Below are 46,187 nucleotides of genomic sequence, written 5' to 3' on the forward strand. Positions count from 1 at the left end.
AACACGGAGAACCGGTCGAAAAAGCTCTCCGTACATGATTTTTCGGTCACTTTTCGTCCAATGACGCTGTAGGTGCCTGGAAAATTGCAACTTGCCGCGGCTGCACGACAAGTTGATCGGAGCATCCCTAACTGTTATTGAGCCCCTGCTCAGTTGGCATGCCCATCATGAACTGTATGGACGTTATACAGCGGTACATAATTACAGGCCCATCACTCAGCGAATGAATGATATTCATGGCATCACCTCTTTTAGTGTTGTTTGATGCGGCTCTATAAAACGCGACCTTAATTAAACTGACTCGCTCGTTTTCGTAAGGGAGAGGCATACACGTACCCGGAAAACAACCTGCGCGCTGTTCTTACAACAGAAGCGCAAATAATTTCGCCGCTCATGCCTGTATAAGACAACCTGACGTCGATACCACCGCTTGGGTGTTCTATGCGCACGTCTTGCTGACGTGGCTTGCAAGCCTTACCTAGCAGTTGTGCTGCCACGCTACCTTGGCTAACACAAGCGGTGGCCAGACCAATCGAGCCGGTGATGGCCAATGCACGATGGCAGGCGTGAGGCATGAAATACCTGACTAGAAGCGTTCCACCTGCTTTGGCTGGCGCAATCAACACGGGTTTTGGAATCACCCGGTCACTCACATCGCCTAACCCCATTGCCGCGCCAGCACGCAGGCGTATGGTTTCTAAACGGTGCAGAAATGTCGTATCGGCATCGAGCTCTACAGGCGACTCATCACCTTGCTTGCCCATGTGTCGAGCCTCGACGATCACCATCGGCATGGCCATGTCGATGCAGGTCACGGGAATGCCGTCAAATACGTCTTGAACATTGCCTGTCGGGAAAAGCGCGCCTGTCTTGCTGCCTGCAGCATCAAGGAACGTCAGGTGAACAGCCGCCGCGCTACCTGGCACACCATCAATGGCGGTCTCCCCTTCATAAGTCACCTTGCCTTGAGGCGTCTGCACTTCAGCCATCACAAACGTATGGGTGTTCAGGTTACGGATACGCACCCGGGTTGTAGGACCGCTGGGTTTAACCAGGCCTTGTTCAATAGCAAACGGGCCAACTGCACAGAGCATATTGCCGCAGTTAGGCGTCGTATCCACGCGGCGCGTTGAGACCATCACTTGGACAAAAAGGTAATCGACATCTGCATCCGGGTGGAGTGAAGGGCTGACGATGGCAACCTTACTTGTCTGAGGACTACCCCCACCAATCCCATCTATCTCCAACTCGTGACCAGACCCCATCAACGAAAGCAGTAACTCATCCCGTTCCGTAATTGACTCGGGTAGATCATGAGAAAGAAAAAACGCCCCCTTCGAAGTACCGCCGCGCATTAGAACGCATGGAACACGCTGCATAATTAGTAACTCTTTTTAAATTAACTTAATGAATTATTTCCTTGCGAAGAGAGTGACAGGGAAGCAATAGTGATTCCAATGCAAAGAATTGAGTCATTATTGCGTTTCACAAAATAATAAATTCCAGCCACTTCCGGTGAAGCAGGCCTTTCTAGCGAGAGAACTTTATGGAATACGAACTCCAAGACATTCGCTCTTTCGTTAAAATTGCAGAGCTTGGCAGTTTTCACGAAGCGGCTGACGCACTTCATCTTTCTCAGCCAGCGTTAAGTCGTCGAATAAAAAAGCTTGAAGAGGGGTTGGGCACTGCCCTGCTTGATCGAACCACACGCAAAGTCAGCCTGACGAGCGTAGGCCGCGATTTTTTACCCAAAGCACGCAGACTGCTCGACGACTTTGATGACTCGATTCTTAATATTCGGGAGTTAGCGGAACGGCAAAGTGGTCGTGTCACCCTTGCCTGTATCCCCACGGCAGCCTTCTATTTTTTGCCTTCAGTGATCCGCCTCTACAACGAGCGTTACCCTAAAATCCATATTCGCCTGTTAGACCTGAGCGCCAACGACGGTCTGGAAGCAGTACTGCGTGGCGAAGCCGATTTTGGCATCAACATGATGAGTGGCCAGCACCCGGACATCGAGTTTGTGACCTTAGTGAATGAACCGTTTGTTTTGGCATGCAGACGCGATCATAAGCTGGCCAATTGCGCGTCTGTAAAGTGGTCGCAACTCAGTGAGTATCGGTTGATTGGCGTAGGTCGATTAAGCGGAAACCGCATGCTTTTAGACCATGCCTTGTCGAGTTCAAGCTGGCGGCCGACGTGGTTTTACGAAGTCCAGCACCTTTCAACTTCATTGGGTTTAGTAGAAGCAGGGCTTGGTGTATCGGTGATGCCCAGTCTTGCAATGCCTTCTGGCGATCATCCAACACTGGCCAGCGTCCCCTTGATTGATCCGGTGGTAAATCGCTCATTGGGACTGGTTTATCGCAGAGGTGCCTCTCTGTCTCCGGCGGCAGAAAAGTTCGTCTCGATCTTGCTTGAGCAGTGGCCTCAATAAGTCTCTGACCAAAGCGACGGGTATTACCGCAGACGTCGTGATGGAGGTGGGCGCTTACTTCAGCGCCAAGGAAATGCGCAACCAGCGCTACCGCGAAGGTCAGGAGGATCAGCTCGGCGCCTTGGGCTTGGTGGTGAACATCATCGTGCCGTGGAACACCCTCTACATGACGGCCGCCGTAGAGCGGCTAAAGCAGCATGGTTACCCGGTGCTGGACGAGGATCTGGCTCGGCTGTCGCCGCTGATCTTCGAGCACATCAATATGTTAGGACGGTACTCCCGCGGTACCAGAAGAGGTCGCCAGAGGTAAGCTGCGGCCACTGCGTAATCCGGACGATGACCTGTGAGGATAACCAGGACGCTTCTTTGAAACATCCTCCTAGATGGGTATCGATTCGGTGTGAGTTTACTTTCGTAAAAACCAGCGTTTTCGCTCCCAATTAACTGGAATGGTACACACGTGGACAAATATCATTACAAGGGATAGCCAGCCCATTACAGAGTTATCTACATACCCCATAAACGGTAACGTGCTATCTCGCAAAAAAAAACCGTGAATAGAGGCGCATAGGACAGTATAAATCAGTGCACCCCAAAATTTTATCAGGGAGAAGCGGCTGCCTGAAAACGCGAAGCTTGCCCAAAACGCAGGCCAGTACAATAAGGCCGTAAGCAGCACGAAAGCCGAATAAAATATAAAGTTATTCATTAGAAGGGTGGCATGTGTCATACATATTTTTTACGTTCTGGATATCCATAAATCTATCGAAAGCGAAACCATGGACGGAAGCTTGCCGGTATGCCCTAATATAATCCGTATTCACGTATCTAAACAAACGCCAGGAATCGGGCTTTAATACCATTCTGCCTATGCCGTAGGCTGACGAACTTAAGTCAACCATTCCATAGGCCACATCGGCCTCACAATTACCTTTCCCCAGCATTCCAGAAGCGGCGCGATATACCGTTCTCAGTGGCCCTATGGTATCGGAACGATTCTCGAAAAGATTGCGCCCGCTTTCATAGATGTTATTAGCACCGTTGAGCATCATAGGCGCACCCGCGAAAAGGCAAAGTGTGCCCACGGAGGCGTAGCAAATCCCAGCGCCCGCAGCAAACTAAAGCGATCCCGAGATCACGCCTGCTCCTCGTAAGGTAACGTCTCTTGCCTGGCTTAGCAGACTGTTTTGCTCATCCTTTAACTCTTTTAGTCCTTGCTCAGCGCTTTTATTACCCCGCGAGACATCATTAACAATGCCTCTGGCGTAATAAGAAACCTCTCTGTTGAATTGCAGGCGCAGCGTTCCATCTTTTATATGCCTAGCGCCTAATGTGCTGGCTTGACTACCCAACTTTGCGGCGGCTTGGCTAATCATCCAATAATCACAGCTACCAAGCATGCAACTTTCGCTTGTTGGTTTCATTCGTTATTTCCCCACGTGCTATATCCGCTGGTGCCTGCAGCGTGGTGGGTCCACGTGATATCTCGGTACCGAATAGAAATATGCTCTTGAGTTTCTGCGTCGCTTTGCAAAATAGCATGAGGCATCTCAAGTGTCAGATCGGCAATAACCCCGCCATTGATCGATACTGAATAGAATTTTTCCTGCATGCCGAAAGAAGACACTCGATAAAACTAATTGTATAGTTTATTTCTTCTCTAGTTGAGAGTGCTTGAGCGAGGAGCGGTGAAGCTTTATCAACGTTTTTGGTGATAATGATTGGACTATGTGTTGGCTTATTAATATTTCCGATGTTGACCATGTTGTGGGTGTAAGACAGCACCATGATTTCGTCGGTATGTCCGCTCTGACATTTGTTGCCAATAGAGTCTTGGGTTGAACAACCCGCCGAAATCAGTCCTTGAGCCTTGCCGGTGATGGTCATGTAACCGTGGTTAGCCATACGTGATACTCCTTTTTAGTCGCCAAATATCCTATTACAAGGGTTTCAGGTGTGCTGTAGGGCATCTCTGAAAAGCTAAACGAAGTATTTCGAACTTGGATCCGACGGCGGCTCCGTGAAAAATCTGGCCTGGTAAGTCTGTGGGCAGGTCGCGAAACTAGGGTATCCGAGCTTAAGTGCACTTTCTGTTCCGCTACTCCCCAAACCCCATCACCTGGCCGATCTAGCTGAACACGTCCATGGTGGTCATTTCAGCGATAGGGCTAAGTACCCAGTCGTACCCGCCCGCATCGGCGGCGAGAATCACCACCTCAAAGGCGCTCTCGCCGCGCTCAGACATTTTCCGCTCGCGCTGCACGGACTCATCGAACCGGGTACCGATCAGCGACACGATATCGTCATCAGCACACTTGCGGCCGAGGCGAGCCGAACTCAAGCGGGTCACCGAAGAGCGAGACATCTTAAAAAGGCCGCCGCGTACTTTGCCAAGGAGTGCGGTTGAAGTACGCCTTTATCAAGCAGCGAGCGGGCGACTATTCGATTCGACGGCTCTGCCTGACGCTGAAAGTCCATCCCAGTGGTTATTACGCTTGGTTATCCGAACCGCAATCTGCACGCGCTAAAGACGATCAGCGATTATTGGGTTTGATCAGGCATTCGTGGCTGGAGAGCGGCGGCGTTTATGGCTATCGCAACGCCCATGACGATCTGCGCGAAGTCGGTGAGGATTGTGGTCGGCATCGAGTGGCGAGGCTGATGCGTCTTAAAGGTCTGCGCTCTCAGAAAGGGTATCGCCGCCGTCCTGGCAAATACGGCGGCAAGCCTGCGGTCGCCTCACCCAATTTTACTGAAGCGCCAGTTCGATGTCGTAGACCCCAACAAAGTTTGGGTCACCGACATCACTTACATTCGTACGTATGAAGGCTGGCTGCATTTGGCGGTGGTGCTGGATCTGTTTTCTCTTCGGGTCGTTGGCTGGTCAATGAAGTCGCAGATGCCAGTGTTTTGACCATTGATGCGCTATTAACATTCATAAAACACGAAGCCCCCGGATAGCGGGGGCTTCGTGTCTAAACCTTACAAAAAAGTCTAAGGTATGCGCTAGAACGGGATATCGTCATCAAAGCTGTCGAAATCCGGAGCAGGTTGCGGTGCCTGCTGTTGCGGCGCCGGACGCGACTCGCGCTGTGGCTGCTGCTGCGGTGCAGGACGTTGAGCCTGCTGACGCGGTGCGGACTGCTGGTAATTGTTACCGCCACCCTGGTTTTGTTGGTCGCCTTGTGGGCGGCCACCCAAGAGCTGCATGGTGCCTTGCATATCAACCACGATTTCAGTGGTGTAACGCTTAATACCGTCTTTTTCCCACTCACGGGTTTGCAGCTTGCCTTCGATGTAGACCTGCGAACCCTTACGCAGGTACTCGCCAGCAATTTCGGCCACTTTGCCGAACATCGATACACGGTGCCATTCCGTCTTTTCAACTTTCTGGCCGGTTTGCTTGTCAGTCCACTGTTCGCTGGTTGCCAGACTCAGGTTGGTCACGGCATTACCGTTAGGCAAGTAGCGAACTTCGGGATCCTGGCCGCATGTGCCGACCAATATAACTTTGTTAACCCCACGGGCCATAACGTTCTCCTAGGCTTCGCACGTCGGCGCCGGGTTAACCAGCTGCTCGAGTGTCGCGCGATCCAATAGTTCGGTGTCCAATTTGATATAAATGGCAGCCTCTTCGGCTACCACCACTGCATCCGTTACGCCTGCAACGGCCTTTAAACGCTCGGTCAAACCTGCTTCGCGAAGCGCCTCAGGCGACAGCGGCAAGCGCAGGCTGGTTACATACGGCGGTTCGCGCATGGTAACAGCAAAGGCTAACCAGAGTGCAGCCAGACCTGCGCATCCCAGGAACACAACCGACAGACCGCCATGCTGAAACATCCAGCCGCCAAGTATGCCGCCCAGTGCCGACCCCAGGAATTGGCTGGTGGAATACACCCCCATCGCCGTACCCTTGCCGCCCGCCGGAGACACCTTGCTAATCAGCGAAGGCAACGAAGCCTCCAGCAGATTGAACGCAGTGAAGAACACCACCGTGCCGATCACTAACGCACGCAAGCTGTCGCCGAACTGCCAAAAGAATAGCTCAGTGAGCATTAACGTCGCGACGGCACCGAGTAAAACTCGTTTCATTTTGCGTTTCTTTTCGCCGTAGATGATGAACGGAATCATGGCGAAGAACGAAATCAACAAAGCGGTCAGGTAAACCCACCAATGCTGCTCCTTGGGCAAGCCGGCTTTTTCAACCAGCGCCAGCGGCAAGGCAATGAAGCTGGACATCAACATGGCGTGCAACACAAAAATCCCGAGGTCCAGACGCAGCAGGTCGGGGTGACGCAAAGTCGGCAGCAGCGCCTGCCTGGCCACCCCCGACTCACGGTGCTGCAACGTGCCGGTTGAGCGAGGCACCATGAACATAATGATCACAATCCCCACCAGTGCCATGGCCCCGGTAGCCAGAAAAAGGCCGGACAAGCCAAAAGCGCGGGTCAACAGCGGCCCTACCACCATGGCGACTGCGAAGGATAAACCGATGGTCATACCAATCATGGCCATGGCTTTGGTACGGTGCTGTTCACGGGTTAAGTCAGAAAGTAACGCCATGACCGCCGCCGAAATCGCGCCAGCCCCTTGCAAGATGCGTCCGGCTATCACGCCCCAGATCGAGTCCGAGCACGCCGCTAACACACTGCCCAGCGCGAAAACCACCAGCCCCAGGTAGATAACCGGGCGACGGCCGATACGGTCGGAAATGACCCCGAAAGGGATCTGAAACATGGCCTGGGTCAGGCCATAAGCGCCAATCGCCAAACCAATCAAGGCGGGCGTTGCACCTGCCAGGTCCATTCCATAGGTCGCCAATACCGGCAACACCATGAACATACCAAGCATGCGGAAGGCAAACACAAGGGCCAGACCGCTTGCTGCGCGGGTCTCGCTACCACTCATGCGTTCGCTGTGGGGATCGTGCATGGAAAAACCTCGTGTGAACCGGCGGCGATTCTACCAGTCCCATCGAGTAACAGCACACACACGAGCGATGCGCGACGCTTTGTCACGTAAAAGTTATGAAGGCCCTTAATGACATCGTGCCACTAAGGACCTGCACAGCTTTCACGCAGATCCGTATACTCATTCGTTTACGTTATGCCCGCCAAGCGAGGCCGCAGTGGACAAGATCCTGATACGTGGGGCACGAACCCACAACCTGAAGAACATCGACCTGACCCTGCCCCGGGACAAACTGATCGTCATCACCGGACTGTCTGGCTCCGGCAAATCATCCCTGGCATTTGACACTTTATATGCCGAAGGCCAGCGACGTTACGTCGAGTCGCTGTCGGCCTATGCGCGGCAGTTTCTTTCAATGATGGAAAAGCCTGACGTCGACACTATCGAAGGTCTTTCGCCTGCTATCTCCATCGAGCAGAAGTCGACGTCGCACAACCCGCGATCCACCGTCGGCACAATCACTGAAATCTACGACTACCTGCGTTTGCTGTATGCACGCGTGGGGATTCCGCGCTGCCCGGATCACGATATCCCACTGGAAGCACAGACCGTCAGCCAGATGGTCGACTTGGTGTTGGCGCAACCCGAAGGCAGCAAACTGATGCTGCTGGCCCCGGTAATCCGGGAGCGCAAGGGCGAGCATTTGTCCGTCTTTGAAGAACTGCGGGCTCAAGGCTTCGTTCGGGCACGCGTCGACGGGAAGCTGTGCGAACTCGACGAGTTGCCAAAGCTCGACAAGCAGAAAAAACACTCTATCGATGTGGTGGTTGACCGTTTCAAGGTGCGAGAGGACCTGCAACAGCGTCTGGCCGAATCGTTTGAAACTGCGTTAAAGCTGGCCGATGGCATCGCGCTGGTTGCACCGATGGACGATGAGCCCGGTGAAGAGCTGATTTTCTCGGCACGCTTTGCCTGCCCTATTTGTGGGCACGCCATTAGCGAGCTGGAACCCAAGCTGTTTTCCTTCAACAACCCCGCCGGTGCATGCCCAACCTGCGACGGTCTGGGTGTTAAGCAATTTTTCGACATCAAGCGACTGGTCAACGGTGATTTGACCCTGGCCGAAGGGGCCATTCGCGGCTGGGACAGGCGTAACGTCTATTACTTCCAGATGTTGGGAGCCCTGGCCAAGCATTACGATTTCAGTCTTGAAGTGCCATTCAGCGAATTGCCTGCCGACAAACAGAAAGTCATTCTGTATGGCAGCGGCACGCAGAACGTGGATTTCCGCTATTTGAATGACCGTGGCGATATCGTCAAGCGGGCGCATCCATTTGAAGGCATCGTGCCCAACCTGGAGCGTCGCTATCGCGAAACCGAGTCAGCGACCGTTCGTGAAGAGCTGGCCAAGTTTCTCAGCACTCAGGCCTGCCCGGACTGCCGCGGCACACGCCTGCGTCGCGAAGCGCGTCACGTGTGGGTCGGGGAGAAAAACCTGCCAGCGGTGACTAACATGCCGATCGGCGATGCCACTGAATATTTCAGCGCGCTGAGCTTGACCGGACGTCGTGGCGAGATTGCAGACAAAATTCTGAAAGAAATTCGCGAACGCCTGCAATTTTTGGTGAATGTGGGCCTCGATTATCTATCGCTGGATCGCAGCGCTGATACGCTGTCCGGCGGCGAAGCGCAGCGTATCCGGTTGGCCAGCCAGATCGGTGCTGGGCTGGTGGGTGTTCTTTATATCCTTGACGAACCCTCTATCGGCTTGCATCAGCGCGATAACGATCGCCTGCTCGGCACGCTCAAGCACCTTCGAGACATCGGCAATACCGTGATTGTGGTCGAGCATGATGAAGATGCTATTCGTCTGGCGGACTATGTAGTGGACATCGGCCCGGGCGCGGGCGTGCATGGCGGACACATCGTTGCCGAAGGCACGCCGGCCGAGGTGATGGCACATCCTGACTCGCTGACCGGTAAATACTTGTCGGGACGGGTGAAGATTGAAGTTCCAGCCAAGCGCACTCCGCGTAATAAAAAGCTGACGCTGGCGCTCAAAGGAGCTCGTGGTAACAACTTGCGTAATGTTGACCTCGAAATCCCTATTGGCCTGCTGACCTGCGTGACCGGGGTTTCGGGTTCGGGCAAGTCCACGCTGATCAATAACACGCTCTACCCGCTCAGCGCGACAGCCTTGAACGGCGCGACCACACTAGAAGCGGCGGCTCACGACAGCATTAAAGGGCTTGAACATCTGGATAAGGTCGTCGATATCGACCAAAGCCCGATTGGGCGCACGCCGCGCTCGAACCCAGCAACCTACACCGGGCTGTTTACGTCGATTCGCGAGCTGTTCTCCGGCGTACCGGAATCACGCTCCCGGGGTTATGGCCCGGGGCGTTTCTCGTTCAACGTCAAGGGCGGGCGTTGCGAGGCATGTCAGGGCGATGGCCTGATCAAAGTAGAAATGCACTTTCTGCCAGACATCTACGTGCCTTGCGACGTGTGCAAGAGCAAGCGTTACAACCGCGAAACCCTTGAGATCAAGTACAAGGGCAAGAGTATCCATGAAGTGCTGGAGATGACCATTGAAGAAGCCCGAGAGTTCTTCGATGCCGTCCCTGCGCTGGCGCGTAAGCTGCAAACGTTAATGGACGTAGGTTTGTCGTATATCAAGCTGGGGCAATCTGCCACAACGTTGTCAGGCGGCGAGGCTCAGCGGGTCAAGTTGTCCCGCGAGCTGTCCAAGCGCGATACGGGTAAAACGCTGTACATCCTCGACGAACCCACAACAGGGCTTCACTTCGCCGATATCCAGCAATTGCTGGATGTATTGCATCGGTTACGCGATCACGGAAATACCGTGGTGGTCATTGAGCACAACCTGGATGTGATCAAGACTGCGGATTGGCTGGTAGACCTGGGCCCTGAAGGCGGTTCAAAGGGCGGCCAGATCATTGCAACCGGAACGCCTGAAGACGTGGCCAACATGAAACAATCACACACCGGGTTCTACCTGAAACCGCTGTTAATTCGCGACAAAGCTTAAATCGGCGTATGAAAAAGGCCCTGCCATCGTAAGATGTCAGGGCCTTTCAGTAAGCGTCATCGCAACATGAAGTTGCGACAGATCATGACGTTAATCAGAACTGCGATTGAAGGTAGTTCTGCAGGCCAATCGACTTTATCAGCCCCAGCTGTTTCTCCAGCCAGTAGGTGTGGTCTTCTTCGGTGTCCGCGAGTTGGATGCGAAGCATGTCGCGGCTGACGTAATCTTTGTGGAGCTCACAGAGTTCAATACCTTTGCACAGCGCGGCTCGAACTTTGTATTCAAGACGCAAATCCGCGGCAAACATCTCCGGGACGGTGGTGCCCACATCCAGATCATCCGGACGCATGCGTGGCGTGCCTTCGAGCATCAGAATCCGGCGCATCAACGCATCAGCGTGCTGTGCCTCTTCTTCCATCTCGTGATTGATGCGTTCGTAAAGCTTGGTGAAACCCCAGTCTTCGTACATACGGGAATGGACGAAATATTGATCACGTGCAGCCAGCTCGCCGGTGAGCAACGTGTTGAGATAATCGATTACTTCCGGGTGCCCTAGCATCGGCCCACATCTCCCTGCTTGAAAGGCTGTAGTTTGAACCAAGCTGACCTAGAGGTCACGGTTCAATCGCAATAAATGTGCTGTTTATCTGAGATAACGAGGCTAAAAAACGCAAAAACCGCCCAATTGAGGGCGGTTCTGCTTCTCACTTAGAGTTAGTTACGCTGTACACCCAACGCTTTTGCCACGCCTTCACCGTACGCCGGATCAGCGTTATAGAAGTGCGGCAATTGACGCTGCACCACATCGTCGGACACCCCGGCCATCGCGCCGGCAATGTTGTTGATCAACAGTGCTTTCTGTTCAGGGCTCATCAAACGGAACAGAGCGCCCGCGTGGCTGTAGTAGTCAGTGTCCTCGCGGTGATCATAACGATCTGCTGCACCACTCAATGCTAATGGCGGCTCAGCATACTGTGGCGCCTGCTTGGGAGCGTCAGTGTAGCTGTTGGGCTCATAGTTAGGCGCAGCACCGCCGTTATTGCCATAGGCCATGGAGCCATCGCGCTGATAGGTGTGCACGGGGACACGCGGCGAATTGATCGGCAAATGCTGGTGGTTGGTGCCCACGCGATAACGATGGGCATCTGCGTAGGCGAACACGCGACCCTGAAGCATGCGGTCAGGCGACAAACCAACGCCTGGGATCATATTGCTGGGGCCAAACGCTGCTTGTTCAACTTCGGCAAAGTAATTGAGCGGGTTACGGTTGAGCTCCAACTCGCCAATCTCGATCAGCGGAAACTCTTTCTGCGACCAGGTTTTAGTGACATCAAACGGATTTTCGTAATGCGCTGCCGCCTGCGCTTCGGTCATGACCTGCATGCAAACACGCCACTTAGGGAAATCTCCCCGTTCAATCGCACCGAACAGATCGCGCTGAGCATAGTCAGGGTCTGTACCCGCCAAACGAGCCGCCTCTTCAGGCACCAGGTTTTTAATACCTTGTTTGGTTTTGTAATGCCACTTGACCCAATGACGCTCACCGGCCGCGTTGATCAGGCTGTACGTGTGACTGCCAAATCCATGCATATGGCGATAGCCATCCGGTATACCGCGGTCAGAAAACAAAATAGTGACTTGGTGCAATGACTCGGGCGAATGTGACCAAAAGTCCCACATCATTTGTGCGCTTTTCAGGTTGCTTTGCGGCAGACGCTTTTGGGTGTGGATAAAGTCCGGAAACTTGAGGGGATCACGGATAAAGAACACGGGCGTGTTGTTACCCACGATGTCCCAATTGCCTTCTTCGGTATAGAACTTGATTGCAAAGCCGCGAGGGTCACGCTCAGTGTCGGCAGAGCCGCGCTCACCGCCGACCGTGGAAAAGCGCATGAATGTCGGCGTTTGCTTGCCAACAGTATCGAACAGCTTCGCGCTACTGTACTGCGACATGTCACGCGTAACGGTGAATGTCCCGTGAGCCCCCGAGCCCTTGGCGTGTACGCGACGCTCTGGAATGTTTTCACGGTTGAAGTGTGCGAGCTTCTCGATCAAATGGAAGTCATCAAGCAGCAAAGGCCCACGAGGACCGGCAGAACGAGAATTCTGGTTATCAGCAACTGGGGCGCCGCTGGCAGTGGTAAGCGTTTTGATCTGGTTCATGCGTTTACTTCCTCAGTCAGTCTTGTTACTGCCGTGTGATCGGCTGACGAGGAGTATTGACCATGTATTTAGCATGGGCAAATTCATTAAATGATGGAGATCAATAGAAAACCACAATACAACACACACAAAAAACCGGGCACTAGGCCCGGTTCTTTGTAGAGACTGACGTCTTACTCAGCGGATACAGCTTCACCGCCAACTGGACGATCAACCAACTCGACGTACGCCATAGGCGCGTTGTCGCCAGCGCGGAAGCCGCACTTGAGGATGCGCAGGTAGCCACCCTCACGAGTTGCATAACGCTTGCCCAGATCGTTGAACAGCTTACCAACCATGGCTTTCGAGCGAGTACGGTCGAATGCCAGACGGCGGTTAGCAACAGAATCAATCTTGGCCAGAGTAATCAGCGGCTCAGCAACGCGACGCAATTCTTTGGCTTTCGGCAGAGTCGTTTTGATCAGCTCGTGCTCGAACAACGACACAGCCATGTTTTGAAACATAGCCTTACGGTGCGAGCTAGTGCGGCTCAGGTGACGACCACTTTTACGATGACGCATGGTTCATTCCTTACCAAACACAACGTTCGGTGATTACGACGATCAGGCAGTCGCCTTGTCGTCCTTCTTAAGACTTGCAGGCGGCCAGTTGTCGAGGCGCATGCCGAGGGACAGACCACGGGAGGCCAGAACGTCCTTGATTTCAGTCAAGGATTTCTTGCCCAGGTTCGGAGTCTTCAACAGTTCTACTTCAGTGCGCTGAATCAGGTCACCGATGTAGTAAATGTTCTCCGCCTTAAGGCAGTTGGCCGAACGCACGGTCAGTTCCAGATCGTCAACCGGACGAAGCAGGATCGGATCGATCTCGTCTTCCTGTTCGATAACCACTGGCTCGCTGTCACCCTTGAGGTCGACGAATGCAGCCAACTGCTGTTGCAGGATGGTTGCAGCACGACGAATGGCCTCTTCAGGATCCAGGGTACCGTTGGTCTCCAGATCAATAACCAGTTTGTCCAGGTTAGTACGCTGCTCGACACGGGCGTTTTCCACCACGTATGCGATGCGACGTACCGGGCTGAACGAAGAATCCAGCTGCAAGCGACCAATGCTGCGGCTTTCATCTTCATCGCTCTGACGCGAGTCTGCTGGTTCATAACCACGACCACGAGCTACGGTGAGCTTCATGTTCAAGGCGCCGTTAGACGCCAGGTTGGCGATTACGTGATCGGGATTAACGATCTCGACATCATGATCCAGCTGAATATCGGCAGCGGTAACCACCCCCGAACCCTTCTTCGACAAGGTCAGCGTAACTTCGTCACGGCCGTGCAGCTTGATAGCCAGACCTTTAAGGTTCAACAGGATTTCAATTACGTCTTCCTGTACACCTTCGATGGCGCTGTACTCGTGGAGCACACCATCAATCTCGGCCTCGACTACTGCACAGCCTGGCATTGAGGACAACAGGATGCGGCGCAGCGCGTTGCCCAGGGTGTGGCCAAAACCACGCTCGAGAGGCTCGAGTGTGATTTTAGCGCGGGTTGGACTGACAACTTGCACATCAATATGGCGAGGTGTCAGGAACTCATTTACCGAAATCTGCATGGATGCACCTATTTTCTAGCCCTTACTTGGAGTAGAGCTCGACAATCAGGCTTTCGTTGATGTCGGCGGACAGATCACTGCGAGCTGGAACGTTCTTGAAAACGCCCGACTTCTTCTCAGTGTCTACTTCTACCCATTCTACGCGGCCACGTTGGGCACACAGATCGAGAGCTTGGACAATGCGAAGCTGGTTCTTTGCTTTCTCGCGGATAGCGACCACGTCACCAGCACGTACCTGGTAGGACGGAACGTTAACGGTCTGACCGTTTACGCTGATCGACTTGTGCGATACCAACTGACGAGATTCGGCACGAGTAGAACCGAAACCCATACGGTATACGACGTTATCCAGACGGCATTCGAGCAGTTGCAGCAGGTTTTCACCAGTTGCACCTTTCTTGCCAGCAGCTTGTTTGTAGTAGCCGCTGAACTGACGCTCGAGAACGCCGTAGATACGACGGACCTTCTGCTTTTCACGCAGTTGGGTGCCGTAGTCGGATTGGCGACCGCGGCGCTGGCCGTGGATGCCTGGAGCAGCTTCAATATTGCACTTCGATTCGATAGCGCGCACACCACTCTTCAGGAAGAGATCGGTGCCTTCACGACGTGCCAGTTTGCATTTTGGACCAATGTAACGAGCCATTCTTTACAGTCTCCTGGATTACACGCGGCGCTTCTTCGGCGGACGGCACCCGTTGTGCGGGATTGGCGTCACGTCGGTGATGCTGGCGATCTTATAGCCACAGCCGTTCAAAGCACGGACAGCGGACTCACGACCTGGACCTGGGCCCTTAACGTTAACGTCAAGGTTTTTCAGGCCATATTCCAGCGCAGCTTGACCAGCACGTTCAGCAGCTACTTGAGCAGCGAACGGGGTGGACTTGCGAGAACCGCGGAAACCCGAACCACCGGAGGTTGCCCAAGAAAGCGCATTACCCTGACGGTCGGTGATGGTCACGATGGTGTTGTTGAAAGACGCGTGGATGTGGGCGATGCCATCAACCACTGTCTTTTTAATTTTTTTACGAGGACGAGCAGCAGGTTTTGCCATGACTAAATTCCTGTCGATTCGCTGGTGCGATTACTTGCGGATCGGCTTACGCGGACCTTTGCGAGTACGCGCGTTGGTCTTGGTACGCTGACCGCGCACTGGAAGACCACGACGATGGCGCAGACCGCGGTAGCAGCCCAAGTCCATCAAGCGTTTGATTTTCATGTTGACTTCACGACGCAGGTCACCTTCAGTGGTGAACTTCGCCACTTCGCCACGCAGCTGTTCAATCTGCTCGTCGCTCAGATCCTTGATCTTAGCGGCTGGGTTTACACCAGCATCTACACAGATTTTCTGTGCAGTAGTGCGACCAACACCATAGATGTAGGTCAGCGAGATAACAGTGTGCTTGTTATCTGGAATGTTAACGCCTGCAATACGGGCCATTCAGTGGGACTCCAATTGACAGCTACCTACGCCCCGGAAGCCAAGAAATAGGGCGCGAGATAATATCGCTGTAATAACAAATAATCAACCCAGCAGCGCACTAGCTGCTGGGCTTCAAACAGATCACACTCAGCCTTGGCGCTGTTTGTGACGTGGTTCCGCGCTGCAAATTACCCGAACAACACCTTCGCGGCGAATAATCTTGCAGTTACGGCACAGCTTTTTCACCGATGCACGAACTTTCATCACCAACTCCTCTAACCTTATGGGTACTTCAGCGAAGCATTCCGCTGCCGTAGCCCTTCAGGTTGGCTTTCTTCATCAGGGATTCGTACTGGTGCGAAACGAGGTGCGATTGTACTTGCGACATGAAGTCCATAACAACCACAACAACGATCAGCAACGAGGTCCCGCCAAGGTAGAACGGAACGTTGGCCGCAACCACCAGAAACTGGGGCAGCAGACACACGGCCGTCATATAAAGAGCACCGAACAGAGTCAAACGAGTCAAAACGCCATCAATATAGCGCGCCGACTGCTCGCCTGGACGGATACCCGGAATAAAGGCACCGGACTTCTTCAGGTTTTCCGCTACGTCTTTCGGATTGAACATCAACGCCGTATAGAAGAAGCAGAAGAAAATAATCCCTGCACTAAACAGCAGAATATTCAACGGCTGACCAGGAGCGATCGACTGTGAGATGTCCTGCAACCAGCCCATACCTTCAGACTGACCAAACCAGGCACCCAGCGAAGCCGGGAACAGCAAAATGCTGCTCGCGAAAATAGCCGGGATAACGCCGGCCATATTCACTTTCAGCGGTAGGTGGCTTGTCTGAGCAGCAAAAACCTTACGGCCTTGCTGACGCTTAGCGTAGTGAACAGCAATACGACGCTGGCCACGCTCAATGAACACCACAAAACCGATAATCGCTACTGCCAGCAAACCGATAGCAACCAGAGCGAAGATATTGATATCACCCTGACGCGCAGACTCGAACGACTGCCCAATTGCTCTCGGAAGACCGGCGACGATACCCGAAAAAATCAACATCGAGATACCGTTGCCAACTCCACGCTCAGTAATCTGCTCACCCAGCCACATCATGAACATTGCACCAGCCACAAAGGTGGTCACTGCAACGAAATGAAAGCCCAGGTCACCAGTGAACGCTACGCCCTGCCCTGCCAGACCAATGGACATGCCAATAGCCTGGACAAGAGCAAGAGCGACAGTGAGGTAGCGGGTGTACTGGCTAATCTTGCGACGGCCAGCCTCACCTTCCTTCTTCAACTGCTCCAGCTGCGGGCTAACAGCGGACATAAGCTGCATGATGATCGATGCCGAAATATACGGCATGATCCCCAGCGCAAAAATACTCATCCGCTCCAGCGCGCCGCCGGAAAACATGTTGAACAAGCTAAGAATGGTCCCCTCATTCTGTCGAAACAGGTCCGCCAGCCGGTCCGGGTTAATACCAGGAACTGGGATGTGTGCGCCTATCCGATAGACGATGATCGCCAGGAATAGAAAACGCAGACGAGCCCAGAGCTCGGACAACCCGCCTTTGCTGAGCGCTGAGAGAGCACCTTGCTTAGCCATTTATTCCTCGAACTTGCCGCCAGCTGCTTCGATAGCCGCACGCGCACCTTTGGTGGCTGCGATACCTTTGATGGTGACAGCGCGAGTCACTTCACCGGACAACATGATTTTCACACGTTGAACGTTGACATTGATCACGTTGGCATCCTTCAGAGTCTGCACAGTTACGATGTCGCCTTCCACTTTAGCCAGCTCGGACAAACGCACTTCTGCGCGATCCATGGCTTTCAGGGAAACGAAACCGAACTTAGGCAGACGGCGATGCAACGGCTGTTGGCCGCCTTCAAAGCCTGGAGCAATGGTGCCACCGGAGCGGGAAGTCTGACCTTTGTGACCACGGCCACCAGTCTTACCCAAACCACTACCGATACCACGGCCCGGACGATGCTTTTCGCGACGGGAACCCGGCGCTGGACTCAGATCATTGAGTTTCATCGATTAACCCTCTACACGCAGCATGTAGTAAGCCTTGTTGATCATCCCGCGATTCTCGGGAGTATCAAGTACTTCTACAGTGTGACCGATGCGACGCAGACCCAGACCTTTAACGCACAATTTGTGGTTAGGGATACGGCCGGTCATGCTTTTGATCAGCGTTACTTTAACGGTAGCCATGATCAGAAGATCTCCTTAACGCTTTTGCCACGCTTGGCGGCAATAGATTCAGGAGACTGCATAGCTTTCAAACCTTTAAAAGTGGCGTGAACCACGTTTACAGGGTTAGTCGAGCCGTAGCACTTAGCCAGTACGTTCTGAACGCCAGCAACTTCGAGGACAGCACGCATTGCGCCGCCAGCGATGATACCGGTACCTTCAGAAGCAGGCTGCATGTACACCTTCGAAGCGCCATGAGCAGACTTCATTGCGTACTGCAGAGTGGTGCCGTTCAGATCAACCTGGATCATGTTGCGGCGAGCAGCTTCCATTGCCTTCTGGATCGCAGCAGGCACTTCACGTGACTTGCCACGGCCGAAGCCAACACGCCCTTTACCATCACCAACCACGGTCAACGCGGTGAAAGTGAAGATACGGCCGCCTTTAACGGTTTTGGCTACGCGGTTAACTTGAACCAGCTTCTCAATGTAGCCTTCGTCGCGCTTTTGGTCGTTATTTGACATAACTTAGAACTCCAGCCCAGCTTCACGAGCAGCCTCAGCCAGCGCTTTAACGCGGCCGTGGTACTTGAAGCCAGAGCGGTCGAAAGCCACCTGCGAGACGCCAGCGGCTTTTGCACGCGTAGCGACCAGCTGGCCAACCTTTGTGGCCGCGTCGATGTTGCCAGTGGCAGCATCACGCAGTTCTTTGTCCAAAGTCGAGGCGCTTGCCAGGACTTTGCTGCCGTCGGCCGAGATGACCTGGGCATAGATGTGCTGCGAAGAGCGGAACACGCAGAGACGCACGACTTCTAATTCGTGCATTTTCAGACGTGCTTTGCGAGCGCGACGCAGTCGAGTAACTTTTTTGTCGGTCATTTGCTAGGCCCTACTTCTTCTTGGCTTCTTTACGGCGGACGACTTCGTCCGCGTAACGCACACCTTTACCTTTGTAAGGTTCTGGCGGACGGAAGTCGCGGATCTCAGCGGCCACTTGACCTACTAGCTGCTTGTCGATGCCCTTGATCAGGATATCGGTTTGGCTAGGGGTCTCAGCGGTGATGCCTTCCGGCAGTTCGTAATCCACTGGGTGCGAGAAGCCAAGAGCCAGGTTCAGCACTGTGCCTTTTGCTTGCGCTTTGTAACCAACACCGACCAGCTGGAGCTTACGCTCGAAGCCTTGGCTTACGCCTTGGACCATGTTGTTTACCAACGCACGAGTGGTACCAGCCATTGCGCGAGTTTGTTGATCGCCATTGCGAGCAGCGAAACGCAGCTCACCAGCTTCTTCAACGATCTCAACGGACGAATGGATGTTCAGTTCTAGAGTGCCCTTGGCACCCTTCACCGAAAGCTGTTGGCCGGCGAATTTTACTTCAACACCAGCTGGCAGCTTAACGGGGTTCTTAGCGACGCGTGACATGCTTATCCCCCCTTAGAACACAGTGCAAAGAACTTCGCCGCCGACACCGGCAGCGCGCGCAGCACGATCCGTCATCACACCTTTGTTGGTGGAGACGATAGACACACCCAGACCGCCACGAACTTTCGGCAGATCTTCGGAGGACTTGTACTGACGCAGGCCTGGACGGCTAACGCGCTTAACTTCTTCGATAACCGGACGGCCTTCGAAGTACTTCAGCTCGATAGACAGCAGTGGTTTGATTTCGCTGCTGATCTGATAATCCGCGATATAACCTTCGTCCTTCAGGACTTTGGCTACAGCTACCTTCAACGTGGAAGATGGCATGCTTACGACGGACTTTTCAGCCATCTGGGCATTACGGATTCGAGTTAGCATGTCCGCTAACGGGTCCTGCATACTCATGGGCTAGACGCTCCTGATACAAAAAGAATTAGCCTTGCGGCTACAACTGTCGCCGAGTGACTCAATGCTTAAAAAGCACGCGCTCAGGCGAGCCGGTCATTCTAGACACACACCAGAAATGAATCAAGCCCCAATAGGGGCTTGATTCATGTTCAAGGTCACCGACTGTCAGGATCTCGCGAGCCTGACATCGATAACTTTGCCTGTACGGCTTACCAGCTGGCTTTAACCAGACCTGGTACGTCACCGCGCATTGCTGCTTCACGCAATTTGTTACGACCGAGGCCGAACTTGCGGTAAACACCATGCGGACGACCAGTCAGGCGGCAGCGGTTACGCATGCGCGAGGCGCTTGCGTCACGTGGCTGCTTCTGCAGAGCTACTGTCGCTTCCCAACGCGCTTCTGGACTTGCGTTCAGATCAACGATGATTGCTTTCAGCTCGGCACGCTTCTTGGCGTACTTGGCAACCGTGAGCTGACGCTTCAGCTCGCGGTTTTTCATGCTCATCTTAGCCATGGTCCTACTCCAATCAGTTGCGGAACGGGAATTTGAATGCACGCAGCAATGCGCGACCTTCATCATCCGTCCGAGCAGTGGTGGTCAGGGTAATATCCAGACCGCGGAGTGCATCGATCTTGTCGTAGTCGATTTCCGGGAAGATGATCTGCTCTTTAACGCCCATGCTGTAGTTACCACGACCATCGAAGGACTTGGCATTCAGGCCGCGGAAGTCGCGAACCCGAGGCAGGGAGATCGACAGCAGACGATCCAGGAATTCATACATACGCTCACGGCGCAGAGTTACTTTGACGCCGATCGGCCAGCCTTCGCGAACTTTAAAGCCTGCGATGGACTTGCGAGCGTAAGTCACAACAACTTTTTGACCCGTGATCTTTTCCAAATCAGCTACAGCGTGTTCGATGACTTTTTTGTCGCCGATCGCTTCGCCCAAACCCATGTTCAGGGTGATTTTGGTAACGCGCGGAACTTCCATCACGTTCGAAAGCTTAAGTTCTTCCTTAAGTTTCGGAGCGATTTCCTTCCGGTAAATCTCTTTTAGTCGTGCCATGGTCTTATCTACCTAGCAGTGTTCAAGCATCAACCGCTTTTTGGGTCGACTTGAAGACACGAATTTTTTTGCCTTCTTCTACTTTGAAACCAACGCGGTCAGCCTTGTTGGTTTCGCCGTTGAAAATGGCGACGTTAGAAGCGTGCAATGGCGCTTCTTTTTCGACGATACCGCCTTGTACGCCCGACATCGGGTTAGGCTTGGTATGACGCTTAACCAGGTTCAGACCACCAACAACCAGACGGTTGTCAGCGAGAACCTTAAGCACCTTACCGCGCTTACCTTTGTCTTTGCCGGCGATCACGATGATCTCGTCGTCACGACGAATCTTTTGCATGTCGGATCTCCTTACAGCACTTCTGGGGCGAGCGAGACGATCTTCATGAACTTCTCAGTACGAAGCTCACGGGTCACTGGCCCAAAGATACGGGTGCCGATAGGCTCTTGCTTGTTGTTCAGAAGAACAGCAGCGTTGCCATCAAAGCGGATAATGGAGCCATCTGCACGGCGAACACCGTGACGAGTGCGGACTACTACAGCAGTCATCACTTGGCCTTTTTTCACTTTACCGCGCGGAATTGCTTCCTTGACGGTAACTTTGATGATGTCACCGATACCAGCGTAACGACGATGGGAGCCACCCAGCACCTTGATGCACATAACGCGGCGTGCGCCGCTGTTATCGGCCACATCGAGCATGGATTGAGTCTGAATCATATAATTTCTCCGACCCCTAGTCCTTAGACTTCCACAGCGCGTTCGAGAACATCAACCAGAGCCCAAGACTTAGTCTTGGCCATCGGACGAGTTTCACGAATAGTGACTTTGTCGCCGATGTGGCACTGATTGGTTTCGTCGTGCGCGTGCAGCTTAGTCGAACGCTTAACGTATTTACCGTAGATCGGGTGCTTAACGCGACGCTCAATCAGAACGGTGATGGTTTTGTCCATCTTGTCGCTGACAACACGGCCAGTCAGCGTACGGACAGTTTTTTCGGCTTCAGCCATGATTACTTACCTGCCTGCTGTTTGAGCACAGTCTTCACGCGAGCGATGTCACGCTTAACTTGCGAGAGCAGATGCGACTGCCCCAACTGGCCAGTTGCTTTCTGCATGCGCAGATTGAACTGGTCGCGCAGCAAGCCGAGCAGTTGCTCGTTCAGCTGCTGTGCGGATTTTTCACGAAGTTCATTCGCTTTCATCACATCACCGTCCGTTTAACAAAGGAGGTGGCGAGCGGCAGCTTTGCAGCAGCCAGGGCGAAAGCCTCACGCGCCAGCTCTTCAGAAACACCCTCGATTTCATACAGGACTTTGCCTGGCTGAATCTGGGCAACCCAATATTCCACGTTACCCTTACCTTTACCCATACGAACTTCGAGAGGCTTTTTGGTAACAGGCTTGTCCGGGAATACACGGATCCAGATCTTGCCACCACGTTTTACGTGACGGGTCAGTGCGCGACGCGCTGACTCGATCTGACGAGCGGTGAGACGACCACGAGCAACAGACTTCAGCGCGAACTCGCCGAAGCTGACTTTGCTACCGCGCAATGCCAGGCCACGGTTGTGGCCAGTCATTTGCTTGCGGAACTTCGTACGCTTAGGTTGTAACATTTGGCGTACCCCTTACTTAGCAGCTTTTTTACGAGGCGCTGGTGCTTGCGGTTTCAGTTCTTCTTGGCGACCACCAATTACTTCGCCTTTGAAGATCCAAACCTTTACACCGATCACACCGTAAGTGGTGTGAGCTTCGTAGTTGGCATAGTCGATGTCGGCACGCAGGGTGTGCAATGGCACACGACCTTCGCGATACCATTCAGTACGTGCGATTTCAGCACCGCCGAGACGACCGCTCACTTGGATTTTGATGCCCTTGGCACCAATGCGCATAGCGTTCTGTACAGCGCGCTTCATAGCGCGACGGAACATTACACGACGCTCCAGCTGCTGAGCTACGCTCTGCGCAACCAGCATACCGTCGAGCTCCGGCTTACGGATCTCTTCGATATTGATGTGCACAGGCACACCCATTTGCTTGGTCAGGTCCTGACGCAGTTTCTCAACGTCCTCACCTTTCTTCCCGATAACAATACCTGGACGAGCGGTGTGGATGGTGATGCGTGCAGTTTGGGCCGGACGATGGATATCGATACGGCTTACGGACGCGCTTTTTAGTTTGTCTTGGAGGTATTCACGCACCTTCAGATCAGCGAACAAGTAGTCCGCATAAGTCCGGCCGTCTGCGTACCAGACGGAGGTGTGCTCCTTGACGATTCCCAGGCGAATGCCAATGGGATGTACTTTCTGACCCATCTCTTCGACTCCGTTACTTGTCAGCAACCTTGACAGTGATATGGCAAGACCGCTTGACGATGCGATCAGCGCGGCCTTTGGCACGCGGCATGATGCGCTTCAGCGAACGCCCTTCGTTGACGAAAACGGTGGCGACTTTCAAGTCATCAACGTCTGCGCCTTCGTTATGCTCGGCGTTGGCTACGGCCGACTCCAGCACTTTCTTGATGATCTCGGCGGCTTTCTTGTTGCTGAAAGCCAACAGGTTGAGCGCTTCGCCCACCTTCTTCCCGCGGATCTGGTCGGCGACCAAGCGGGCTTTCTGGGCGGAGATTCGAGCGCCCGACAACTTAGCGGCTACTTCCATCGTTCCTTACCCCTTAACGCTTGGCTTTCTTGTCTGCCACGTGCCCACGATAAGTGCGGGTACCGGCAAACTCGCCTAGTTTATGGCCAACCATGTCTTCGTTCACGAGAACTGGAACATGCAGACGACCGTTATGCACAGCAATGGTCAGACCGACCATTTGTGGCAGGATCATCGAACGACGCGACCAGGTTTTCACCGGCTTGCGATCATTCTTTTCCGCCGCCACTTCGATCTTCTTCAGTAGGTGAAGATCAATAAAAGGACCTTTTTTCAGAGAACGTGGCACTGTCGTATCCCTCTATTTACTTGCGACGACGGACGATCATTTTGTCGGTACGCTTATTACCACGAGTCTTCGCGCCCTTAGTCGGGAAGCCCCATGGCGATACCGGATGACGACCACCAGAGGTACGACCTTCACCACCACCATGTGGGTGGTCAACCGGGTTCATGGCAACACCACGAACGGTTGGGCGAACGCCACGCCAGCGTTTGGCACCAGCTTTACCCAGCGAACGAAGGCTGTGCTCGGAGTTCGAGACTTCACCCAGGGTCGCACGGCATTCAGCCAGAACTTTACGCATCTCACCGGAGCGCAGACGCAGGGTCACATAGACACCTTCACGAGCTACCAGCTGAGCAGAAGCACCAGCGGAGCGAGCGATTTGCGCGCCTTTACCCGGCTTCAATTCGATGCCGTGTACGGTGCTACCAACTGGAATGCTACGCAACTGCAGCGAGTTACCTGGCTTGATCGGAGCCAAAGCACCCGAGATCAGCTGGTCACCAGCGCTCACGCCTTTAGGGGCGATGATGTAACGGCGTTCGCCGTCTGCGTACAGCATAAGAGCAATGTGAGCAGTACGGTTTGGATCGTATTCAATACGCTCGACAGTGGCAGGAATGCCATCTTTGTCGTTGCGACGGAAGTCGACCATACGGTAATGCTGCTTATGACCACCACCGATGTGACGCGTGGTAATGCGGCCATTGTTGTTACGACCACCAGACTTCGATTTTTTCTCGAGCAGCGGTGCGTGAGGAGCGCCTTTATGCAGCTCCTGGTTGACCACCTTGACCACATGACGGCGGCCAGGGGAAGTCGGTTTGCATTTAACGATTGCCATGATGCACCCCTTCCTTACTCAGCACTGCTGCTGAAATCGAGATCTTGGCCTGGCTGAAGGGAGATTACTGCCTTCTTCCAGTCATTACGCTTGCCCACGCCGCGAGCGGTGCGCTTGCTCTTACCCAGAACATTCAGGGTAGTAACACGCTCAACTTTCACGCTGAACAGGCTTTCGACGGCCTTCTTGATTTCCAGCTTGGTTGCATCAGTAGCAACCTTGAAAACGAACTGGCCTTTCTTGTCTGCCAGAACCGTAGCCTTCTCGGAAACGTGCGGGCCAAGCAGAACTTTAAATACGCGTTCCTGGTTCATCCCAGCAGCTCCTCGAATTTCTTCACGGCCGACACGGTGATCAACACCTTGTCGTATGCGATCAGACTAACTGGATCGGAACCTTGCACGTCACGAACATCAACGTGTGGCAGGTTACGAGCAGCCAGGTACAGGTTCTGATCAACAACTTCAGACACGATCAGGACATCAGTCAGACCCATGCCATTCAGTTTGTTCAGCAGATCTTTGGTTTTCGGCGCTTCAACAGCGAAGTCCTGAACCACGACCAGACGATCAGTACGCACCAGCTCAGCAAGGATGGAACGCATTGCTGCGCGGTACATCTTCTTGTTCAGCTTCTGAGAGTGATCCTGTGGACGAGCTGCGAATGTAGTACCACCGCCACGCCAGATTGGGCTACGGATAGTACCGGCACGAGCACGGCCAGTACCTTTCTGACGCCAAGGGCGCTTACCGCCACCACGAACGTCGGAACGGGTCTTTTGCTGCTTGCTACCTTGACGGCCGCCGGCCATGTAGGCCACGACTGCTTGGTGAACCAGCGTCTCGTTGAACTCGCCGCCAAATGTCAGTTCGGAAACTTCGATCGCTTGAGCGTCATTTACGTTTAATTGCATGTCAGCTTCCCCTTAACCGCGAGCCTTGGCCGCCGGACGTACAACCAGGTTGCCGCCAGTAGCGCCAGGAACAGCACCCTTGACCAACAACAGATTGCGTTCAGCGTCGACGCGCACTACTTCGAGGGACTGCACGGTCACGCGCTCAGCGCCCATATGACCGGACATTTTTTTGCCCTTGAATACACGACCAGGAGTCTGGCACTGGCCAATAGAGCCCGGGACGCGGTGGGAAACGGAGTTACCGTGAGTGTTATCTTGGCCACGGAAATTCCAACGCTTGATCGTACCCTGAAAGCCTTTACCTTTGGACTGACCGGTCACATCGACCATCTGACCTGCGGTGAAGATTTCAGCGTTGATCAGATCGCCTGCCTGGTACTCGCCTTCTTCAAGGCGGAATTCCATTACGGTACGACCAGCTGCAACGTTTGCCTTGGCGAAGTGACCCGCCTGAGCAGCTGTTACGCGCGAAGCGCGACGCTCGCCGACAGTGACTTGCACTGCACGATAGCCATCGGTTTCTTCAGTTTTGAACTGGGTGACGCGATTCGGCTCGATCTCAATGACCGTGACCGGAATGGAGACACCTTCTTCGGTGAAAATACGGGTCATACCGCATTTACGACCGACTACACCAATAGTCATGTTGTAAACCTCATGAGTGTACGGGGCTTTCACCCGCTATGGCCGCCCATTTCAGAGCGTTACACGACTAAGACCCAAGTCTTAGCCGAGGCTGATCTGCACTTCCACACCGGCCGCAAGATCAAGCTTCATAAGTGCATCAACGGTTTTATCCGTTGGCTGGACGATGTCCAGTACGCGCTTATGAGTACGGATCTCGTACTGGTCACGCGCGTCTTTGTTGACGTGCGGGGAGACCAAAACGGTGAACCGCTCTTTACGGGTAGGCAGTGGAATTGGACCACGCACTTGAGCACCAGTACGTTTCGCGGTTTCCACGATTTCCTGGGTTGATTGGTCGATCAGGCGATGGTCAAAAGCCTTCAACCTGATACGGATTTGCTGATTTTGCATTGGATTTCAGACTCCAGATTGCTATTCCCACCGAGCGCAATACGCCCGTTAAAAGGAGGCGCAATTCTATAGACGACCCCAGTAGGTGTCAACTCAATAAAAAAAGCCCCCGCTGGGCGGGGGCTTTTTCATGCAATCATCGATTACTCGATGATTTTGGCTACGACGCCAGCGCCGACGGTACGACCGCCTTCACGGATAGCGAAACGCAGACCATCTTCCATCGCGATGGTTTTGATCAGGGTAACAGTCATTTGAATGTTATCACCTGGCATTACCATTTCAACGCCTTCTGGCAGCTCGCAGTTACCAGTCACGTCAGTAGTACGGAAGTAGAACTGTGGACGGTAGCCTTTGAAGAACGGAGTGTGACGACCGCCTTCTTCCTTGCTCAGAACGTAAACTTCTGCAGTGAACTTGGTGTGCGGCTTAACCGAACCCGGCTTAACCAGAACCTGACCACGCTCAACGTCGTCACGCTTGGTACCACGCAACAGAACGCCGCAGTTTTCGCCTGCACGACCTTCGTCAAGCAGCTTGCGGAACATTTCAACGCCGGTGCAAGTGGTAACAGTAGTGTCACGCAGACCAACGATTTCCAGCGGATCTTGAACGCGAACGATACCGCGCTCGATACGACCAGTCACAACAGTACCGCGACCAGAAATCGAGAACACGTCTTCGATTGGCATCAAGAATGGCTTGTCAGTCAGACGAACTGGCTCTGGGATATAGGTATCCAGAGTTTCAACCAGTTTACGAACGGCAGTGGTGCCCATTTCGTTTTCGTCGTTACCTTCCAGAGCCATACGAGCAGAACCGATGATGATCGGAGTGTCGTCACCTGGGAAGTCGTAAGTGCTCAGCAGATCGCGCACTTCCATCTCAACCAGTTCCAGCAGCTCAGCGTCGTCTACCAGGTCAGCCTTGTTCAGGAAGACCACGATGTACGGAACGCCAACCTGACGGGACAGCAGGATGTGCTCACGGGTTTGCGGCATCGGACCATCAGCAGCCGAACAAACCAGAATTGCGCCGTCCATCTGGGCAGCACCAGTGATCATGTTCTTCACGTAGTCAGCGTGACCTGGGCAGTCAACGTGAGCGTAGTGACGAATTGTCGAGTTGTACTCAACGTGAGCAGTGTTGATGGTGATACCACGAGCTTTTTCTTCTGGTGCGCTGTCGATCTTGTCGAAGTCAACGCGAGCAGAACCGAAAACTTCGGAGCAAACACGAGTCAGAGCTGCAGTCAGAGTGGTTTTACCATGGTCAACGTGACCGATAGTGCCAACGTTGACGTGCGGTAGGGAACGATCAAATTTTTCTTTAGCCACGACAATTAACTCCTTGCCTAAAGGACTGAACTAAATCAGCCTTGTTTTTTAGTAACAGCTTCGACGATGTGCGACGGAGCTGTATCGTATTTTTTGAATTCCATAGAGTAGCTTGCGCGACCCTGGGACATGGAACGAACGTCAGTTGCATAACCGAACATTTCGCCCAACGGAACCTCGGCACGGATTACCTTGCCAGAAACCGTATCTTCCATACCCTGAATCATGCCGCGACGACGATTCAAGTCGCCCATCACGTCACCCATATAGTCTTCTGGTGTAACAACCTCTACCGCCATGATCGGCTCAAGCAGCTCACCGCCACCTTTGGTAGCCAGTTGCTTGGTCGCCATGGAAGCAGCCACCTTAAACGCCATCTCGTTAGAGTCGACGTCGTGGTAAGAACCATCAAACACGGTAGCCTTCAGGCCGATCAGCGGATAGCCGGCAACAACACCGTTCTTCATCTGCTCTTCGATACCCTTCTGGATAGCCGGGATGTATTCCTTAGGAACCACACCACCTACCACTTCGTTCACGAACTGCAGACCTTCCTGACCTTCGTCAGCAGGTGCAAAACGGATCCAGCAATGGCCAAACTGACCACGACCGCCGGACTGACGAACGAACTTGCCTTCGATCTCACAGCTCTTCGTGATGCGCTCACGATAAGAAACCTGAGGCTTACCGATGTTGGCTTCGACGTTGAACTCACGCTTCATCCGGTCAACCAGGATGTCGAGGTGCAATTCGCCCATACCAGAGATGATCGTCTGACCAGTCTCTTCATCAGTTTTTACACGGAAAGATGGATCTTCCTGAGCAAGCTTGCCCAGTGCGATACCCATTTTTTCCTGGTCATCCTTGGTCTTAGGCTCAACCGCAACCGAAATAACCGGCTCCGGGAATTCCATACGAACCAGGATGATTGGCTTATCAGCGGCGCACAAGGTATCACCAGTGGTGACATCCTTCATGCCGATCAAGGCCGCGATGTCACCAGCGCGCACTTCCTTGATCTCTTCACGGGCGTTTGCGTGCATTTGCACCATACGACCCACGCGCTCTTTTTTGCCTTTAACCGAGTTGATAACGCCGTCACCGGAGTTCAATACGCCCGAGTAAACCCGAACGAAGGTCAAAGTACCCACGAATGGGTCGGTAGCAATCTTGAACGCCAAAGACGAGAACGGCTCAGCATCATCTGCATGACGCTCCATCTCGATATTTTCGTCATCCGGGTCAGAACCCTTGATGGCCGGAATATCGGTAGGGGCAGGCAGATAGTCGATCACGGCATCGAGAACCAGGGGAACACCCTTGTTCTTGAAGGAAGAACCACAAACAGCCAAAACGATCTCACCAGCGATAGTACGCTGACGCAGAGCCGCTTTGATTTCCTCGATGGAAAGCTCTTCGCCTTCGAGGTACTTGTTCATCAGCTCTTCACTGGCCTCGGCCGCAGCCTCAACCATATGGCTGCGCCACTCTTCAGCCAGCTCTCGCATTTCTGCAGGAATAGCCTCACGACGTGCAGTCATACCCTTGTCAGCATCGTTCCAGTAAACCGCTTCCATGGTCATCAGATCAATCTGACCCTGGAAGTTGTCTTCGGAGCCGATAGCCAGCTGGATAGGCACTGGAGTATGACCCAGACGCTTCTTGATCTGACCTACTACGCGCAGGAAATCTGCACCCGCACGGTCCATCTTGTTTACGTAAACAAGACGCGGAACGCCGTACTTGTTGGCTTGACGCCATACGGTTTCAGACTGAGGCTCAACACCAGAGGTGCCGCAGAACACAACAACCGCGCCATCGAGCACACGCAAGGAACGCTCTACTTCAATCGTGAAGTCAACGTGACCCGGTGTATCAATTACATTAAAACGGTAGTTGTCGTACTGCTTGGCAGAACCCTGCCAAAAGGTAGTGATCGCAGCAGAAGTGATGGTAATACCACGCTCCTGCTCCTGCACCATCCAGTCCGTGGTCGCGGCGCCATCATGCACCTCGCCCATCTTGTGACTTTTGCCGGTGTAAAAAAGTACCCGCTCAGTAGTCGTGGTTTTACCCGCGTCCACGTGAGCACAGATACCAATGTTACGGTAGCGGTTAATCGGTGTAGTACGAGCCATAAAGCCCTCGCAAAGTGAGTAGCGCTGAAATTAGAAGCGGTAGTGCGAGAAAGCTTTGTTAGCTTCAGCCATACGGTGCACGTCTTCACGCTTCTTAACTGCTGCGCCTTTGCCTTCAGCAGCGTCCAACAGTTCGCCAGCCAAACGCAAAGCCATAGACTTTTCGCCGCGCTTGCGCGCGAAGTCTACCAACCAGCGCATGGCCAGAGCGTTACGACGGGACGGACGAACTTCGACCGGAACCTGGTAAGTAGCACCGCCTACACGGCGCGACTTCACTTCGACCAGCGGAGCGATGGCGTCGAGTGCTTTCTCGAAGAGTTCCAGGGGATCGCTGTTCTTACGCTCTTTAACCTTCTCCAGTGCGCCATAAACGATACGCTCGGCAACGGCTTTTTTGCCGCTTTCCATCACGTGGTTCATGAACTTGGCCAGGATTTGGCTTCCGTATTTTGGATCGTCAAGCACTTCGCGCTTGGCTGCTACGCGTCTTCTTGGCATGGATAAGCCCTCAAACGGTCTTCAGGTTAGCTCGGAACCATTACATCTTGACGATGTACGTCCGACCTTACTCTTATCGACTCAGAAAAAAAGAAATCTGCATTATTTACCAGCTACCGAAAACTACTTCGGCTTCTTGGTACCGTACTTCGAACGACCCTGGTTACGACCTTTAACGCCGGAAGTATCCAAAGAACCGCGAACGGTGTGATAACGAACACCTGGCAAGTCTTTTACACGACCACCACGAATCAGTACCACGCTGTGCTCTTGCAGGTTGTGGCCTTCACCGCCGATGTACGAGGAAACCTCGAAACCGTTGGTCAGACGCACACGGCATACTTTACGCAGTGCCGAGTTAGGTTTTTTCGGCGTAGTTGTATACACACGAGTGCACACACCACGACGTTGCGGGCAGTTTTGCAGCGCAGGCACGTCGGATTTCTCGACGATACGCTTACGCGGCTGACGTACCAGCTGGTTGATAGTTGCCATCTACTAGCTCCACTGTTGTCTTGCGACGCTATTGTCTTGCAAGAAAAGCAAAATGGCAGGAACGAATTCCCGCCAAATTTAGGGGTACAAGAGTCTAAAGAGGATCTTGCCCCCAGTCAAGGCAAGGCCCCGACCTTCCGCACCATCAAACCTAGACTATTGGTCTCGATTCGATGAACGGAACAGCCAGGGCCCTTCCTTCATTCAGGACTGAACTCAGTTACCGCTAGAGTTCAGTGCTTCGGTCAGTGCGGCTTCCACCTCACTGGCGCTTACACGCAATGGTTTGTCAGCATCACGGCGACGTTTGCGCTCGCTGTGATAAGCCAAACCAGTACCTGCCGGGATCAAACGACCCACGACAACGTTTTCTTTCAGGCCGCGCAGGTAATCGCGCTTGCCTGTTACCGCTGCTTCGGTCAATACGCGAGTTGTCTCTTGGAAAGAGGCCGCAGAAATGAACGATTCAGTCGACAACGACGCCTTGGTGATACCCAGCAGAACACGAGTGAACTTGGAGACAAACTTGTCTTCAGTGCTCAAACGCTCGTTCTCGGTCAACACCTGCGTCAACTCCATCTGGTCACCCTTGATGAAGGAGGAGTCGCCAGATTCGGAAATCTCAACTTTACGCAACATCTGACGCAAGATCGTCTCGATGTGTTTATCGTTGATTTTCACGCCTTGCAGACGGTATACGTCCTGGATTTCATTAACGATGTACTTAGCCAGCGCACTCACACCCAGCAAACGCAGGATGTCATGCGGATCGCTAGGACCATCGGAGATAACCTCACCGCGGTTCACTTGTTCGCCTTCGAAGACGTTCAGGTGACGCCATTTCGGAATCAGCTCTTCGTATGGATCGCTACCGTCATTCGGGGTAATAACCAGACGACGCTTGCCCTTGGTTTCTTTACCGAATGCGATGGTGCCGCTGACTTCAGCCAAAATCGAGGCTTCTTTCGGACGGCGCGCTTCGAACAAGTCAGCAACGCGTGGCAGACCACCGGTGATGTCTCGAGTTTTCGAAGTTTCTTGTGGAATACGAGCGATAACGTCACCGATCGCGATTTCCGCACCATCCGCTACACCAACCAAAGCGTTCGCTGGCAGGAAGTACTGAGCCGGTACATCAGTACCTGGCAACAGCAAGTCTTTGCCATCTACACCCACCATCTTCACAGCGGGACGGATGTCCTTGCCAGCAGCTGGACGGTCTTTGGCATCAAGCACTTCGATGTTGGTCATACCGGTCAATTCGTCTGTCTGACGCTTGATCGTGATGCCTTCTTCCATGCCCACGTAGGTCACGGTACCTTTCATTTCAGTAACGATTGGGTGAGTGTGCGGATCCCACTTGGCTACGATAGAGCCAGCGTCAACCTTGTCACCTTCCTTAACCGAAATTACAGCGCCGTACGGCAGCTTATAGCGCTCACGCTCACGACCGAAATCATCAGCAATTGCCAGCTCACCGGAACGCGACACAGCCACTAGGCAGCCATCGACACGCTCAACGTGCTTCAGGTTATGCAGACGGACAGTACCGCCATTCTTCACCTGAACGCTGTCAGCAGCGGAGGTCCGGCTAGCCGCACCACCGATGTGGAACGTACGCATTGTCAGCTGTGTACCCGGCTCACCGATCGACTGAGCAGCGATTACGCCGACAGCTTCACCGATGTTCACCTGGTGACCACGAGCCAGATCGCGACCGTAGCACTTGGCGCAGATACCGAAACGGGTTTCGCAGCTGATTGGCGAACGAACGATTACTTCGTCGATGCTGTTGAGCTCGATGAATTCAACCCATTTCTCATCAACCAAAGTACCTGCCGGAACAATAACTTCCTCAGTACCCGGCTTGAATACGTCACGGGCGATCACACGACCCAATACACGCTCACCCAACGGCTCTACAACGTCGCCGCCTTCAATATGTGGCGTCATCAACAGACCGTGCTCGGTACCACAATCAACTTCAGTTACAACCAGATCTTGCGCAACATCCACAAGACGACGGGTCAGGTAACCGGAGTTAGCCGTTTTCAAGGCCGTATCCGCGAGACCCTTACGAGCACCGTGAGTCGAGATGAAGTACTGGAGTACGCTCAAACCTTCACGGAAGTTCGCAGTGATCGGCGTTTCGATAATGGAGCCGTCTGGCTTGGCCATCAGACCACGCATACCGGCCAGCTGACGGATCTGTGCTGCAGAACCACGAGCGCCGGAGTCAGCCATCATGTACATCGAGTTGAACGACTCTTGCTCAACTTCATTGCCATGACGGTCAATAACCTTCTCTTTCGAGAGGTTCGACATCATCGCCTTGGAAACTTCATCGTTAGCTTTCGACCAAAGGTCGATTACTTTGTTGTACTTCTCGCCCTGAGTAACCAGACCGGAGGCGTACTGGCTTTCGATCTCTTTAACTTCATCGGTGGCAGCACCGATGATGCGGGCTTTTTCATCCGGGATAACGAAGTCGTTAACGCCGATGGAAACGCCGGAAATGGTCGAGTAAGCAAAACCGGTGTACATCAACTGGTCAGCAAAGATCACAGTCTCTTTCAAACCAACCACGCGATAGCACTGGTTGATCAGTTTCGAGATTGCCTTTTTCTTCATTGGCAGGTTAACGACGTCGTACGATAGACCTTTTGGAACAACTTGGAACAACAGTGCACGGCCGACAGTTGTGTCGACAATACGGGTGTTGGTCACGCTGCCACCATCACGATCATTGACGGTTTCGTTGATCCGCACCTTGACCTTGGCGTGCAGTGCGGCTTCGCCGGCACGGAACACACGGTCAACTTCTTGCAGATCCGCGAACACACGACCCTCGCCTTTAGCGTTGATCGCCTCGCGGGTCATGTAGTACAGACCCAATACAACGTCCTGCGACGGAACGATGATTGGCTCACCGTTAGCTGGCGACAGAATGTTGTTGGTCGACATCATCAACGCACGCGCTTCGAGCTGAGCTTCCAGTGTTAGCGGTACGTGTACAGCCATTTGGTCGCCGTCGAAGTCGGCGTTGTACGCGGCGCAGACCAGCGGGTGCAGCTGAATAGCCTTACCTTCGATCAGTACCGGTTCAAACGCCTGGATACCCAGACGGTGAAGGGTCGGCGCACGGTTCAGGAGAACCGGGTGTTCACGGATTACTTCAGCGAGAACGTCCCAAACCTCTGGCAGTTCGCGCTCAACCATTTTCTTGGCAGCTTTAATGGTAGTCGCGAGACCGCGCATTTCCAGCTTGCCAAAAATGAACGGCTTGAACAGCTCAAGTGCCATTTTTTTCGGCAGACCGCACTGGTGCAGACGCAAGGTCGGACCTACGGTAATTACCGAACGACCCGAGTAGTCAACACGCTTACCGAGCAAGTTCTGACGGAAACGACCCTGCTTACCCTTGATCATGTCAGCCAGGGATTTCAGAGGACGCTTGTTCGAACCGGTGATAGCACGGCCACGACGACCGTTGTCGAGCAGCGCATCAACAGCTTCCTGCAACATCCGTTTTTCGTTGCGCACGATGATGTCTGGGGCAGACAGATCCAGCAGGCGCTTCAAACGGTTGTTACGGTTGATCACTCGACGATAAAGATCGTTGAGGTCGGAAGTCGCGAAACGACCGCCATCCAGCGGGACCAATGGACGCAGATCTGGCGGCAGAACCGGCAGAACGGTCAGCACCATCCACTCAGGCAGGTTGCCGGAGCCCTGGAAGGCTTCCATCAACTTCAGACGCTTGGACAGCTTCTTGATCTTGGTTTCAGAGTTGGTTTGCGGAATCTCTTCGCGCAGACGTCCAATCTCATGCTCCAAGTCGATAGCGTGCAGCAGTTCGCGAACAGCTTCGGCACCCATACGGGCATCGAAATCGTCGCCGAACTCTTCCAGCGCTTCAAAATACTGCTCATCGTTCAGCAGCTGACCTTTTTCCAGCGTGGTCATACCCGGATCGATAACAACATAGCTCTCGAAGTAGAGAACGCGCTCGATATCACGCAGGGTCATGTCCATCAGCAAACCGATACGGGACGGCAGCGATTTCAAGAACCAGATGTGGGCTACTGGCGAAGCCAGTTCAATGTGAGCCATGCGCTCACGGCGGACCTTGGCCAGCGCGACTTCAACGCCGCACTTCTCACAGATCACACCACGGTGTTTCAAGCGCTTGTACTTACCGCACAGGCACTCGTAATCCTTTACCGGGCCAAAAATTTTGGCGCAGAACAGGCCGTCACGCTCAGGCTTGAACGTACGGTAGTTGATGGTTTCCGGCTTTTTAACTTCACCGAACGACCACGAACGGATCATCTCAGGCGAGGCCAATCCAATACGGATGGCGTCGAACTCTTCGACTTGACCCTGGTTTTTCAGCAAATTCAGTAGGTCTTTCAAGGCCTTTCCTCCTGGCGGAGCAGAGAGCGGGCAGTACAGCCCCGCTCTCGATTCGCGTCACGTGTTATTCGGTTTCCAGATCGATATCGATGCCGAGGGAACGAATTTCTTTGATCAACACGTTGAAGGACTCGGGCATGCCCGGCTCCATACGGTGATCGCCGTCCACGATGTTTTTGTACATCTTGGTACGGCCGTTCACATCGTCCGACTTCACTGTGAGCATTTCTTGCAGAGTGTATGCCGCGCCATAGGCTTCCAGCGCCCAGACCTCCATCTCCCCGAAACGCTGACCACCGAACTGCGCCTTACCACCCAACGGCTGTTGAGTAACCAGGCTGTAAGAACCGGTAGAACGAGCATGCATCTTGTCGTCTACCAAGTGGTTCAGTTTCAGCATGTACATGTAGCCAACGGTAACCGGACGCTCAAACTTGTTGCCGGTACGACCGTCAGTCAGCTGCATCTGGCCGCTATCTGGCAGATCTGCCAGACGCAACATGGCCTTGATTTCGCTTTCCTTGGCACCGTCGAACACCGGGGTAGCCATCGGAACACCGCCGCGAAGGTTCTTCGCCAGATCAAGAATTTCCTGATCCGAGAAGTCATCCAGGCTTTCTTGACGACCGCCAATTTCGTTGTAGATCTCATGCAGGAACTTACGCAGGTCTGCGACCTTGCGTTGCTCCTCGATCATGAGGTTGATCTTCTCGCCCAACCCTTTGGCTGCAAGGCCCAAGTGAGTTTCAAGAATCTGACCAACGTTCATACGCGAAGGTACGCCCAACGGGTTGAGGACAACATCAACCGGGGTGCCATTGGCATCGTACGGCATGTCTTCAACCGGCATGATCACGGAGACCACACCCTTGTTACCGTGACGACCCGCCATCTTGTCACCCGGCTGGATGCGACGACGGATTGCCAGGTAAACCTTGACGATTTTCAGCACACCTGGAGCCAGGTCATCGCCTTGCTGCAACTTGCGCTTCTTGTCTTCGAACTTGTCATCCAACAGACGACGACGGTCGATGATGTAAGCCTGAGCCTTCTCAAGTTGCTCGTTCAGAGCATCTTCAGCCATGCGCAGCTTGAACCACTGACCATGCTCAAGACCATCAAGAACCTCATTGGTGATTTCCTGGCCTTTCTTGAGACCAGCACCGCCTTCGGCAATGTTACCCACCAATGCGGAGCGCAGGCGCTCGAATGTTGCACCTTCAACGATGCGGAACTCTTCGTTCAGGTCCTTGCGAATTTCGTCCAGCTGGGTTTTTTCAATCGACAGTGCACGAGCGTCACGCTCAACGCCGTCGCGAGTGAAAACCTGAACGTCAATGACAGTGCCTTTGGTACCGGTCGGCACACGCAGGGAAGTGTCTTTAACGTCGCTGGCTTTTTCACCGAAGATTGCGCGCAACAGCTTCTCTTCTGGAGTCAGCTGCGTCTCACCTTTCGGTGTCACTTTACCAACCAGAATGTCGCCTGGGCCGACTTCAGCACCCACGTAAACGATACCGGCCTCATCCAGTTTATTCAGCGCAGCTTCGCCCACGTTCGGGATGTCTGCAGTGATTTCTTCTGGACCAAGCTTGGTGTCACGAGCCACACAGGTCAGTTCCTGAATATGGATCGTGGTGAAACGGTCTTCCTGAACTACACGTTCCGACAGACAGATGGAGTCTTCGAAGTTGAAGCCATTCCATGCCATGAAGGCAATACGCATGTTCTGACCCAGAGCCAGCTCACCCATGTCGGTGGACGGGCCATCAGCCATGATGTCGCTACGCTGAACCCGATCACCTTTGCGAACCAGCGGACGCTGGTTGATGCAGGTGTTCTGGTTAGAGCGTGTGTACTTGGTCAGGTTGTAGATGTCGACACCGGCTTCACCGGTTTCAACTTCGTCATCTGCAACACGAACAACGATGCGACTAGCATCTACGGAGTCAATAACGCCACCACGACGGGCTACTACACAAACCCCGGAGTCACGCGCTACGTTACGCTCCATGCCTGTACCCACCAACGGCTTGTCAGCACGCAGTGTCGGTACAGCTTGACGCTGCATGTTCGAACCCATCAATGCACGGTTGGCATCGTCATGCTCGAGGAACGGAATCAGCGACGCAGCAACCGAAACTACCTGTTTCGGCGACACGTCCATCAAGGTGACGTCTTCCGGCGCCTTAACAGTGAACTCGTTCAAGTGACGTACAGCTACCAACTCATCGATCAGGACTTTCTGATCGTTCATGGTGGCTGAAGCCTGAGCAATAACGTGATCTGCTTCTTCAATGGCAGACAGGAACACGATCTCGTCGGTTACCACGCCTTCTTTCACAACACGGTACGGGCTCTCAAGGAAACCATACTGGTTGGTGCGGGCATAAGCAGCCAATGAGTTGATGAGACCGATGTTCGGGCCTTCCGGCGTTTCAATCGGGCATACACGACCGTAGTGCGTCGGGTGTACGTCACGAACTTCAAAACCGGCACGCTCACGCGTCAAACCACCTGGGCCCAGTGCAGAAACACGGCGCTTGTGGGTGATTTCGGAAAGCGGGTTGTTCTGGTCCATAAATTGCGAAAGCTGGCTGGAACCGAAGAACTCTTTCACCGCCGCAGCAACTGGCTTGGCATTGATAAGGTCTTGCGGCATCAGGCCTTCGCTTTCTGCCATCGACAGACGCTCTTTAACTGCACGCTCGACACGTACCAGTCCAACGCGGAACTGGTTTTCGGCCATCTCGCCTACGCAGCGAACACGACGGTTACCCAAGTGGTCGATGTCATCGACGATGCCTTTACCGTTACGGATGTCGACCAGAGTCTTCAACACTGCAACGATATCTTCCTTGCACAGCACACCCGAACCTTCGATTTCGGTACGACCAATACGACGGTTGAACTTCATTCGGCCGACCGCAGACAGGTCATAACGCTCAGGACTGAAGAACAGGTTGTTGAAAAGGGTCTCGGCAGCGTCTTTGGTTGGCGGCTCGCCTGGACGCATCATGCGGTAGATTTCGACCAGTGCTTCCAATTGGTTGCTGGTGGAATCAATTTTCAGCGTGTCAGAGACGAACGGACCACAGTCGATGTCGTTGGTATACAACGTTTCAATACGGACAACCTGGCTCTTGGCAACTTTTGCCAGAATTTCGGTTGTCAGCTCTGTGTTGCATTCCGCAATGATTTCGCCGGTAGCCGGGTGCACGATTGCCTTGGCCGTTGTGCGTCCCAGGACATAGTCCAGAGGCATAACGAGCTCTTTGACACCGGCTTTTTCCAGCTGGTTGATATGACGAGCGGTAATACGACGACCTTGCTCGACAATCACCTTGCCCTTGTCATCCATGATATCGATGACTGCAATTTCACCGCGCAGGCGCTGGGGCACCAGCTCCAGGCTGATGCTCTCACCTTGCACGTGGAATACGTTTGTGGTGTAGAACGCTTCAAGCACTTGCTCAGTGGTATAACCCAGTGCACGCAGCAGCACGGACGCAGGCAATTTGCGACGACGGTCGATACGTACGAACACGCAGTCTTTCGGGTCGAACTCGAAATCCAACCACGAACCACGGTAAGGAATGATACGCGCGGAATAAAGCAGCTTACCGGAGCTGTGCGTTTTGCCGCGGTCGTGATCGAAGAACACGCCCGGGGAACGGTGCAGCTGGGAAACAATTACACGCTCGGTACCATTAATAACGAAGGTACCGTTCTCAGTCATCAATGGGATTTCGCCCATGTAGACTTCTTGCTCTTTGATGTCCTTGATCGCTTTGTTCGACGATTCTTTGTCGAAAATGATCAAGCGAACTTTAACCCGCAAAGGTACGGCGTAAGTTACACCGCGCAACACGCATTCTTTGACATCAAATGCCGGTTCACCCAAACGATAACCCACATACTCCAGCGCAGCATTGCCGGAGTAGCTGATGATCGGGAAAACGGATTTGAAGGCCGCATGCAGGCCCACGTCGCGGAACTGATCTTTAGTCGCTCCCGCCTGCAAGAATTCACGATACGAATCCAGCTGGATTGCCAAGAGATACGGCACATCCATGACGTCCGGCAACTTGCTAAAGTCCTTGCGGATACGTTTTTTCTCAGTATATGAGTAAGCCATCAGCGTTCCCCAGCTTGGTCACCTGCTTGTTTGGCCCCTCCCGACGGGAGCAGCCAGAAAATCGTGCAAACCCCTTGGTTTGCTCCACCGCACAGGGTGGTTACAGCACGTTAAAAGCGCCGACCCAGTCGGAAGCCAATAACGGAAAAAGGCCGGTGGCAAGAGCCACCAGCCATCAGCCTCAGCTTAACGCTTGGGCTGGAGACGCAAGGTCGATGCTTACTTCAGCTCGACTTTAGCGCCTGCTTCTTCCAAGGTAGCCTTGGCTTTGTCAGCTGCGTCTTTGGAAACAGCTTCCAGAACCATAGCTGGAGCGCCGTCAACTACTGCCTTGGCTTCTTTCAAGCCCAGACCAGTCAGCTCACGTACAGCCTTGATCACGTTAACTTTCTTCTCGCCAGCTTCAGTCAACATAACGTTGAATTCAGTTTGCTCTTCAACAACAGCAGCGGCAGCAGCAGGACCAGCAGAAGCAGCAGCAGCGGAAACGCCGAACTTCTCTTCCATTGCCTTGATCAGCTCAACGATTTCCAGAACGGATTTTTCGCCGATTGCTTCGATGATTTGCTCGTTAGTCAGAGACATGACTATATATTCCTGTATTGGGGTGACAGCCTAAGCGGCCATCGAAATAAACAATAAACGCTGAAAAAAGTCGCTTAGCCTTAAGCTGCAGCTGCTTCTTTCTGGTCGCGAAGTGCTGCCAGAGTACGAGCCAATTTGCTGGTTGCGCCTTGAATCACGCTCATCAGCTGAGAAATTGCTTCGTCACGGGTCGGCAGGCTTGCCAGTACGTCGATCTGATTAGCTGCGAGGAACTTGCCCTCGAACGCAGCTGCCTTGATCTCGAACTTATCCTGACCTTTCGCGAACTCTTTGAACAAACGGGCAGCAGCGCCAGGATGTTCATTCGAGAATGCGATCAAGGTCGGGCCAGTGAACACGTCGTTGAGAACACTGTATTCAGTGTCAGCAACAGCGCGCTTTAGCAGTGTGTTACGTACAACACGTACGTAAACACCAGCTTCACGAGCCTCTTTACGGAGTCCGGTCATAGCGCCAACTGTCACGCCGCGGGCATCAGCCACAACAGCAGACAGGGCAACTTTGGCAGCCTCGTTGACTTCAGCGACGATGGCCTTCTTGTCTTCGAGTTTAATTGCCACGGGTTTAACTCCTGCTTGTTACCGTTTCATCCAACCGAGGCCGGATGTCGTTTTGGTGTCTGATTCGGTAAGGAACCGGGAGCACCATCTGCGTAGGCTTGAGGTTTAAGACTTGCGTCGCCTACGGTCTTGGATAGCCCCCGCCAGGCAGGGACCCCAATCTTTCAATCGGCACATTTACATGCACCAGATTTGTCTTACGCGTCCAGGGAACCTTGGTCGATGACCAAGCCTGGGCCCATTGTGGTGCTCAGGGTAACGCGTTTGACGTAAATACCTTTCGAGGAAGCAGGCTTGATACGCTTCAGATCAGCGATCAGGGCTTCAACGTTTTCCTTCAGCTGAACGGCGTCGAAACCGATCTTGCCAACGGAGGTGTGGATGATACCGTTTTTGTCAGTGCGATAACGAACCTGACCAGCTTTAGCGTTTTTAACCGCGGTAGCAACGTCTGGAGTCACAGTACCAACCTTAGGGTTAGGCATCAGACCGCGCGGACCAAGGATTTGACCCAACTGACCAACAACACGCATTGCATCCGGAGAGGCAATAACTACGTCGTAGTTGAGGTCGCCGCCTTTCATTTCAGCAGCCAGATCGTCCATACCTACGCGATCAGCACCTGCAGCCAGAGCAGCTTCAGCAGCTGGACCCTGGGTGAAGACAGCTACACGTACAGTCTTGCCAGTGCCGTGTGGCAACACAGTTGCGCTACGAACTACCTGGTCAGATTTACGCGGGTCTACGCCCAGATTTACGGCGATATCAAAGGACTCGCTGAATTTAACAGTCGACAGCTCAGCCAGCAAAGCAGCAGCGTCTACGAAGTTGTAAGACTTGCCAGCTTCAATTTTACCGGCGATTGCCTTTTGACGCTTAGTCAGCTTAGCCATTACACACCCTCCACGTTAAGGCCCATGCTACGAGCAGAACCGGCGATGGTACGCACGGCTGCTTCCATATCAGCTGCAGTCAGATCCGCGTTTTTGGTTTTCGCGATTTCTTCCAGCTGAGCACGAGTAACGGTGCCAACCTTAACGGTGTTTGGACGAGCGGAACCGCTAGTCAAACCGGCAGCTTTCTTCAGCAGAACCGAAGCAGGAGTCGATTTGGTTTCGAACGTGAAGCTACGGTCGCTGTAAACAGTGATGATCACAGGAGTCGGCAGACCTGGTTCAATGCCTTGAGTACGGGCGTTGAACGCTTTGCAGAATTCCATGATATTCACACCGTGCTGACCCAAAGCTGGACCAACAGGCGGGCTTGGGTTGGCCTGAGCGGCCTTTACTTGCAGCTTGATGTAAGCGGTAATTTTCTTGGCCATGAGGCACTCCAATTACGGGTTCAGACGCCTAAGAAAGGCTCCCCGGCTACTTGCGTGTTTATCCCAGTGACGACAAAACCCCACGGCGAAGCCATGGGGTTGGGATGCGTATTCAGTTAGACCTTTTCGACCTGACTGAACTCTAGCTCTACCGGAGTAGAGCGACCGAAAATGAGCACAGCCACCTGGATGCGACTCTTTTCGTAGTTAACCTCTTCGACTGTACCGTTGAAGTCAGCGAAAGGACCGTCTGTGACACGAACGACCTCGCCCGGCTCGAACAACGTCTTCGGCTTAGGCTTATCACTACCATCAGCAACACGACGCAGAATTGCTTCTGCTTCTTTATCTGTGATCGGCGCTGGCTTGTCAGCGGTGCCGCCAATGAAGCCCATGACGCGAGGTGTATCCTTGACCAAGTGCCAAGTACCTTCGTTCATGTCCATTTGGACCAGCACATAACCAGGGAAGAACTTGCGTTCACTTTTGCGCTTCTGGCCATTACGCATTTCAACCACTTCTTCAGTGGGAACCAGAATTTCGCCGAAGCCATCTTCCATGCCTGCCAGCTTGATGCGCTCAATCAAAGAGCGCATAACATGCTTTTCGTAACCCGAATAAGCATGCACAACGTACCAACGCTTAGCCACGGGACACCCTTAGCCAACAATCAAGGAAACAAGCCAGCCGAGCAGGGAATCAAGCCCCCACAACAGCAACGCCATAACTAGAACAACAGCTACAACAATCAGAGTAGTCTGCGTAGTTTCTTGGCGAGTTGGCCATACGACTTTACGAATCTCAATACGAGCTTCCTTTACCAGGACAGCAAACGACTTACCCTTAGCAGTCTGCAAGCCTACGTAGACAGCGACTGCAGCAAGAACAAGAAGTGCAATGACACGATACAGGATCGGCGAACCAGAATAATACTGATTCCCAACAACGCCTACCGCAACAAGGGCAACAACTGCCAGCCACTTGAGGAGATCGAAGCGAGAGCCTTGAACTTCAGCCTTGGGAGTCATCAAAGAGGATCCTGTGAAAAGAAAGCCAGACGCAATGAGCGAATCTGGCAGGTCAGGAGGGAATCGAACCCCCAACCTACGGTTTTGGAGACCGTCGCTCTGCCAATTGAGCTACTGACCTAAAACATTATCGAGCCGCGAATTATGCAGCCTCGAGAGAGACTTTTCAACAACAAATGCAACCGCTTCCGCCAAACTAGCCAAACAACAGCAAAATGACGATGCAAGGAGCAGAATGCGTGCAACCCACAACAGCAATTACAATCCGGAGCAGTAAGCGCCACAAGGCACCAACCGGCAAACACTCCACACAAGCCTTTCAGCCCGCTAAAACAAAGGCAGATATTTTCATATCTGCCTTTGAATTATGGAGCTCTTGAGCGGATTTGAACCGCTGACCTCACCCTTACCAAGGGTGTGCTCTACCAACTGAGCTACAAGAGCAAAAACCTGTAAACCAGCATATATGGAGCGGGTGGCGGGAATCGAACCCGCATCATCAGCTTGGAAGGCTGAGGTTCTACCACTAAACTACACCCGCAAATTATGCTGATTTGCGCAAATATGGTGGAGGGGGAAGGATTCGAACCTTCGAAGTCGTAGACGTCAGATTTACAGTCTGATCCCTTTGGCCGCTCGGGAACCCCTCCTGAGCTGAGCGGGATTATACATCATCCCAACCCTTTGTCAACCACTTTCTCAATAAAATCATTGAGTTAGCATATCGACTTACTTCACAGCCAGACTCGTTTTCGACTATCACTGTGGAGCGGGCGCCATTCTATGCAAACACGTGACAAGCTGCAACCCCTAGCATGGGTTTTTTTCAACTTTTAACTCCTTGAATTCATTCAGAAGATTCAATACGTCCTGATTACCCTTCATAGGCGGACCTGCGCTCATCACCTTAAAGAGAGCGCCCTCACCTATCTGCTCCACCAGCAGTTTCTTATCCATCATCTTCTGAAGAATTTCTTTTTCTTCACCGCCAGAACCCAAAACTCGTAGATAAATGCATCCACCATCCTCAACTGGCAGCTTTTGAGCGCCGGCCTCACTGAGAAGTCGAATATCCTGCTTGCTACCCTTATACAGAGATAACGAAATTATCTCCTTACCCCTCAGAGGCGCCTCTTGTTGATGCCAGATGAAATAAAAGACATTCAACACCACCAGCAACATCAACAACCAACGCATAGGCACCTCAAGAAAAAGGACAGGCGACAGCCAGTCCGACAAACACCAGATCTTTGACTACCCGTGCTTCAGGCACTGTATCCGCAATCAAATCTGCATCCCCACCCGTAAGCAATATCTTGAAATTATCGCCCCAGTACTCGCGCGCCAATTGTATTTGTGTAGCTACAAAGCCACGCAGCATAAGTAAACAGCCCCGCTCTACAGCTTCAATTGTCGTGCGTCCGGGCTCAATACGCTGCATTGCCCCCGTGACCGATGCAACGTCATATTTGATGCGACGCGTGTGAGTTTGTAATTGATTACGCATAAGCGGCATTCCAGGGCAGATAAACCCTCCGATATGCAGCCCATCATTTGAGACAAAGTCCGCAGTGACTGCTGTACCCAAGTCGAGGACTAGGCATGCCCCACCAACTAATGCATATCCTCCAACGAGGGCGAGCCATCGATCCAGGCCTAGACGCTCAAAGTCTTCGTAGCCATTAGTCACTCCCGCAAGATTAGGAGCGGGGACCGCACATAAAACCTCAATAGAAAATTCTGAGGCAAGCGCCGCAATCAGCTGCGATGTTTCTACGTCACTGCGCACACTGACCATACGACAATGTGTGATATTCAAATCGGGGCGGGCCAAAATAGCAGAGACTAATCCACCTTCTGAATCAGCAATTCCTCCAGTCACCGGCCCTTTGGAATCAAGCACTCTCCATTTGATGAAGCTATTACCGCAATCGAGCTCAAGAATCATCGCGCAATCTCAAACTAAGCTCGCCGCCACTGTACGTTCTCAATTCACCATTAACGCACAAGCGCAATGCTCCCTGCTGATCCACACCGACCACAACCCCATCAACCTGGTGCAAGCCAGCCATCAATGAAACATCGCGACCTTGCCACACGTGATTCTTCTCCCACTCAGCATGAAACGAAGAAAACCCCGTCACTGCGTGAGCGTTCAAATAATTTTTCAGCCGTTTATTCAGCGCGTTTATAACCTCATTACGCTCAACTCTCATGCCGGTTTCCAAGCTCATTGACGTCCAGGGTTGGCCCACGCCTGTGGCGGCTCTCATATTTACGTTAATACCAATACCTATGACAACGTGACATACGTCTGCGGGATCACCGACTAACTCCAATAGAATTCCAGCGATCTTCTTGTCGCCAACCAATACATCGTTAGGCCACTTCAGCCCCACTGCCTGTAGACCGAAATCTTTAAGCGTATTCAATACAGCAAGACCGACCACAAGACTCAGCGCCTCCAGCTGACGCAACCCACCATCCACTCGAAGCACTAAACTGTAGTAAACATTCTGCGCAAAAGGACTTTCCCAATTCCGCCCTCTGCGCCCTCGCCCGGCATTTTGCTGTTCAGCGACAATCACGTAAGGCGCAGAATGCCCTTTATTGATCTGACGAAATGCTTCCGCATTGGTTGAGTCCACTATTTCGTGGAGATGTACGGGATAACAGCTGTTCGAGAAGCCTGCCTCATCTAGAAGATCCAGAGGGGATGCTAATTGATAGCCTCGACCACGAACCTTATGGATAGACAGATTTGAGTCCGCCTCTAATCTTTGTAATTGCTTCCATACAGCACTGCGGCTTATACCCAATTGGGCGCCTAATGCCTGCCCAGAGTGAAAGTGGCCATCCTTAAGGAGTTTCAACAACGTCAGCATGCAAGTATCGCCTCACTATCAGGCACGCATCATAACGATGAGCTAGCAGATTGCATAGAAGCTGAAATGCGTGCGGGGACGGGGTAAGGAGTGTCCAGCGTAGAGATGGCGTGCACGCTCTTTTTCAGCCACAAAAACAAAATCCCTGTCTGCGTGAGCAGACAGGGATTTTGGAATTTAATCTTGACAATGACCTACTCTCACATGGGGAAACCCCACACTACCATCGGCGATGCATCGTTTCACTGCTGAGTTCGGGATGGGATCAGGTGGTTCCAATGCTCTATGGTCGTCAAGAAATTCGGTAGCCAGGTCG

Annotated in this window: 51 protein-coding genes, 4 tRNA genes, 1 rRNA gene and 4 pseudogenes; 4 read left to right on the forward strand and 56 right to left on the reverse strand. The window is 53.1% G+C overall.

Annotated elements, in window-relative coordinates; all coding sequences use genetic code 11:
* Positions 1–287: 287 nt before the first annotated feature.
* Complete coding sequence (locus HBN61_RS19640) at positions 288–1,379, reverse strand: 4-oxalomesaconate tautomerase (RefSeq protein WP_170047686.1); 1,092 nt, start codon at positions 1,377–1,379, stop codon at positions 288–290.
* Positions 1,380–1,546: 167 nt separating this feature from the next.
* On the opposite strand from HBN61_RS19640, the gene HBN61_RS19645 reads away from it, so the two are divergent.
* Complete coding sequence (locus tag HBN61_RS19645; RefSeq protein ID WP_170047688.1) at positions 1,547–2,437, forward strand: LysR substrate-binding domain-containing protein; 891 nt, start codon at positions 1,547–1,549, stop codon at positions 2,435–2,437.
* 82 nt (positions 2,438–2,519) lie between these two features.
* A pseudogene (locus HBN61_RS19650) lies at positions 2,520–2,784 on the forward strand (Tn3 family transposase); the annotation flags it as partial.
* A 354-nt stretch (positions 2,785–3,138) separates the two neighbouring features.
* Here the strand turns inward: HBN61_RS19650 and HBN61_RS22730 are convergent.
* From HBN61_RS22730 to HBN61_RS19660, 3 genes and pseudogenes are all read right to left on the reverse strand, one after another.
* Positions 3,139–3,540, reverse strand: a pseudogene (locus HBN61_RS22730) (DUF4225 domain-containing protein); the annotation flags it as partial.
* Positions 3,541–3,555: 15 nt separating this feature from the next.
* Positions 3,556–3,861, reverse strand: a complete 306-nt coding sequence (locus HBN61_RS22735) for a hypothetical protein (RefSeq protein ID WP_262498816.1) — start codon at positions 3,859–3,861, stop codon at positions 3,556–3,558.
* Positions 3,858–4,342 (reverse strand): annotated as a pseudogene (locus HBN61_RS19660) (Hcp family type VI secretion system effector). Before HBN61_RS19660 ends, HBN61_RS22735 begins: the two are co-directional and overlap by 4 nt.
* A 214-nt stretch (positions 4,343–4,556) precedes the next feature.
* On the opposite strand from HBN61_RS19660, the pseudogene HBN61_RS19665 reads away from it, so the two are divergent.
* Positions 4,557–5,392: pseudogene (locus HBN61_RS19665) on the forward strand (IS3 family transposase); the annotation flags it as partial.
* 51 nt (positions 5,393–5,443) lie between these two features.
* Here HBN61_RS19665 and HBN61_RS19670 read toward each other — a convergent pair.
* Both HBN61_RS19670 and HBN61_RS19675 read right to left on the reverse strand, forming a co-directional pair.
* Entirely contained in the window at positions 5,444–5,968 is a 525-nt protein-coding gene (locus HBN61_RS19670; protein WP_047283157.1) for a single-stranded DNA-binding protein, read from the reverse strand.
* A gap of 9 nt (positions 5,969–5,977) precedes the next feature.
* Complete coding sequence (locus tag HBN61_RS19675) at positions 5,978–7,369, reverse strand: MFS transporter (RefSeq protein WP_094992112.1); 1,392 nt, start codon at positions 7,367–7,369, stop codon at positions 5,978–5,980.
* 196 nt (positions 7,370–7,565) lie between these two features.
* On the opposite strand from HBN61_RS19675, the gene uvrA reads away from it, so the two are divergent.
* Positions 7,566–10,400: an excinuclease ABC subunit UvrA gene (gene uvrA, locus HBN61_RS19680; protein ID WP_170047690.1), complete on the forward strand. Its 2,835-nt coding sequence runs from the start codon at positions 7,566–7,568 to the stop codon at positions 10,398–10,400.
* A gap of 94 nt (positions 10,401–10,494) precedes the next feature.
* Here uvrA and bfr read toward each other — a convergent pair whose 3' ends face one another.
* The 50 genes from bfr to rrf form a co-directional block, all read right to left on the reverse strand.
* The gene (gene bfr / locus HBN61_RS19685; RefSeq protein ID WP_047277866.1) at positions 10,495–10,959 is read right to left on the reverse strand and encodes a bacterioferritin; all 465 of its coding nucleotides are present in this window, start codon (positions 10,957–10,959) and stop codon (positions 10,495–10,497) included.
* Positions 10,960–11,114: 155 nt separating this feature from the next.
* Positions 11,115–12,563 carry a catalase gene (locus HBN61_RS19690; protein ID WP_170047691.1) on the reverse strand — a complete coding sequence of 483 codons (1,449 nt, stop codon included), beginning with the start codon at positions 12,561–12,563 and terminating at the stop codon, positions 11,115–11,117.
* Positions 12,564–12,736: 173 nt separating this feature from the next.
* Positions 12,737–13,123: a 50S ribosomal protein L17 gene (gene rplQ, locus HBN61_RS19695; RefSeq protein ID WP_016779185.1), complete on the reverse strand. Its 387-nt coding sequence runs from the start codon at positions 13,121–13,123 to the stop codon at positions 12,737–12,739.
* 42 nt (positions 13,124–13,165) lie between these two features.
* Positions 13,166–14,167, reverse strand: a complete 1,002-nt coding sequence (locus HBN61_RS19700) for a DNA-directed RNA polymerase subunit alpha (protein WP_003176403.1) — start codon at positions 14,165–14,167, stop codon at positions 13,166–13,168.
* Between the two features lie 22 nt (positions 14,168–14,189).
* On the reverse strand, positions 14,190–14,810 hold the full coding sequence (gene rpsD, locus HBN61_RS19705; RefSeq protein ID WP_003444359.1) for a 30S ribosomal protein S4: 621 nt from the start codon (positions 14,808–14,810) through the stop codon (positions 14,190–14,192).
* Positions 14,811–14,828: 18 nt separating this feature from the next.
* A complete protein-coding gene (rpsK, locus tag HBN61_RS19710; RefSeq protein WP_007924177.1) occupies positions 14,829–15,218 on the reverse strand; it encodes a 30S ribosomal protein S11 in 390 nt (129 codons plus the stop codon).
* A 30-nt stretch (positions 15,219–15,248) separates the two neighbouring features.
* Positions 15,249–15,605, reverse strand: coding sequence for a 30S ribosomal protein S13 (gene rpsM / locus HBN61_RS19715; RefSeq protein ID WP_047277874.1), 357 nt, complete (start codon positions 15,603–15,605; stop codon positions 15,249–15,251).
* A 129-nt stretch (positions 15,606–15,734) separates the two neighbouring features.
* Positions 15,735–15,851: a 50S ribosomal protein L36 gene (rpmJ, locus tag HBN61_RS19720; protein ID WP_002555468.1), complete on the reverse strand. Its 117-nt coding sequence runs from the start codon at positions 15,849–15,851 to the stop codon at positions 15,735–15,737.
* A 28-nt stretch (positions 15,852–15,879) separates the two neighbouring features.
* Positions 15,880–17,208 carry a preprotein translocase subunit SecY gene (gene secY / locus HBN61_RS19725; protein WP_003444361.1) on the reverse strand — a complete coding sequence of 443 codons (1,329 nt, stop codon included), beginning with the start codon at positions 17,206–17,208 and terminating at the stop codon, positions 15,880–15,882.
* Positions 17,209–17,643: a 50S ribosomal protein L15 gene (rplO, locus tag HBN61_RS19730; protein ID WP_047277881.1), complete on the reverse strand. Its 435-nt coding sequence runs from the start codon at positions 17,641–17,643 to the stop codon at positions 17,209–17,211. It lies immediately after the preceding gene.
* Between the two features lie 3 nt (positions 17,644–17,646).
* Positions 17,647–17,823 carry a 50S ribosomal protein L30 gene (gene rpmD, locus HBN61_RS19735; RefSeq protein ID WP_003186033.1) on the reverse strand — a complete coding sequence of 59 codons (177 nt, stop codon included), beginning with the start codon at positions 17,821–17,823 and terminating at the stop codon, positions 17,647–17,649.
* Between the two features lie 2 nt (positions 17,824–17,825).
* Positions 17,826–18,326, reverse strand: coding sequence for a 30S ribosomal protein S5 (gene rpsE / locus HBN61_RS19740; protein WP_003186035.1), 501 nt, complete (start codon positions 18,324–18,326; stop codon positions 17,826–17,828).
* A 3-nt stretch (positions 18,327–18,329) separates the two neighbouring features.
* Positions 18,330–18,680 (reverse strand): 50S ribosomal protein L18, encoded by a 351-nt coding sequence (gene rplR / locus HBN61_RS19745; RefSeq protein WP_003444364.1) that lies wholly within the window; start codon positions 18,678–18,680, stop codon positions 18,330–18,332.
* A gap of 10 nt (positions 18,681–18,690) precedes the next feature.
* The gene (gene rplF, locus HBN61_RS19750; RefSeq protein WP_003176412.1) at positions 18,691–19,224 is read right to left on the reverse strand and encodes a 50S ribosomal protein L6; all 534 of its coding nucleotides are present in this window, start codon (positions 19,222–19,224) and stop codon (positions 18,691–18,693) included.
* Positions 19,225–19,236: 12 nt separating this feature from the next.
* Entirely contained in the window at positions 19,237–19,629 is a 393-nt protein-coding gene (gene rpsH / locus HBN61_RS19755; protein ID WP_047277884.1) for a 30S ribosomal protein S8, read from the reverse strand.
* Positions 19,630–19,841: 212 nt separating this feature from the next.
* A complete protein-coding gene (gene rpsN / locus HBN61_RS19760) occupies positions 19,842–20,147 on the reverse strand; it encodes a 30S ribosomal protein S14 (RefSeq protein WP_047277885.1) in 306 nt (101 codons plus the stop codon).
* Between the two features lie 13 nt (positions 20,148–20,160).
* Positions 20,161–20,700 carry a 50S ribosomal protein L5 gene (rplE, locus tag HBN61_RS19765; protein WP_003186044.1) on the reverse strand — a complete coding sequence of 180 codons (540 nt, stop codon included), beginning with the start codon at positions 20,698–20,700 and terminating at the stop codon, positions 20,161–20,163.
* A gap of 22 nt (positions 20,701–20,722) precedes the next feature.
* Positions 20,723–21,037: a 50S ribosomal protein L24 gene (gene rplX, locus HBN61_RS19770; protein WP_042561341.1), complete on the reverse strand. Its 315-nt coding sequence runs from the start codon at positions 21,035–21,037 to the stop codon at positions 20,723–20,725.
* A gap of 11 nt (positions 21,038–21,048) precedes the next feature.
* Positions 21,049–21,417, reverse strand: a complete 369-nt coding sequence (gene rplN / locus HBN61_RS19775) for a 50S ribosomal protein L14 (protein WP_002555479.1) — start codon at positions 21,415–21,417, stop codon at positions 21,049–21,051.
* Between the two features lie 23 nt (positions 21,418–21,440).
* Positions 21,441–21,707: a 30S ribosomal protein S17 gene (gene rpsQ / locus HBN61_RS19780; RefSeq protein ID WP_003194644.1), complete on the reverse strand. Its 267-nt coding sequence runs from the start codon at positions 21,705–21,707 to the stop codon at positions 21,441–21,443.
* Positions 21,708–21,709: 2 nt separating this feature from the next.
* Positions 21,710–21,901 carry a 50S ribosomal protein L29 gene (gene rpmC, locus HBN61_RS19785; RefSeq protein WP_003444371.1) on the reverse strand — a complete coding sequence of 64 codons (192 nt, stop codon included), beginning with the start codon at positions 21,899–21,901 and terminating at the stop codon, positions 21,710–21,712.
* Positions 21,901–22,314: a 50S ribosomal protein L16 gene (rplP, locus tag HBN61_RS19790; RefSeq protein ID WP_003186052.1), complete on the reverse strand. Its 414-nt coding sequence runs from the start codon at positions 22,312–22,314 to the stop codon at positions 21,901–21,903. Before rplP ends, rpmC begins: the two co-directional genes overlap by 1 nt.
* Before the next feature lie 12 nt (positions 22,315–22,326).
* The gene (gene rpsC, locus HBN61_RS19795; protein WP_003176422.1) at positions 22,327–23,013 is read right to left on the reverse strand and encodes a 30S ribosomal protein S3; all 687 of its coding nucleotides are present in this window, start codon (positions 23,011–23,013) and stop codon (positions 22,327–22,329) included.
* A gap of 13 nt (positions 23,014–23,026) precedes the next feature.
* On the reverse strand, positions 23,027–23,359 hold the full coding sequence (gene rplV / locus HBN61_RS19800) for a 50S ribosomal protein L22 (RefSeq protein WP_003444373.1): 333 nt from the start codon (positions 23,357–23,359) through the stop codon (positions 23,027–23,029).
* A gap of 13 nt (positions 23,360–23,372) precedes the next feature.
* Positions 23,373–23,648, reverse strand: coding sequence for a 30S ribosomal protein S19 (gene rpsS / locus HBN61_RS19805; RefSeq protein ID WP_003232420.1), 276 nt, complete (start codon positions 23,646–23,648; stop codon positions 23,373–23,375).
* Between the two features lie 16 nt (positions 23,649–23,664).
* Complete coding sequence (gene rplB / locus HBN61_RS19810; protein ID WP_047277892.1) at positions 23,665–24,489, reverse strand: 50S ribosomal protein L2; 825 nt, start codon at positions 24,487–24,489, stop codon at positions 23,665–23,667.
* A gap of 14 nt (positions 24,490–24,503) precedes the next feature.
* Entirely contained in the window at positions 24,504–24,803 is a 300-nt protein-coding gene (rplW, locus tag HBN61_RS19815) for a 50S ribosomal protein L23 (RefSeq protein ID WP_003444375.1), read from the reverse strand.
* Positions 24,800–25,402, reverse strand: a complete 603-nt coding sequence (gene rplD / locus HBN61_RS19820) for a 50S ribosomal protein L4 (protein WP_047277894.1) — start codon at positions 25,400–25,402, stop codon at positions 24,800–24,802. The genes rplW and rplD overlap by 4 nt, the downstream gene beginning before the upstream one ends.
* 12 nt (positions 25,403–25,414) lie before the next feature.
* Positions 25,415–26,050: a 50S ribosomal protein L3 gene (gene rplC, locus HBN61_RS19825; RefSeq protein WP_003444377.1), complete on the reverse strand. Its 636-nt coding sequence runs from the start codon at positions 26,048–26,050 to the stop codon at positions 25,415–25,417.
* An 81-nt stretch (positions 26,051–26,131) separates the two neighbouring features.
* Positions 26,132–26,443, reverse strand: coding sequence for a 30S ribosomal protein S10 (gene rpsJ, locus HBN61_RS19830; RefSeq protein WP_003186070.1), 312 nt, complete (start codon positions 26,441–26,443; stop codon positions 26,132–26,134).
* Between the two features lie 143 nt (positions 26,444–26,586).
* Positions 26,587–27,780, reverse strand: a complete 1,194-nt coding sequence (tuf, locus tag HBN61_RS19835; RefSeq protein ID WP_025857206.1) for an elongation factor Tu — start codon at positions 27,778–27,780, stop codon at positions 26,587–26,589.
* Between the two features lie 35 nt (positions 27,781–27,815).
* Positions 27,816–29,918 carry an elongation factor G gene (fusA, locus tag HBN61_RS19840; RefSeq protein ID WP_094992109.1) on the reverse strand — a complete coding sequence of 701 codons (2,103 nt, stop codon included), beginning with the start codon at positions 29,916–29,918 and terminating at the stop codon, positions 27,816–27,818.
* A 30-nt stretch (positions 29,919–29,948) separates the two neighbouring features.
* The gene (rpsG, locus tag HBN61_RS19845) at positions 29,949–30,419 is read right to left on the reverse strand and encodes a 30S ribosomal protein S7 (protein WP_016779172.1); all 471 of its coding nucleotides are present in this window, start codon (positions 30,417–30,419) and stop codon (positions 29,949–29,951) included.
* 123 nt (positions 30,420–30,542) lie between these two features.
* On the reverse strand, positions 30,543–30,914 hold the full coding sequence (gene rpsL / locus HBN61_RS19850) for a 30S ribosomal protein S12 (RefSeq protein WP_002555494.1): 372 nt from the start codon (positions 30,912–30,914) through the stop codon (positions 30,543–30,545).
* Between the two features lie 216 nt (positions 30,915–31,130).
* The gene (gene rpoC, locus HBN61_RS19855) at positions 31,131–35,330 is read right to left on the reverse strand and encodes a DNA-directed RNA polymerase subunit beta' (RefSeq protein ID WP_047277900.1); all 4,200 of its coding nucleotides are present in this window, start codon (positions 35,328–35,330) and stop codon (positions 31,131–31,133) included.
* A gap of 64 nt (positions 35,331–35,394) precedes the next feature.
* Positions 35,395–39,468, reverse strand: a complete 4,074-nt coding sequence (rpoB, locus tag HBN61_RS19860) for a DNA-directed RNA polymerase subunit beta (protein WP_047277902.1) — start codon at positions 39,466–39,468, stop codon at positions 35,395–35,397.
* 219 nt (positions 39,469–39,687) lie between these two features.
* Entirely contained in the window at positions 39,688–40,053 is a 366-nt protein-coding gene (rplL, locus tag HBN61_RS19865; protein ID WP_094992108.1) for a 50S ribosomal protein L7/L12, read from the reverse strand.
* A gap of 80 nt (positions 40,054–40,133) precedes the next feature.
* Positions 40,134–40,634 (reverse strand): 50S ribosomal protein L10, encoded by a 501-nt coding sequence (rplJ, locus tag HBN61_RS19870; protein ID WP_003444392.1) that lies wholly within the window; start codon positions 40,632–40,634, stop codon positions 40,134–40,136.
* A 197-nt stretch (positions 40,635–40,831) separates the two neighbouring features.
* Complete coding sequence (rplA, locus tag HBN61_RS19875) at positions 40,832–41,527, reverse strand: 50S ribosomal protein L1 (RefSeq protein ID WP_016779167.1); 696 nt, start codon at positions 41,525–41,527, stop codon at positions 40,832–40,834.
* The gene (rplK, locus tag HBN61_RS19880; RefSeq protein WP_008008888.1) at positions 41,527–41,958 is read right to left on the reverse strand and encodes a 50S ribosomal protein L11; all 432 of its coding nucleotides are present in this window, start codon (positions 41,956–41,958) and stop codon (positions 41,527–41,529) included. The genes rplA and rplK overlap by 1 nt, the downstream gene beginning before the upstream one ends.
* 116 nt (positions 41,959–42,074) lie before the next feature.
* Entirely contained in the window at positions 42,075–42,608 is a 534-nt protein-coding gene (gene nusG, locus HBN61_RS19885) for a transcription termination/antitermination protein NusG (protein WP_094992107.1), read from the reverse strand.
* A 9-nt stretch (positions 42,609–42,617) separates the two neighbouring features.
* Positions 42,618–42,986, reverse strand: coding sequence for a preprotein translocase subunit SecE (gene secE, locus HBN61_RS19890; RefSeq protein WP_094992106.1), 369 nt, complete (start codon positions 42,984–42,986; stop codon positions 42,618–42,620).
* A gap of 45 nt (positions 42,987–43,031) precedes the next feature.
* Positions 43,032–43,107: transfer RNA gene (locus HBN61_RS19895), tRNA-Trp, on the reverse strand.
* A gap of 247 nt (positions 43,108–43,354) precedes the next feature.
* Positions 43,355–43,430, reverse strand: a tRNA-Thr gene (locus HBN61_RS19900).
* A gap of 23 nt (positions 43,431–43,453) precedes the next feature.
* Positions 43,454–43,527 (reverse strand) — tRNA-Gly (locus HBN61_RS19905).
* 24 nt (positions 43,528–43,551) lie between these two features.
* Positions 43,552–43,636 (reverse strand) — tRNA-Tyr (locus HBN61_RS19910).
* 160 nt (positions 43,637–43,796) lie between these two features.
* Positions 43,797–44,183, reverse strand: a complete 387-nt coding sequence (locus HBN61_RS19915) for a hypothetical protein (RefSeq protein ID WP_094992105.1) — start codon at positions 44,181–44,183, stop codon at positions 43,797–43,799.
* Positions 44,184–44,190: 7 nt separating this feature from the next.
* The gene (locus tag HBN61_RS19920) at positions 44,191–44,934 is read right to left on the reverse strand and encodes a pantothenate kinase (RefSeq protein WP_094992104.1); all 744 of its coding nucleotides are present in this window, start codon (positions 44,932–44,934) and stop codon (positions 44,191–44,193) included.
* Positions 44,924–45,871, reverse strand: a complete 948-nt coding sequence (birA, locus tag HBN61_RS19925) for a bifunctional biotin--[acetyl-CoA-carboxylase] ligase/biotin operon repressor BirA (RefSeq protein ID WP_170047710.1) — start codon at positions 45,869–45,871, stop codon at positions 44,924–44,926. The genes HBN61_RS19920 and birA overlap by 11 nt, the downstream gene beginning before the upstream one ends.
* A 181-nt stretch (positions 45,872–46,052) precedes the next feature.
* Positions 46,053–46,168 (reverse strand): 5S ribosomal RNA (gene rrf / locus HBN61_RS19930).
* Positions 46,169–46,187 lie beyond the last annotated feature (19 nt).

Source organism: Pseudomonas sp. WS 5071, assembly GCF_012985765.1.
GTDB classification, from domain to species: Bacteria; Pseudomonadota; Gammaproteobacteria; order Pseudomonadales; family Pseudomonadaceae; genus Aquipseudomonas; species Aquipseudomonas lundensis_A.

Excerpts from the sequence above, each read along its gene's own strand:
- rplC (WP_003444377.1), bottom strand. The coding sequence starts at position 26,050 with ATGACTATTGGTGTAGTCGGTCGTAAATGCGGTATGACCCGTATTTTC.
- HBN61_RS19640 (WP_170047686.1), bottom strand. The coding sequence starts at position 1,379 with ATGCAGCGTGTTCCATGCGTTCTAATGCGCGGCGGTACTTCGAAGGGG.
- rpsG (WP_016779172.1), bottom strand. The coding sequence starts at position 30,419 with ATGCCAAGAAGACGCGTAGCAGCCAAGCGCGAAGTGCTTGACGATCCA.
- HBN61_RS22735 (WP_262498816.1), bottom strand. The coding sequence starts at position 3,861 with ATGAAACCAACAAGCGAAAGTTGCATGCTTGGTAGCTGTGATTATTGG.
- rplR (WP_003444364.1), bottom strand. The coding sequence starts at position 18,680 with ATGACCGACAAAAAAGTTACTCGACTGCGTCGCGCTCGCAAAGCACGT.
- rpmJ (WP_002555468.1), bottom strand. The coding sequence starts at position 15,851 with ATGAAAGTTCGTGCATCGGTGAAAAAGCTGTGCCGTAACTGCAAGATT.
- HBN61_RS19690 (WP_170047691.1), bottom strand. The coding sequence starts at position 12,563 with ATGAACCAGATCAAAACGCTTACCACTGCCAGCGGCGCCCCAGTTGCT.
- rpsK (WP_007924177.1), bottom strand. The coding sequence starts at position 15,218 with ATGGCAAAACCTGCTGCTCGTCCTCGTAAAAAAATTAAAAAGACAGTG.
- rpsJ (WP_003186070.1), bottom strand. The coding sequence starts at position 26,443 with ATGCAAAATCAGCAAATCCGTATCAGGTTGAAGGCTTTTGACCATCGC.
- bfr (WP_047277866.1), bottom strand. The coding sequence starts at position 10,959 with ATGCTAGGGCACCCGGAAGTAATCGATTATCTCAACACGTTGCTCACC.
- rpsQ (WP_003194644.1), bottom strand. The coding sequence starts at position 21,707 with ATGGCTGAAGCCGAAAAAACTGTCCGTACGCTGACTGGCCGTGTTGTC.
- rpsD (WP_003444359.1), bottom strand. The coding sequence starts at position 14,810 with ATGGCTCGTTACATTGGTCCAAAATGCAAACTGGCACGTCGTGAAGGC.
- HBN61_RS19915 (WP_094992105.1), bottom strand. The coding sequence starts at position 44,183 with ATGCGTTGGTTGTTGATGTTGCTGGTGGTGTTGAATGTCTTTTATTTC.
- rplN (WP_002555479.1), bottom strand. The coding sequence starts at position 21,417 with ATGATTCAGACTCAATCCATGCTCGATGTGGCCGATAACAGCGGCGCA.
- rplL (WP_094992108.1), bottom strand. The coding sequence starts at position 40,053 with ATGTCTCTGACTAACGAGCAAATCATCGAAGCAATCGGCGAAAAATCC.
- birA (WP_170047710.1), bottom strand. The coding sequence starts at position 45,871 with ATGCTGACGTTGTTGAAACTCCTTAAGGATGGCCACTTTCACTCTGGG.
- rplE (WP_003186044.1), bottom strand. The coding sequence starts at position 20,700 with ATGGCACGACTAAAAGAGATTTACCGGAAGGAAATCGCTCCGAAACTT.
- secY (WP_003444361.1), bottom strand. The coding sequence starts at position 17,208 with ATGGCTAAGCAAGGTGCTCTCTCAGCGCTCAGCAAAGGCGGGTTGTCC.
- HBN61_RS19670 (WP_047283157.1), bottom strand. The coding sequence starts at position 5,968 with ATGGCCCGTGGGGTTAACAAAGTTATATTGGTCGGCACATGCGGCCAG.
- rpmD (WP_003186033.1), bottom strand. The coding sequence starts at position 17,823 with ATGGCTACCGTTAAAGTAACGCTGATCAAAAGCATGACCGGCCGTATC.
- rplP (WP_003186052.1), bottom strand. The coding sequence starts at position 22,314 with ATGTTACAACCTAAGCGTACGAAGTTCCGCAAGCAAATGACTGGCCAC.
- HBN61_RS19920 (WP_094992104.1), bottom strand. The coding sequence starts at position 44,934 with ATGATTCTTGAGCTCGATTGCGGTAATAGCTTCATCAAATGGAGAGTG.
- fusA (WP_094992109.1), bottom strand. The coding sequence starts at position 29,918 with ATGGCTCGTACTACACCGATTAACCGCTACCGTAACATTGGTATCTGT.
- rpsN (WP_047277885.1), bottom strand. The coding sequence starts at position 20,147 with ATGGCTAAGATGAGCATGAAAAACCGCGAGCTGAAGCGTCAGCTCACG.
- rpoB (WP_047277902.1), bottom strand. The coding sequence starts at position 39,468 with ATGGCTTACTCATATACTGAGAAAAAACGTATCCGCAAGGACTTTAGC.
- rpsC (WP_003176422.1), bottom strand. The coding sequence starts at position 23,013 with ATGGGTCAGAAAGTACATCCCATTGGCATTCGCCTGGGAATCGTCAAG.
- rpsL (WP_002555494.1), bottom strand. The coding sequence starts at position 30,914 with ATGGCAACTATCAACCAGCTGGTACGTCAGCCGCGTAAGCGTATCGTC.
- HBN61_RS19700 (WP_003176403.1), bottom strand. The coding sequence starts at position 14,167 with ATGCAGATTTCGGTAAATGAGTTCCTGACACCTCGCCATATTGATGTG.
- rplK (WP_008008888.1), bottom strand. The coding sequence starts at position 41,958 with ATGGCCAAGAAAATTACCGCTTACATCAAGCTGCAAGTAAAGGCCGCT.
- HBN61_RS19675 (WP_094992112.1), bottom strand. The coding sequence starts at position 7,369 with ATGCACGATCCCCACAGCGAACGCATGAGTGGTAGCGAGACCCGCGCA.
- rpsE (WP_003186035.1), bottom strand. The coding sequence starts at position 18,326 with ATGTCAAATAACGACCAAAAGCGCGACGAAGGCTACATTGAGAAGCTG.
- rplF (WP_003176412.1), bottom strand. The coding sequence starts at position 19,224 with ATGTCACGCGTCGCTAAGAACCCCGTTAAGCTGCCAGCTGGTGTTGAA.
- rplA (WP_016779167.1), bottom strand. The coding sequence starts at position 41,527 with ATGGCTAAGCTGACTAAGCGTCAAAAGGCAATCGCCGGTAAAATTGAA.
- rpmC (WP_003444371.1), bottom strand. The coding sequence starts at position 21,901 with ATGAAAGCGAATGAACTTCGTGAAAAATCCGCACAGCAGCTGAACGAG.
- rplD (WP_047277894.1), bottom strand. The coding sequence starts at position 25,402 with ATGCAATTAAACGTAAATGACGCTCAAGCGATCGAAGTTTCCGAACTG.
- rplQ (WP_016779185.1), bottom strand. The coding sequence starts at position 13,123 with ATGCGTCATCGTAAAAGTGGTCGTCACCTGAGCCGCACTAGCTCGCAC.
- rpsH (WP_047277884.1), bottom strand. The coding sequence starts at position 19,629 with ATGAGTATGCAGGACCCGTTAGCGGACATGCTAACTCGAATCCGTAAT.
- rplB (WP_047277892.1), bottom strand. The coding sequence starts at position 24,489 with ATGGCAATCGTTAAATGCAAACCGACTTCCCCTGGCCGCCGTCATGTG.
- rpsM (WP_047277874.1), bottom strand. The coding sequence starts at position 15,605 with ATGGCCCGTATTGCAGGCGTTAACATTCCAGATAACAAGCACACTGTT.
- rplV (WP_003444373.1), bottom strand. The coding sequence starts at position 23,359 with ATGGAAGTAGCCGCTAAGTTGTCGGGCGCTCGAATCTCCGCCCAGAAA.
- HBN61_RS19645 (WP_170047688.1), top strand. The coding sequence starts at position 1,547 with ATGGAATACGAACTCCAAGACATTCGCTCTTTCGTTAAAATTGCAGAG.
- rplW (WP_003444375.1), bottom strand. The coding sequence starts at position 24,803 with ATGAACCAGGAACGCGTATTTAAAGTTCTGCTTGGCCCGCACGTTTCC.
- secE (WP_094992106.1), bottom strand. The coding sequence starts at position 42,986 with ATGACTCCCAAGGCTGAAGTTCAAGGCTCTCGCTTCGATCTCCTCAAG.
- rplO (WP_047277881.1), bottom strand. The coding sequence starts at position 17,643 with ATGAAACTCAATGATCTGAGTCCAGCGCCGGGTTCCCGTCGCGAAAAG.
- rplX (WP_042561341.1), bottom strand. The coding sequence starts at position 21,037 with ATGCAAAAGATTCGTCGTGACGACGAGATCATCGTGATCGCCGGCAAA.